Consider the following 57,671-nt stretch of genomic DNA (forward strand, 5'->3'; position numbering starts at 1 on the left):
TGTCGTTAGCACGGACTAGGAGCCCTTCTGGGTCGTGTCGGAGCCGCCGACGGCGGCCCCGACACGACCCAGAAGGGCTCCTAGTCCGTGCCAACGACACGCCTCAGCACCGAACCCACCGCCGTCCTCGTCCTCGAGGACGGACGACGATTCCGGGGACAGGCCTACGGCGCCCGAGGTTGCACCCTGGGCGAGATCGTCTTCGCCACCGGCATGACCGGCTACCAGGAGACGCTGACCGACCCGAGCTACGCCGGCCAGATCGTCGTGCAGACCGCGCCCCACATCGGCAACACCGGGACCAACGACGAGGACATGGAGTCGCGCCGCATCTGGGTCGCCGGCTACGTCGTCCGCGACCCCTCCCGCGTCGTCTCCAACTTCCGCGCGCAGCGCTCCCTCGGCGACGACCTGGAGACCGACGGCATCGTCGGGATCTCCGGCGTCGACACCCGGGCGATCACCCGCCACATCCGCTCGGCCGGCTCGATGCGCGCCGGCGTGTTCTCCGGCGAGGACCTCGCCCTCCCCGAGGAGGAGCAGCTCGCGCTGGTCCTCGGCGGCCGGCAGATGCAGGGGCTCAACCTCTCCTCCTCGGTCTCGACCGACGAGCAGTACACGGTGCCTGCCCGCGGCGAGCGCGTCGGCTCGGTCGCGGTCATCGACCTGGGGGTGAAGACCTCGACGGTCAACTACCTCGCGGAGCGCGGCTTCGACGTCCACGTGCTGCCCGAGTCGGTGACCGCCGAGCAGGTGCTCGCGCTCGACCCGTCCGCGCTCTTCTTCTCCAACGGCCCCGGCGACCCCGAGGCCTCGGACCGCCACGTCGAGCTGCTGCGCACCACCCTGCGCGCCGACCTGCCGTTCTTCGGCATCTGCTTCGGCAACCAGCTGCTGGGGCGCGCTCTCGGCTTCGGCACCTACAAGCTCCCGTTCGGCCACCGCGGGATCAACCAGCCCGTGCTCGACAAGCTCACCGGCCGCGTGGAGATCACCTCGCAGAACCACGGGTTCGCCGTGGACGCGCCGATCGAGGGCGAGCTGGACTCGCCCGAGGGCTTCGGCCGCGTCGAGGTCAGCCACTACTCCCTCAACGACTCGGTCGTGGAGGGCCTGCGCTGCCTCGACATCCCCGCCTTCTCGGTGCAGTACCACCCGGAGGCGGCGGCCGGCCCGCACGACTCCAACCACCTCTTCGACCGCTTCCGCGAGATGGTCGTGCAGCGCACGGCCGGGCGCGGGGCCTCGGAGCCCACCGACATCCCCACGACCAGCAGCATCGGAGAGCAGAAGTAATGCCGCGCAGGGAAGACATCCAGAGCGTCCTGGTCATCGGCTCCGGCCCGATCGTCATCGGACAGGCCGTCGAGTTCGACTACTCCGGCACCCAGGCCTGCCGCGTGCTGCGCGCCGAGGGGGTGCGCGTGATCCTCGTCAACTCCAACCCGGCGACGATCATGACCGATCCCGACTTCGCCGACGCCACCTACGTGGAGCCGATCACGCCCAAGGCGATCGAGGCGATCATCGCCAAGGAGAAGCCGGACGCGATCCTGCCGACCCTCGGCGGGCAGACGGCCCTGAACGCGGCCATCCAGCTGCACGACCTCGGGATCCTCGAGAAGTACGGCGTCGAGCTCATCGGCGCGAGCTTCGAGGCGATCAACCGCGGCGAGGACCGGCAGATCTTCAAGCAGCTGGTGCTGGACGCGGGCGCCGACGTCGCGAAGTCCTACATCGCGCACACCGTCGACGAGGCGATCGAGTACGCCGAGGACCTGGGCTATCCCCTCGTCATCCGCCCGTCGTTCACCATGGGCGGCCTGGGCTCCGGCTTCGCCTACACCCGCGAGGAGCTGGTGCGGATGGTCGGCGACGGCCTGCACCAGAGCCCCACCACCGAGGTGCTCCTGGAGGAGTCGATCCTCGGCTGGAAGGAGTACGAGCTCGAGCTGATGCGTGACACGGCCGACAACACGGTCGTCGTCTGCTCGATCGAGAACGTCGACCCCGTCGGCGTGCACACGGGCGACTCGATCACCGTCGCACCGGCGCTGACCCTCACCGACCGCGAGTACCAGAAGCTGCGCGACATCGGCATCCGGATCATCCGCGACGTGGGCGTGGACACCGGCGGCTGCAACATCCAGTTCGCGATCGACCCGGCGGACGGCCGGATCATCGTGATCGAGATGAACCCGCGCGTCTCCCGCTCCTCCGCCCTCGCCTCCAAGGCGACCGGCTTCCCGATCGCCAAGATCGCCGCGAAGCTCGCCATCGGCTACCGCCTGGACGAGATCCCGAACGACATCACCAAGGTGACGCCGGCGAGCTTCGAGCCGACGCTGGACTACGTGGTCGTGAAGGTCCCGCGGTTCGCGTTCGAGAAGTTCCCGGCCGCCGACAAGACGCTGACCACGACCATGAAGTCGGTGGGCGAGGCGATGGCGATCGGCCGCAACTACGCGCAGGCGCTGCAGAAGGCGCTCCGCTCGCTCGAGAAGCGCGGCTCGTCGTTCCACTGGGGCGCGCAGGAGCGCTCGGTCGAGGAGCTCCTCGAGATCGCGAGGACCCCGACCGACGGCCGCATCGTCACCGTGCAGCAGGCGCTGCGCCTGGGAGCCACGGTCGAGCAGGCGTTCGAGTCCACGAAGATCGACCCCTGGTTCCTCGACCAGATCGTGCTGATCAACGAGATCGCCGACCTGGTGCGCGAGCACGACGGCCTCGACGCCGGACTCCTCCGCCTGGCGAAGGACCACGGCTTCTCGGACGCGCAGATCGCCGAGCTCCGCGGGCTCGACGAGGCGGAGGTCCGCCGCACCCGCTACGCGCTGGACGTGCGCCCGGTCTACAAGACCGTCGACACCTGCGCGGGCGAGTTCCCGGCGCTCACGCCGTACCACTACTCCTCGTACGACGAGGAGACGGAGGTCGTCGCCGCCGACCGCCGCAAGGTAGTCATCCTGGGCTCCGGCCCCAACCGCATCGGCCAGGGGGTCGAGTTCGACTACTCCTGCGTGCACGCCTCGTTCGCGCTCTCGGACGCGGGCTTCGAGACGATCATGATCAACTGCAACCCCGAGACGGTCTCGACCGACTACGACACCTCGGACCGCCTCTACTTCGAGCCGCTGACTCTCGAGGACGTGCTCGAGGTCATCCACGCGGAGTCGCAGTCCGGCGAGCTCGTCGGCGTCGTCGTGCAGCTGGGCGGCCAGACGGCGCTCGGGCTCGCCGCGGGCCTCGAGGCGGCCGGCGTGCCCATCCTCGGCACCACCCCCGCGAACATCGACCTCGCGGAGGAGCGCGGCGCGTTCTCGCGGATCCTCGACGAGGCGGGACTTCTCGCTCCGCGCAACGGCACCGCGACCGACCTCGACGGCGCCCGCGAGGTCGCGGTGGAGATCGGCTACCCGGTCCTCGTCCGTCCGTCGTTCGTCCTCGGCGGGCGCGGCATGGAGATCGTCTACGGCACGCCCCAGCTCGAGGACTACTTCGAGCGGATGGCCGGCGAGGGGATCATCGACGAGGCGCACCCGCTGCTGGTGGACCGCTTCCTCGACGACGCGATCGAGATCGACGTCGACGCGCTCTTCGACGGCGAGCAGCTCTACATCGGAGGAGTGATGGAGCACATCGAGGAGGCCGGCATCCACTCCGGCGACTCGGCGTGCACGCTCCCGCCGGTGACGCTCGGCCGCCGCCAGATCGACCAGGTGCGGGAGGCGACCCTCGCGATCGCGCAGGGCGTCGGCGTCCGAGGACTGCTGAACGTCCAGTTCGCGATCGGCCAGGGCGTGCTCTACGTGCTCGAGGCGAACCCCCGGGCCTCGCGCACCGTGCCGTTCGTGTCGAAGGCGCTGGGCATCCCGCTCGCGAAGGCCGCGTCGCGCCTGATGGTGGGCGAGACCATCGCCGCGCTGAAGGCCGAGGGCCTGCTGCCCGAGCGCGACGGCTCCGACGTCCCGATGGACTCTCCCATCGCGGTGAAGGAGGCGGTCCTGCCGTTCAAGCGCTTCCGCACCAAGGAGGGCCAGATCGTCGACTCGCTGCTCGGGCCCGAGATGCGCTCCACTGGCGAGGTCATGGGGATCGACCGCGACTTCCCGCGCGCCTTCGCGAAGAGCCAGGACGCCGCGTACGGCGGCATGCCGGCGAGCGGGACCGTCTTCATCTCGGTCGCCGACCGCGACAAGCGCTCGATCGTCCTGCCCGCGCTGCGCCTGCGTCAGCTCGGCTTCGACATCCTCGCGACCGAGGGCACGGCCGAGGTGCTGAACCGCAACGGGATCCAGGCCCGCGTGGTCCGCAAGTACAGCGAGACCGCCGAGGGCGACGCGCCCTCCATCGTCGAGCTGATCGCCCGCGACGAGGTCGACGTGGTGATCAACACGCCCAGCGGAGGAGCGACCCGCGCCGACGGCTACGAGATCCGCGCCGCCGCGGTCGCCGCGGACAAGCCGCTGTTCACCACGATCGCCCAGCTCGCGGCGGCGGTCGCCTCGCTCGACGCGGCGAACGAGCCCTTCGAGGTGACGAGCCTGCAGGACTACGCCCTGCGCCGCGCGGAGCGCACCGCGTGAGCGGCGGCGCGGCGGGCACCGCCTCCTTCGGCTCGCGCCTCGAGGCGGCGTTCGCCGCGCACGGCCGGCTCTGCGTCGGGATCGACCCGCACGCGTACCTGCTCGACGCGTGGGGCCTCGCCGACGACGCGGCCGGGCTCGAGAGCTTCGGCCGAACGGTCGTCGAGGCGGCGGCCGGCCGTGCGGGCGTGGTGAAGCCGCAGATCGCGTTCTTCGAGCGGCACGGCTCGGCGGGCTACGCCGCGCTCGAGCGCGTGCTCGCCGACGCCCGCGAGGCCGGACTGCTGGTGATCGCCGACGTCAAGCGCGGCGACATCGGCACGAGCGTCACCGCCTACGCCGAGGCGTGGCTCCGGCCCGGCTCGCCGCTCGAGGCGGACGCCATGACCGCGGCGGCCTACCAGGGGCTCGGCTCCCTCGAGGGGATGCTGACCCTCGCCGAGGAGGCGGGCAAGGGCGTGTTCGTCCTCGCAGCCACCTCCAACCCCGAGGCCCGCCCCGTGCAGCGCGCCCTCGTGCAGGACGGCGGCCGGGCGGGATCCACCGTGGCACGCGCGGTCGTGGCGGACGTGGCATCCTGGAACGACGCTCACGCTCGCGCGTCGATCGGCTCGGTCGGCGTGGTGCTCGGCGCCACTGTCGCCCTGGGCGACTTCGGCATCGGCATCGACGAGCCGCTGCACCCCGCACTTCCGGTGCTCGCGCCCGGCTTCGGCCACCAGGGCGCAGCCGTCGCGGACGCGCAGCGGCTGTTCGGCGCGCTGAGCGCCGCCACCATCGTCAGCGAGTCGCGCAGCGTGCTCGGCGCCGGCCCCTCGGGGATCGCGGCCGAGATCACCCGCCGCGCGACCGACATCCAGGAGACCCTTGTCCGCTGAAACCGTCAGCCCCGATCCCGGCGCCTCCTCGCGCCCGGAGGCCGTGCGCCGTCCCTCGCCGCCCGAGGTCGACCGGCGCGCCGCCTCCGAGGCCGCGATCGCGGCGCGCCGTGCCCGCGCCGCCGTCAAGAAGGCCGTCGCCGCCGGACGCCGCCCCGCGACCGCCGTGCTCGCGGCGGCCCAGGCCGAGCCGCTCGGAGTCGAGGGGCGGATGCGCGTCAGCGAGCTGCTCCGCGCCGTGCCCGCACTCGGCGTGGTGAAGACGCCCCGGGTGATGGACCAGCTGCGGATCGCCGAGTCGAAGCGCCTCGGCGGGCTCGGCCGGCGCCAGGTCGAGGGCCTGGCGTCGTTCCTCGAGGAGCGGGAGTCGCGGCAGCGCCGCCCCGGCCGCAACCGCCTGCTCGTCCTCGCCGGTCCGACCGCGGTCGGCAAGGGCACCGTGTCGACCTACATCCGCGAGAACTACCCGGACGTCCTGCTCTCGGTCTCGGCCACCACCCGGGCCCCGCGTCCGGGCGAGGTGGACGGCGTCAGCTACTACTTCGTCGACGACGCCGAGTTCGACCGGATGGTCGCGGCGGGGGAGTTCCTCGAGTACGCCGTCGTCCACAACGCTCACCGCTACGGCACGCCCCGCGGCCCCATCGACGCCGCGCTGGAGCAGGGCCGGCAGGTGATGCTCGAGATCGACATCCAGGGTGCCCGCCAGGTGCGCGAGCGGATGCCGGACGCGCGGCTGGTCTTCCTCCTGCCGCCGAGCTGGGACGAGCTGGTCCGCCGGCTGGTCGGCCGCGGCACCGAGAGCGCGGAGGAGCAGGAGCGCCGTCTGGCCACCGCGAAGGTGGAGCTGGCCGCGCAGGACGAGTTCGACTTCGCCGTCGTCAACAGCACCGTGCCCGAAGCGGCCCGCGAGGTCGTAGAATTGATGTCGCCTCGTGCCGACGGCGCGCCCGCTGACCCGGGCCGCTGACACCGGGCCACCGACCACCTCCGGGCCGACGCCCCGGGTCCCACCGGGCACACGCCCCTCGGAGCCCGCGCGCCGTGTTGCTCCGGAGCCGCAGATCGGCGCTGATGCGCCTGCAAGGAGACACCCATGGCCAACAACCTCGGCATCATCGACCCGCCCATCGACGAGCTCCTCTCGAAGGTCGACTCCAAGTACGCGCTGGTGATCTTCGCCTCCAAGCGCGCCCGCCAGATCAACGACTACTACGCCGACCTCCACGAGGGCAGCCTGTTCGACAACGTCGGCCCGCTGGTCGACTCCACCATCGACGACAAGCCCCTCTCGGTCGCACTGCACGAGATCAACGAGGACAAGCTCGTCGCCAAGCCCCTCGCCGAGTAGTCCCCTCCGGGTGGGCTCCTCTCTCGAGGCCGGCCGACGGCTCAACGTCGTCGTCGGCATCACCGGCGGCATCGCCGCGTACAAGGCCGTCGGAGTCGTCCGCGCGCTGGTCCTCGCGGGGCACGACGTGCACGTCGTCGCGACCGAGGCCGCGCTGCGCTTCGTCGGGAAGCCCACCCTCGAGGCCATCTCGCGGAACCCGGTGCACACCGAGCTCTACGAGGGCGTCGCCGAGGTCCGGCACGTGGCCATCGGCCAGGCCGCCGACCTCATAGTGATCGCGCCCGCGACGGCGCACACGCTCGCCAAACTCGCTGCCGGCCTCGCCGACGACCTGCTCGGCAACACGGTGCTCGCGAGCACCGCCCCGCTCGTGGTCGCCCCCGCGATGCACACCGAGATGTGGGCGAACGCCGCCACCGTCGCGAACACGGCGGTGCTCCGCTCCCGCGGCGTGCACGTCGTCGGACCCGCGGTCGGCCGCCTCACCGGCGCCGACTCGGGCCCCGGCCGCATGGAGGAGCCCGAGACGATCGTGGCGGAGGCCCTCGCCGTCCACGCCCGCTCAGCCTCCGCCCGCCGCGACCTCGCGGGCGTGCGCGTCCTCGTGACCGCCGGCGGCACCCGCGAGCCCCTCGACCCGGTGCGCTTCGTCGGCAACCGCTCCAGCGGCAGGCAGGGCGTCGCGCTCGCGCTGGCCGCTGCGGCCCGGGGCGCGGAGGTCACCCTCCTCGCCGCGAACCTCGACGTGCCGGCGCCGGAGGGCGTCACGGTCCTCCCGGTGGGCACCGCGCTCGAGCTGCGCGAGGCCGCCCTCGCCGCGGCCCCCGGCGCGGACGTGGTGATCATGGCCGCGGCCGTCGCCGACTACCGGCCCGCCGCGGTCGCCGACGCGAAGATCAAGAAGGAGCAGCAGGGCGACCGTCTCGTCCTCGAGCTCGTCAAGAACCCGGACGTCCTCGCCGAGATCTCCGCCTCCCGGCGGGAGGGGCAGATCGTCGTCGGCTTCGCCGCGGAGACCGAGCCTGACCGGGACGCGATGCTCGCCCTCGGCCGCGCCAAGATCGCCCGGAAGGGCTGCGACCTGCTCGTCCTCAACAGGGTGGGCTGGGCCGAGGGTTTCCAGAGCGACAGCAACGCCGTCGTGGTCCTCGATCGGGCCGGCGATATAGTTGGTGAGGCCTCGGGCAGCAAGGCGGAGGTGGCCGATCGCGTCCTCGACGCGGTCGTGCGCTAGCCCCGCCGGTCCGCCCACCCAGGCGCCGATCGCCTGCCGCCCGGCATCGCGCCCGCCAGGCCACTCCCGGTACGAACGACCCCGGTCCGCACGAGCCGGGACGAGAAGAGAAGCATGACCTCCGGTCCCCTCCGCCTGTTCACCTCCGAGTCCGTCACCGAGGGCCACCCGGACAAGATCTGCGACCAGATCTCGGACCGCATCCTCGACGCCCTGCTCCGCGAGGACCCGCACAGCCGGGTCGCCGTCGAGACGCTGGTCACGACGGGGCTCGTACACGTCGCGGGCGAGGTCTCCACGAGCGGCTACGTCGAGATCCCCAAGATCGTGCGCGACACGATCGTCGAGATCGGCTACGACTCCTCGGAGAAGGGCTTCGACGGCCGCTCCTGCGGCGTCTCGGTCTCGATCGGCCAGCAGTCGCCCGAGATCGCGGCGGGCGTCGACACGGCGCTCGAGGTCCGCTCCTCCGAGGCGGGCGAGGACGCCTTCGACCGCCAGGGCGCGGGCGACCAGGGCCTGATGTTCGGCTTCGCGACCGACGAGACCCCCGAGTACATGCCGCTGCCGAGCTGGCTCTCGCACCGCCTCGCCGAGCGCCTGGCCGCCGTCCGCAAGTCGGGCGAGCTCGACTACCTCCGACCCGACGGCAAGACCCAGGTCACCATCGGCTACGACGGCACGACGCCGTCCACCATCGACACCGTCGTCCTGTCCACCCAGCACGCCGAGCACGTCAGCACCGAGACGATCCACGCGGACATCGCGGCGCACGTCATCCGCCCCGTCCTCGAGACGGTCGACCTCGACTCCTCCGCCGTGCGCCTGCTGATCAACCCGACGGGCCGCTTCGAGATCGGCGGCCCTCAGGGCGACGCCGGGCTCACCGGCCGCAAGATCATCGTCGACACCTACGGCGGAGCGTCCCGCCACGGCGGCGGCGCGTTCTCGGGCAAGGACCCGTCGAAGGTGGACCGCTCGGCCGCCTACGCCATGCGGTGGGTCGCCAAGAACGCGGTCGCCGCGGGGCTCGCCTCGCGGCTGGAGGTGCAGGTCGCCTACGCCATCGGCAAGGCGGCCCCGGTCGGCCTCTACGTCGAGACCTTCGGCACCGGCACCGTCTCCGACGAGACGATCACCGAGGCGATCCGCTCGGTCTTCGACCTGCGCCCGGCCGCGATCATCCACGCACTCGACCTGCTCCGCCCGATCTACGCGCAGACCGCGGCCTACGGCCACTTCGGCCGGGAGCTGCCCGACTTCACCTGGGAGCGCCTCGACCGGGTCGACGACCTGCGCTCCGCCGCGGGCCTCTCGTAGCGGGCGCGGCGGCGATGGCGACGAGCGGAGCCGTCGCACGCGTGCTCCTGGACTCGCCCCTCCCGCAGCTCGACCGGCTCCTGGACTACGCGGTGCCGGAGGCGCTGCGCGGCGAGGTGGTCCCCGGCGTGCGCGTGCGGGTGCCGTTGCGGACCGGAGGCCGGATCGCCGACGCGTTCGTCGTCGAGACGGGGGAGGGGACCGAGCACGCCGGAGCGCTCAGCGGCATCGAAGAGCTGGTCTCGCCGCTCGTCGTGCTGACCCCGGAGGTCTGGGCCCTCGCCCGCCGGGTGGCCGACCGCGCCTCCGGAGGCGCGAGCGACGTGCTGCGCCTGGCCGTGCCGCGCCGCCACGTCCGCGTCGAGAAGGCGCGACTCGCCGCGGGTCCCGCTCCTGCGGCGCCCGCGGTCGAGGCGGGCGGCGTGACGGGCTACCCCGACGCCTCCTTCGCGGGACTCGCCGAGGGGGCCCGGCTGGCGGTCGGCGCCGTGCCGGCTCCCGTGAGGCTCGACTCGGGCGCGTGGGTCGGCGGCTGGGCCGTCACGCTCGCCGAGCTCGCCCGGGACACGCTCGCCGCGGGCCGCGACGCGATCCTGGCCGTCCCCGACTACCGCGACCAGGAGCAGCTGGAGCTCGCTCTCGCCGCCCTCGTCCCCGCGGAGGCGGTGGTGCGCCTCGATGCGCGGCAGAAGGGCGCCGAGCGCTACTCCGCCTTCGTCCGCTGCCTCGATCCCGGGCCGCGGGTCGTCGTCGGCAACCGCTCCGTCCTCTACGCGCCCTCCTCCGCCCTCGGCCTGATCGGGCTCTGGGACGACGGCGATCCACTCTTCGCCGAGTCGCTCGCGCCCTACGCGCACGCGCGCGACGTCGCCCTGGTGCGGCAGGAGCAGAGCGGCGCCGGCCTCGTCCTGCTCGGCAACACGCGCACGGTCGAGGTCGAGCGGCTCGTCGAGATCGGCTTCGCGACCGAGGTGGAGCCGCGGCCGAGCCGCCGCCCGCACGTCGTGCCGACCGCCCAGCAGTGGGCGGCCGACGAGCACGACGCGGCAGCGCGCATCCCCTCCTCCGCCTGGCGGGAGGCGCGGAAGGCCCTCGACTCCGGTCCCGTGCTCGTCCAGGTCGCGCGCCCCGGCTACGCGCCGGTGGTCGCCTGCGCCCGCTGCCGGACCGTCGCACGCTGCAACCGCTGCCAGGGTCCGCTCGGCGTGCACTCCGAGGGCGGGCGGCCGAGCTGCGGCTGGTGCGGCCTGATCGCGGCCGACTGGACCTGCTCCGTCTGCGAGGCGACGGCTCTGCGCCTCGTCTCCCTCGGCGCGGGCCGCACCGCGGAGGAGCTCGGACGCGCCTTCCCGGGTGCCAAGGTGATCGTCGCCGACGGGCAGCGCCCCGTGCTCACCCTCCCCGACGAGCCCGCGCTCGTCGTGGCCACGCGCGGGGCGGAGCCGCGGGCCGACGGCGGCTACCACGCCGTCCTGCTGCTGGACGGCGAGCGGATGCTGGCCCGCGAGAGCCTGCGGGTCGCCGACGACGCGCTCCGCACCTGGTCGAACGCCGCGGCGCTGGCCCGCCCGGGCGCGCCGGTCCTCCTGGTCGGGGTCGGCGGCCGGCTCGCGACCGCCCTGGCGACCTGGCGGCAGGCCGAGTACCTCCGGGCCGAGCTCCAGGAGCGGCGCGCTCTGCGCTTCCCGCCCGCGGTGCGCCTGGCCACGGTGAGCGGCGACGCGCACGCGGTGGAGGAGGCGCTCGAGGCGCTCGACGAGGACGACCGGCACGAGGTCCTCGGTCCTGTCGGGCTCGAGGACGGCTCCGTCCGGGCGATCGTCCGGTTCGACTACGCTCGCGGTGCGGATGTGGCCGCGCGCCTCCGCTCCGCCGTGATCCGCAACGCCACGCGCCGTCGTCGCCCGCCGACCACGCCCGGCCGCTTCCGGCCGGCCCCCCGGCTCCGGGTCCGTCTCGACGACCCCGACATCCTCTGACTCCCCAGGAGACCCCCGTGCGCCTCGTCTTCGCCGGCACGCCCGCCGCCGCCGTTCCGACCCTCCGCGACCTCGCCGCCTCCGCGCACGAGGTCGTGGCCGTGGTCACCCGGGAGGACGCCCCGGTGGGACGCAAGCGCGTGCTCACCCCCTCGCCGGTCGCCGTCGTGGCCGAGGAGCTGGGGATCCCGGTGATCCGGGCGAACCGCCTCGACGAGGACGTGACCGACCGGATCGCGGAGCTCGCCCCCGACCTCGGCGTGATCGTGGCCTACGGCGGCCTCGTCCGGCAGCGCCTGCTGGCGGTGCCGCGCCTGGGCTGGATCAACCTGCACTTCTCCCTGCTGCCGCGCTGGCGCGGGGCGGCTCCCGTCCAGCGGGCGCTGATGGCGGGCGACACGCGGATCGGCGCGAGCGTCTTCCAGCTGGTCGCCGAGCTCGACGCCGGTGACGTGTACGCCGAGCTCGCCGTCGACGCGGGGGAGCGCACCGCGGGCGAGCTGCTGACGGAGCTGGCCGCGAGCGGCGCCGGCCTCACCCTCGGCGTGGTCGACGCGCTGGAGGAGGGCACGGCCGTCGCGACTCCGCAGGCCGGAGAGGCGACCCCCGCTCCCAAGCTCGACGCCGCCGACGGCCGGATCGACTGGAGCCTCCCGACCGCGCGGGTCCTCGCGCTCGTGCGCGGAACGACTCCCGAGCCCGGAGCCTCGACCGCGGTGGGGGACGCGCGCCTCAAGGTGCTCGCGGTCCGCGCGGCCGAGGGGGACCTCGCTCCCGGCGTCGTCCGCCTCGACTCGGGGCGCGCCCTCGTCGGCACCGCGGACGGAGCGGTCGAGCTGGTCACCGTCCAGCCCGCCGGCAGGACCCCGATGGCCGGCGCCGCCTGGGCCCGCGGCCTGCGCGAGAGCACGGTGCTCGCGTGAGCGCCCGTCGCGAGGCCGCTCCCGCCCGGCGGGTCGCCTACGACGTCCTGCTCGCGGTGAGCGGGTCGGACGCCTACGCCAACCTGGTCCTGCCCGCGCGGATCAGCGCCGCCGGCCTCTCGCCCGCCGACGCGGGACTGGCCACCGAGCTCTGCTACGGCACTCTGCGGATGTCCGGCTACTACGACCGCGTGATCGCCCTCGCGGCCGGCCGGTCCGTCGAGAGCATCGATGCGCCGGTGCTCGACGCGCTGCGCCTGGGCGTGCACCAGCTGCTCGCGACCCGCGTGGCCCCGCACGCCGCGGTGAACGAGAGCGTCGCGCTCGTCGCGGCCGGCTCCTCGCGGGGAGCGGTGGCCTTCGCCAACGCCGTGCTGCGCGCGGTCTCGCGCTCGGGCGCCGGCGAGTGGCGCGAGCGGGTATCCGCGGCCGCGGTCTCCGGCGACGACCGGATCGCCGCGCTGAGCTCCCACCCCGTGTGGATCGTGCGCGCCCTGCGACGGGCGCTGGCGGCGGAGGGGGCGGCCGACGAGCTCGACGCGCTGCTCGCCGCCGACAACGCGGCTCCGCGGGTGAACCTGGTGGCTCTGCCGGGCCTGGCGTCTCCCGGCGAGATCGCCGGCGCCGAATCCGACCGCTTCTCGCCGGTCGGCATGACCAGCACCGGCGGCGACCCGGAGGCAGTCCCCGCGGTGCACGAGGGCCGCGTGCGCGTGCAGGACGAGGGCTCCCAGCTCGCCGCTCTGGCGCTCTCCCGGGCACGGCCGGTCCGCCCGGGCGAGCGCTGGCTCGACCTGTGCGCGGGACCCGGCGGCAAGGCGGCGCTGCTCGCGGCGGAGGCGCGCGCAGGCGGGGCGGCGCTGCTCGCCAACGAGGTGGTCCCGGGCCGCGCGGGCCTGGTGCGGCAGGCGCTGGCCGCCGTCGACCCGTCGGTCGAGGTGCGCACCGGCGACGGGCGCGACCTGGGCGACGAGCAGCCGGGCTCGTTCGACCGCATCCTCCTCGACGCGCCGTGCACCGGTCTCGGTGCGCTGCGGCGTCGGCCCGAGGCGCGCTGGCGCAAGTCCGCGGCCGACGTGGAGCCGCTGGCCGCCCTCCAGGGCGAGCTGCTCGACTCCGCGGTCCGGGCTCTCGCTCCCGACGGGCTGCTGGCCTACGTGACCTGCTCGCCGCACCTCGGCGAGACCCGGCGCGTGCTCGCCCTCGCGCAGGAGCGGCACGAGCTCGAGCTCGTCGACACGCCGGCCGTGCTGCGCGCGGTGACGGCGGACCCGCTCCCGCTGCCGGACGGCCCCCTCCACGTGCAGCTCTGGCCGCACCGGCACGGCACCGACGCCATGTTCGTCCAGCTCCTCCGCCGCCGCCGGCCCCTCGAGGCGGCGTCCGGAGACGCCTGACCCCTCCGGAGCGGGAGCGTGCTCAGCCGGGCGGACGCCGAGGACGCTCCGATCTAGGCTGGACGCATGCCCGCACGGATCAACCCCAGCATCCTCTCCGCCGACTTCGTGAACTTCGAGGCCGAGCTGCAGCGCATCGCCGGAGCCGACCTCGTGCACGTCGACGTGATGGACAACCACTTCGTGCCGAACCTCACCTTCGGGCTGACCATGGTCCAGCGCCTCCAGGACGTCTCGCCCCGCCCGCTCGACCTGCACCTGATGATCGACGACCCCGACCGGTGGGCCCCCGACTACGCCGAGACCGGCGCCTTCTCCGTGACCTTCCACGCCGAGGCCGCGCGCGACGCCGTGGCCCTGGCGCGGCGCCTGCGCGGGATCGGCTCGCGGGCGGGGATCGCGCTCAAGCCGGGCACGATGGTGGACGACTACCTCGACCTCCTGCCCGAGTTCGACCAGGTCCTCGTGATGACGGTCGAGCCCGGCTTCGGGGGCCAGTCCTTCATGCAGGAGACGATGCCCAAGCTGCGCACGCTCCGGAACGTGGTGGACCGCACCGGGCTCGACGTCTGGCTCCAGGTCGACGGCGGGATCGCACCCGGCACGATCGAGATCGCAGCGGAGGCGGGAGCCGACACCTTCGTCGCGGGCTCCGCGGTCTTCGGCGCGGACGACCCGGAGGCCGCGATCGCGTCGCTGCGCGAGACGGCGACCGCTCACCTGCACCGGCACTGAGGCGTCCCGCGCCCGGCCGCCGTATAGACTTCCCCGGTGAAAACTTTCGACGACCTCTTCGCTGAGCTGGGCGAGAAGGCCGCCGCCCGTCCCGAGGGTTCGGGCACCGTCCGCGAGCTCGACGCCGGCGTGCACTTCATCGGCAAGAAGATCGTCGAGGAGGCAGCCGAGGTGTGGATGGCCGCCGAGTACGAGGGCGACGAGCGCACCGCCGAGGAGATCTCGCAGCTGCTCTACCACCTGCAGGTGCTCATGCTCGCCAAGGGACTGACGACGGCCGACGTCTACCGGCATCTGTGAGCCCCGCCCCGCTCGCCGGGGTGCGCCTCCGCTCCGCGCCGTCGCGCCCGCACGCTCCCCGAGGAGCCGTGCCGCCCCCTGAACAGCCGTCGAGTCATGAAGGACGTCCCGTGACCACCACCCCCGCCCCGACGCTCCTGCGCGTCGCCGTCCCCAACAAGGGCTCCCTCTCGGAGACCGCCGGTCAGATGCTCGCGGAGGCCGGCTACACCGGCCGCCGCGACCCGAAGGAGCTGCACGTCGTCGACGAGCGCAACGGGGTGGAGTTCTTCTACCTGCGCCCGCGCGACATCGCCACCTACGTCGGCTCCGGCGCTCTCGACGTCGGGGTCACCGGCCGCGACCTCCTGATCGACTCCGGCTCCGAGGCGCGCGAGATCGCGAGCCTCGGCTTCGCCAACTCCACCTTCCGCTTCGCCGGGCCCGCAGGCCGCTACGACGAGCTCGCGCAGATCGACGGCCTCCGCGTGGCGACCAGCTACCCGGGCCTCGTGGGCCGCTTCCTCCGGGAGCACGGCGTCGAGGTGACGCTGATCCGCCTCGACGGCGCGGTCGAGTCCGCGATCCAGCTCGGCGTCGCCGACGTCATCGCCGATGTCGTCGAGACCGGCACCACGCTCCGCAAGGCCGGCCTCGAGATCTTCGGCCCGGTCATCCTGAACTCGACCGCCGTCCTGGTCTCCGCCGCGGGGGAGCCCGAGGGCATCCCGGTGCTGCTGCGCCGCCTGCAGGGCGTGCTGGTCGCCCGCGAGTACGTGCTGCTCGACTACGACTGCCCCGTCGCGCTCCTGGAGAGCGCCACGGCGATCGCCCCGGGCTTCGAGTCGCCGACGGTCTCGCCGCTGCACGACGCCGAGTGGGTGGCCGTCCGCGTGATGGTGCCGCGCTCGGACATGAACCAGGTGATGGACCGCCTGTACGACCTGGGCGCCCGCGCGATCCTGGTCACCTCCATCCACGCCGCGCGCCTGTAGAGGGGGAGCCGATGAGTCTCGCCGTCCGCGTCATCCCCTGCCTCGACGTCGCCGCCGGCCGCGTCGTGAAGGGCGTCAACTTCCAGAACCTGCGCGATGCGGGCGACCCCGTCGAGCTCGCCCGCCTCTACTTCGAGCAGGGCGCCGACGAGCTGACCTTCCTCGACGTCACCGCCACGGTCGACGACCGCTCGACCACCTACGACGTGGTGCGGGCGACCGCCGAGCAGGTCTTCATCCCGCTCACGGTCGGCGGAGGCGTGCGCAGCGCCGAGGACGTCTCGCGACTGCTCGCGCACGGCGCCGACAAGGTGGGCGTCAACTCCGCCGCGATCGCCCGGCCCGAGCTCCTCGGCGAGATCGCCGACGTCTTCGGCGCGCAGGTGCTCGTGCTCTCGCTCGACGTCAAGCGGAGCGACGCCACGGCGTCCGGCTTCGTCGTCACCACTCACGGCGGACGCCGCGAGACCGAGCTCGACGCCCTGGCCTGGGCGGCCGAGGCCGTCGAGCGCGGCGCCGGGGAGCTGCTGGTCAACTCCATCGACGCCGACGGCACCAAGCAGGGCTTCGACCTCGAGCTGATCGCCGCGATGCGCGAGCTGAGCTCCGTGCCGGTCATCGCCTCCGGAGGCGCCGGCGCCGTCGAGCACTTCGCTCCGGCCGTCGACGCGGGAGCCGACGCCGTGCTCGCCGCCTCCGTCTTCCACAACCGCGAGCTGACGATCGGCGACGTCAAGCGCTCGCTCGCCGCCTCCGGGATCGAGATCCGATGACCCCCGCCGAGCTCGACGCCGTCCTGGACCGCGCCGCCTTCGATCCGACCGGGCTCCTGCCCGCGATCATCCAGCAGCACGACACCCGCGAGGTGCTCATGATGGGCTGGATGGACCGCGAGGCTCTCCGGCGGACCCTCACCGAGGGCCGCGTCACCTTCTGGTCGCGCTCGCGTCAGGAGTACTGGCGCAAAGGCGACACGTCCGGGCACGCGCAGTACGTGCGGGGTGCCGCCCTCGACTGCGACGCCGACACCCTGCTGGTCCAGGTCGAGCAGATCGGCGCAGCCTGCCACACGGGCGAGCACGCCTGCTTCGACGTCGACCCCCTCGTGCCGTTCACCGGCCTCGGCCCGGCGGAGTGAGCATGAGCGGACGGCGGCTGAAGTACACGGCGATCCTCGGGGTCGTGCTGCTCGCCGCGCTCGAGCTGACCGCCTCCACCCAGACCTGGTCCACGCTGACCCTGGCCGCGATCGAGGGGGAGGGCCAGCGGATCGACGTGGCCGGGACCGTCGCCGCGCCCGCGCTCTCCGCCCTGGCGCTCGCGGGCCTCGCTCTCGCCGCGGCCCTCGCCATCGCCGGCCCCGTCTTCCGGATCGTGCTCGGTCTGCTGCAGGCCGTCCTCGGCGCCTCGGTGGTGCTCACGGCCGCGACGGCACTGGGCGACCCCGTGCGCGCCGGCGCTTCGCTGGTCACCGAGGCGACCGCCATCGCGGGGGAGCAGTCCGTCGCCGCACTCGTGGCCTCGTCCTCCGCGACGGCCTGGCCCGTCGTCGCCCTGGTCTGCGGCGTGCTCACCGCGCTGCTCGGGATCGGCGTCGTCGCGACCTCGCGCCGCTGGCCGGGAGCGGCGCGGAAGCGCGCGTCCCGCTTCGAGCCCGCCGACGGCTACGGCCACGGCGCGTCGACCGTGCAGACGGACGACGGCGACATCGATCCGGTCATCTCGTGGGACGACCTCTCGCGCGGCGACGACCCCACCTCGGGCCGCTGACACCGGCCGGGGACGTGTCCGGCGGTCCGGCATCCCCGCCTCCTGCAGGGGCTGCGCAGGCGAGTCCGGGCCGGGCGCTCAGGCGCCTCACGCTAGACTGCTCTGGTCCCGATGCACCCCCAGGAGGAGACCCATGAGCACCGAGCACGACGACGACAACCACGGCCACTCGCCCGCAGCGTGGACGGCCGTCGTCATCATGCTGGTCGGATTCACGATCGGCACGATCGCGTTCTGGTTCGACGTGCCCCTGGTGGTCTGGCTCTCGGCCGGCCTGGTCGTGGTGGGTCTGCTCGTGGGCATGGGCATGGCCAAGGCGGGCTACGGCGTCAACGGCGCGAAGGCGAACCCGAAGGCGCGCGCCTAGGTGCTCGCCGACCTCACCGCCGGCGCCCTGGCCGACGCGGCCCGGCGCCGCGAGAGCGCCCCGCTCGAAGCCGTCGAGCGCCGCGCGCTCGCCCAGGCGCCCGCCCTCGACGCCCTGGCCGCTCTGGCCCCCGCCGAGCGCGTCAGGATCATCGCCGAGGTGAAGCGCGCCAGCCCGTCGCGCGGAGCCCTCGCCGACATCCCCGTCCCCGCCGAGCTGGCCGGACAGTACGAGCTCGGGGGAGCGAGCGCGATCAGCGTCCTCACCGAGGAGCGCCGCTTCAAGGGGTCCCTCGCGGACCTCGAGGCGGTCCGCGAGCGCGTGTCGATCCCCGTCCTGCGCAAGGACTTCGTCGCCGAGCCCTACCAGGTCCTCGAGGCCCGCGCGGCCGGAGCCGACCTGGTCCTCCTCATCGTCGCCGCGCTCGAGCAGCCCCTGCTCGCCGAGCTGCACGCCCTCGTCCTCGAGCTGGGGATGACCCCGCTCGTCGAGACGCACTCGGCCGACGAGCTCGAGCGGGCCGCCGACCTCGGCGCGCGGCTCATCGGCGTGAACGCCCGCGACCTCTCCACCTTCCAGCTCGACCGCGACCTCTTCGGCCGCCTCTCCGAGCGCTTCCCCGACGACGCGGTGAAGGTGGCCGAATCGGCCGTCCTCACCGCCGACGACGTCGCGCACTACCGCGGCGCCGGAGCCGACGTCGTCCTCGTGGGCGAGGCTCTCGTCACCGGCGGCGACCCCGTCTCCACCCTCGCCGGCTTCCTGGCGCACTGACCACTCCGATAGGCGGTACCCCCATGGCACTCCGGGATGAACTCGGCCCCTACTTCGGCGAGTTCGGCGGACGCTACGTCCCCGAGTCCCTCGTCGAGGCCCTCGACGAGCTGAGCGCCGAGTACGAGCGCACGAAGGTCGACCCCGCGTTCGCGGCAGAACTGATGGAGCTGCACCGCAGCTACACCGGCCGTCCGTCGATCATCACCGAGGTGCCGCGGTTCGCCGAGCACGCCGGCGGAGCGCGGATCATCCTCAAGCGCGAGGACCTCAACCACACCGGCTCGCACAAGATCAACAACGTGCTGGGCCAGGCGCTGCTCACCAAGCGGATCGGCAAGACCCGCGTCATCGCCGAGACGGGAGCGGGCCAGCACGGCGTCGCGACCGCCACGGCCGCCGCCCTGTTCGGCCTCGACTGCGTGGTCTACATGGGCGAGGTCGACACCGAGCGCCAGGCCCTCAACGTCGCCCGCATGCGCCTGCTCGGCGCCGAGGTGATCCCCGTGACGACCGGCTCGCGCACCCTCAAGGACGCGATCAATGACGCGATGCGCGACTGGGTGACGAACGTGGGCACCACGAACTACATCTTCGGCACCGTCGCGGGCCCGCACCCGTTCCCGGCCCTCGTCCGCGACTTCCAGAAGATCATCGGCGAGGAGGCGCGCGAGCAGGTCCTCGAGCTGACCGGCTCGCTGCCCACCGCGGTCACCGCCTGCGTCGGCGGCGGCTCCAACGCGATGGGGATCTTCCACGCCTTCCTCGACGACCCCGACGTCCGCCTCGTCGGCTTCGAGGCCGGCGGCGACGGGATCGAGACCCCCCGCCACGCGGCGACCATCAGCAAGGGCCGCCCCGGCGTCCTGCACGGCGCCCGCAGCTTCCTCCTCCAGGACGAGGACGGCCAGACCGTCGAGTCGCACTCGATCTCGGCCGGCCTCGACTACCCGGGCATCGGCCCGGAGCACGCGTGGCTCTCGAGCATCGGCCGCGCCGACTACCGCGCGGTCACCGACTCGGCCGCGATGGACGCGCTCATGCTGCTCAGCCGCACCGAGGGGATCATCCCGGCGATCGAGTCCGCGCACGCGCTGGCCGGCACGCTGGAGCTCGGGCGCGAGCTCGGCCCCGAGGCCACCATCCTGGTCAACCTCTCGGGCCGCGGCGACAAGGACATGACGACCGCTGCGCACTACTTCGGCCTCATGGACAAGGGCGCGGTGCAGTCGTGAGCGGCCGCGGACCGAGCGTCGCCGAGACCGTCCGGCGCCGGAACGAGGAGGCGGCGGGCGCCCTGATCGGCTACCTCCCCGTCGGCTTCCCCGACCTGCCGACCAGCATCGACGCCGCCGTGGCCATGGCCGAGAACGGCGTCGACGCGATCGAGCTCGGTCTGCCCTACTCCGATCCGGTGATGGACGGACCCGTCATCCAGGAGGCGACCCAGGCCGCCATCGCGGGCGGCTTCCGCCTCCGCCACGGCTTCGAGGCCGTCCGCGAGATCCGGGCGCGCGTCGACGTGCCGGTCCTGGTGATGACCTACTACAACCCCGTCCTGCAGTACGGGGTCGAGCGCTTCGCCACCGATCTGGCCGAGGCCGGCGGGTCCGGCCTCATCACGCCCGACCTGATCCCGGACGAGGGCGCCGAGTGGCTCGCCGTCTCCGAGCGGCTCGGACTCGACCGCGTGTTCCTCGCGGCACCGTCCTCGACGGACACGCGCCTGCGCCAGGCCGTCGACTCGAGCCGTGGATTCGTCTACGCGGTCTCGACGATGGGCATCACCGGCGCGCGCACCGATGTCGACTCCGCGGCCCGCACCCTGGTCGACCGCCTCCGCGCCGCCGGCTCCGAGAGCGCGTGCGTCGGCCTGGGCATCTCGACCGGCGAGCAGGTCGCCGAGATCCTCGCCTACGCGGACGGCGCCATCGTCGGATCCGCCCTGGTGCGGGCGCTGGCGTCCGGCGGGGTCGACGCGGTCGCCGAGACCTCCCGCGGCCTCGCCGAGGGCACCCGCCTGCGCTCCGCGCGCTGACACCCTCCCGCTACAATCGGGATGCCCACCGGGGCGCGGCCGAGCCGCGCCCGGGGGACCCCCTCCTTCGAAAGGTCGAGTACCGGTGTCCGTACCGCTGAGCATTCCGAGCCCCCCCGACGCGTGGAGTCAGTACGACCTCACGATCGGCACCTTCACGCTCGCGATCCACACCTACGCGCTCTGCATCCTCGCGGGGATCATCGTGGCGACGATCATGACGAACCAGCGCCTCAAGCGCCGCGGCGCGGAGCCGTGGGTCGTGCTCGACATCATCATCTGGGCGGTGCCGCTCGGCATCGTCGGCGCCCGCGCCTACCACGTGCTCACCCACCCCGGCGACTACTTCTACGACGGCGCCGACCCGTGGGAGGTCGTCCGCATCTGGAACGGCGGCAACGCCATCTTCGGCGGGCTCATCGGAGGCGCGGTCGGCGCGTTCATCGGCTGCCGCTGGACAGGAGTGCGCTTCTGGACCTTCGCCGACGCCCTCGCCCCCGGCATGCTCGCCGCTCAGGCGCTCGGGCGCCTGGGCAACTGGTTCAACCACGAGCTCTTCGGCCTGCCCACGACCCTGCCCTGGGGCCTCGAGATCGAGACCACCAACCCGGCCTTCCCCGTCGGCCTCCCGGCGGGCACGCTCTTCCACCCGACCTTCCTCTACGAGATCCTCTGGAACGTCGTCGGCATCGCGGTCATCCTCCTGCTCGAGCGCCGTCTCAAGCTGCAGTGGGGCACCGTCTTCGCCGCCTACCTGATCTGGTACGGGATCGGCCGCGTCTGGTTCGAGTCCATCCGGATCGACCCGAGCGAGTTCTTCTGGGGCATCCGCACCAACGTCTGGGCCGCGCTCATCGCCGTGGTCATCGGCCTGGTCCTCGTGGTGATCCAGAAGCGCGAGCACCCGGGCGCCGAGCCCTCGGCCTACCGGCCGGGTCGCGAGTGGACGCCCGCCCCGGCTGCGGTAGAATTCGAGGACGTCGAGTCGGACTCCGACGACACCACCACCCCTGCTTCCGGCACCGACGCCGAGAAGCCGACGGTCTCCCGCACCTGACGGAGGTCGCGGAGCCTCCGCGACCGCCTCCCGGGTGCCCGACACCTCCACGACCGCCCCATCGCGGCGCAGCCACGAGCGCTGCCGCGGGCGGGTCGTCGTGCAGGCACCGCCGGCGGCGCGCGACGCTCGCGCCACGGCAGAACCCTGCGGCCCTCCCGATCGGGGAGCCGCTCCTCCTCCACCACCGCGGGCCAGCGACGTCCCGATCAGCCATCACCCCCGTGAGGACGGTTCCCATGGCCTCCGCCCAGCCCTCGACCCCGGCCCGCGCCGTGCCCTTCCTGGGCATGCCGCCGGCGCAGGGGATGTACGACCCGGCCGCCGAGAAGGACGCGTGCGGTCTCGCGATGGTCGCCACCATGCGCGGCACCGCCGGCCACGACATCATCGACGCCGCGCTGAACGCGCTGCGCAACCTCGAGCACCGCGGCGCCGTCGGCTCCGACGCGGGAACGGGCGACGGCGCGGGGATCATCACGCAGATCCCGGACGAGTTCCTCCGCGCGGTCGCTCCCTTCGAGCTCCCGCCGCTGGGCCAGTACGCGGTGGGCAACGCCTTCCTCCCGGTGGACGTTTTCGAGCGCGAGCGGGTCAAGTCGACGATCGCCGACATCGCCCGCGAGGAGAACCTCGCCGTGGTCGGCTGGCGCTCCGTGCCCGTGCAGCCCGACGAGATCGGCACGCTCGCCCGGGCCGCCATGCCGGCGATCGAGCAGCTGTTCATCCGGAGCGAGCTGACCGACGAGAGCGGCACGCCCCTCTCCTCCGTGCGCCTCGACCGCCTGACCTTCCGCCTGCGCAAGCGCGTCGAGCGCGAGCTCGAGGTCTACTTCATGTCGCTCTCGAGCCGCACGCTCGTCTACAAGGGGATGGTGACGACGCTCCAGCTGGAGCCGTTCTACCCGGACCTGTCCGACGAGCGCTTCGCGTCGAAGCTCGCGCTGGTGCACTCCCGGTACTCCACCAACACCTTCCCCTCGTGGCCGCTCGCTCAGCCGTTCCGGATGATCGCGCACAACGGCGAGATCAACACGGTGCAGGGCAACCGCAACTGGATGCGCGCGCGCCAGTCGCAGCTGAAGAGCCGCGAGCTGGGCGACCTGGCCCCGCTGTTCCCGATCGTCTCGCCCGGCCGCAGCGACTCCGCCTCGTTCGACGAGACCGTCGAGCTGCTCAATCTGGCCGGCCGGTCGCTCCCGCACGCGGTCATGATGATGGTGCCGGAGGCCTGGGAGAACCAGGACGGCGCGCTCGACCCGAAGCGCCGCGCGTTCTACGAGTACCACTCGATGCTCATGGAGCCGTGGGACGGCCCGGCCGCGATCGTCTTCACCGACGGCGAGCTCGTCGGCGCCACCCTCGACCGCAACGGGCTCCGACCCGGCCGCTTCGTCGTCACCGACGACGGGCTCGTGGTGCTCGCCAGCGAGATCGGCGTGCTCGACATCGACCCCGCGAAGGTGGTCCGCAAGGGACGCCTGCAGCCCGGCCGCATGTTCCTGGTCGACACCGAGCAGGGCCGCATCGTCGAGGACGAGGAGATCAAGGGGCAGCTCGCCGCCTCCGGTCCGTTCGAGGAGTGGCTCGAGAAGGGCCGCATCAACCTCAAGGACCTCCCCGAGCGCGAGCACATCGTGCACACGCCCGCCTCGGTCAACCGCCGCCAGCGCACCTTCGGCTACACCGAGGAGGAGGTCCGCCTCCTCCTGCTGCCGATGGCGCGCGCCGGTGCGGAGCCGCTCGGAGCGATGGGCTCGGACACCCCCGTGGCCGTCCTGTCCAAGCGCCCCCGCCTGCTCTTCGACTACTTCACGCAGGCCTTCGCGCAGGTGACGAACCCGCCGCTGGACTCGATCCGCGAGGAGGTCGTGACCTCGCTCCGTCTGGGCCTCGGCCCCGAGCGCAACCTGCTGACCGCCGGTGCCGAGCACGCGCGCCAGGTCGTCCTCGACTTCCCGGTCATCGACAACGACGAGCTCGCGAAGATCCAGCACATCGCGCCGCGCCCGCTGAGCCACATCACCACGACGATCCGCGGCCTCTACCGCGTCGACGCGGGACCCCGCGCGATGCAGGACCGCATCGACGAGATGTGCGATGAGGCCGACGAGGCCATCGCCGCGGGAGCGCAGTTCCTGGTGCTCTCGGACCGCGACTCCACCAAGGACCTCGCGCCGATCCCCTCGCTGCTGATGCTCGCCGCCGTGCACCACCACCTCATCCGCACCGAGAACCGGATGCGAGTGGGGCTCGTGGTCGAGGCGGGCGACGTCCGCGAGGTGCACCATGTGGCGACGCTCATCGGCTACGGCGCCTCCGCGGTCAACCCGTACCTGGCGATGGAGACCTGCGAGGACCTCGTCCGCAGCGGCATGCTGTCGGACGTCTCGCCGGAGAAGGCCGTGAAGAACGTGATCAAGGCGCTCGGCAAGGGCGTGCTGAAGATCATGTCCAAGATGGGCATCTCCACCGTGTCGAGCTACGCCGGGGCGCAGACCTTCGAGGCCGTCGGCCTCAGCCAGGCGTTCGTCGACCAGTACTTCACCGGCACCGTCTCGAAGCTCGGCGGCATCGGCATCGACGTCGTCGCCGAGGAGAACGCCGCGCGTCACCGCGCCGCGTACCCCGAGGACGGCGCGATCGTCGCGCATGAGCGCCTGGCGGTCGGCGGCGAGTACCAGTGGCGCCGCGACGGCGCCCCGCACCTGTTCAACCCGGACACGGTGTTCCGCCTGCAGCACTCGACGCGCAACCGCCGCTACGACGTCTTCCGCGAGTACACGAAGATGGTCGACGACCAGGCGAGCTCGCTGATGACCCTCCGCGGCATGTTCAAGCTCGACACCGCGGGGCGCACGCCGATCCCGATCGACGAGGTCGAGCCGGTCGAGGCGATCGTCAAGCGCTTCTCGACGGGCGCGATGAGCTACGGCTCCATCTCGCCGGAGGCGCACGAGACGCTCGCCATCGCGATGAACCGCCTCGGCGCCAAGTCGAACACCGGCGAGGGCGGCGAGGACACCGAGCGGCTGCTCGACCCGGAGCGCCGCTCCGCGATCAAGCAGGTCGCCTCGGGCCGCTTCGGCGTCACGAGCATGTACCTCACCCACGCCGACGACATCCAGATCAAGCTCGCCCAGGGTGCCAAGCCCGGCGAGGGCGGTCAGCTCCCGCCCACGAAGGTGTACCCGTGGATCGCGCGCACCCGGCACGCGACCGCCGGCGTCGGCCTGATCTCGCCGCCGCCGCACCACGACATCTACTCGATCGAGGACCTGAAGCAGCTGATCTTCGACCTCAAGCGGGCGAACCCGTCGGCGCGCATCCACGCGAAGCTGGTCAGCCAGTCGGGCATCGGAGCGGTCGCCGCCGGCACCGCGAAGGCCCTCGCCGACGTGATCCTCGTCTCGGGTCACGACGGCGGCACCGGCGCGAGCCCGGTGAACTCGCTCAAGCACGCGGGCACGCCCTGGGAGCTCGGCCTGGCCGAGACCCAGCAGACGCTGATGCTCAACGGCATGCGCGATCGCGTGGTCGTGCAGGTCGACGGCCAGATGAAGACCGGTCGCGACGTCGTCATCGGCGCGCTGCTCGGGGCCGAGGAGTTCGGCTTCGCGACGGCCCCGCTGATCGTCGAGGGCTGCATCATGATGCGCGTCTGCCACCTCGACACCTGCCCGGTGGGCGTCGCGACGCAGAACCCGGAGCTGCGCCAGCGGTTCTCCGGAAAGCCGGAGTTCGTCGTCAACTTCTTCGAGTTCATCGCCCAGGAGGTGCGCGAGTACCTCGCGCAGCTCGGCTTCCGGAGCGTCGACGAGATCGTCGGACACCGCGAGCTGCTCGACGTCGACCAGGCGATCGAGCACTGGAAGGCGAGCGGGCTCGACCTGACGCCGATCCTCGTCGGACCGGTCTTCACGGCGGAGGAGCCGCGCCGCCACGGCCGCGCGCAGGAGCACGAGCTCGAGCACCACTTCGACAACGAGCTGATCCGCCTCGCGGCGAACGTGCTCGACCACCGCGGCACCGTGCGGATCGAGCGCGAGATCAAGAACACCGAGCGCGCCGTCGGCACCATGCTCGGCCACGAGGTCACCGTCCGCTTCGGCGAGAACGGCCTGCCGGCCGACTCCATCGTCGTATCGCTCCGCGGCTCGGCCGGGCAGTCGCTCGGAGCGTTCCTCCCCGCCGGCATCACGCTGCGGCTCGAGGGCGACTCCAACGACTACGTCGGCAAGGGCCTCTCGGGCGGCCAGATCGTGGTGCGGCCGGACCGCCGCAGCACCTTCGACGCCTCGACGAACGTGATCGCGGGCAATGTGATCGGCTACGGGGCGACCCAGGGCACGATGTTCATCCGCGGGATGGTCGGCGAGCGCTTCCTGGTCCGCAACTCCGGCGCCACCGCGGTGGTCGAGGGAGTGGGCGACCACGCGCTCGAGTACATGACCGGCGGCCTGGCGGTGATCCTCGGCGAGACCGGGCGGAACCTCGGCGCCGGCATGTCGGGCGGCACGGCCTACATCCACGGCCTGCGCCGCGAGCTCGTGAACCGCGACGCGATCGCCTCCGGCGAGCTGACCCTCTCCGAGCTCGGCAGCGCCGACGTGGAGATCCTTCGCGACCTGCTCGAGCGGCACGTCGCGGAGACCGAGTCGACCCTGGCCCAGGGGATGCTCGACGATTTCGACGGAACGGTCTCGCGTTTCGTCAAGGTACTGCCCCGCGACTTCGCCGCGGTGCTCGCGACGCGCGCATCCGCTGTGGAGGAGGGGCTCGACCCCGACGGCGACGTCGTCTGGGGACGGATTCTGGAGGTGACCGGTGGCTGATCCCAAGGGGTTCCTGAAGGTGCAGGACCGGGAGCTGCCCAAGCGGCGTCCCGTGTCCGTCCGCCTGATGGACTGGAAAGAGGTCTACGAGCAGGGCGACTCCGCCGTGCTGCGCCGGCAGGCGGGCCGCTGCATGGACTGCGGCATCCCGTTCTGCCACAAGGGCTGCCCGCTGGGGAACCTCATCCCCGAGTGGAACGACCTGATGTGGCGTGGCGAGGGCCGCCAGGCGATCGAGCGCCTGCACGCGACGAACAACTTCCCGGAGTTCACGGGCCGGCTCTGCCCGGCGCCGTGCGAGTCGTCCTGCGTGCTCGGCATCAATCAGCCCGCCGTCACGATCAAGCAGATCGAGGTCTCGATCATCGATCAGGCCTTCGGCAACGACTGGGTGCAGCCGCACCCGCCGGAGCGCCTGACCGGCAAGACCGTCGCGGTCGTCGGCTCCGGCCCGGCGGGGCTCGCCGCCGCTCAGCAGCTCACCCGCGCCGGGCACACCGTCGCGGTCTACGAGCGCGACGACCGCATCGGCGGTCTCCTGCGCTACGGGATCCCGGACTTCAAGATGGAGAAGAAGCACCTCGAGCTCCGCCTGAACCAGATGAAGGCCGAGGGCACCCGGTTCCGCGCGGGCGTCGACATCGGCTCCGACATCACCTGGGACGACCTGCGGGCGCGCTACGACGCGGTCGTGGTCGCCACCGGTGCTCTCGTACCGCGCGACCTGCCGATCCCGGGTCGCGACCTCGACGGCGTGCACTTCGCCATGGAGTACCTCGTGCAGTCGAACCGCGCGATCGCGGGCGACCGCGTCTTCGAGCAGATCTCGGCCGAGGGCAAGCACGTCGTCGTCCTGGGCGGAGGAGACACCGGAGCGGACTGCATCGGCACCGCCCACCGCCAGAAGGCCGCGTCGGTCACGAACCTGGCGATCGGGCAGCAGCCGCCGTCGCAGCGCCCGGACAGCCAGCCCTGGCCGATGGACCCGACCGTGTTCGAGGTCTCGAGCGCCCACGAGGAGGGCGGGGAGCGGATGTTCCTCGCGTCGACCGTGGAGTTCCTCGCGAACGAGGGCGGCGAGGTCCGCGCGGTGCGCGTGGCCGAGACCGAGTACCTCGACGGACGCCGCGTCCCCAAGGCGGGCACCGAGCGCGAGATCCCGGCCGACCTGGTCCTGCTCGCCCTCGGCTTCACCGGCCCGGAGGCGGACCACCTCGGCCGCCAGCTCGACGTCCCCTTCACCGAGCGCGGCAACGTCGCGCGCGGCGACGCCTTCGAGACCACCGTCCCCGGCGTCTTCGTGGCCGGCGACGCCGGGCGCGGCCAGTCCCTGATCGTCTGGGCGATCGCGGAGGGCCGCTCCGTTGCGGCCGAGGTCGACCGCTACCTCGAGGGCACGACCCAGCTGCCGGCGCCGGTCGGCCCCAACGACCGGGGCTTCACGCTCTAGTCCCCGGGACGCGATAGTCTCGGCCCGCCAGCAATCAGCTCACCCTCCCCGCTAACGACGCGCCTCCGGGCGCAGAACAACGGAGCACCCCCTCAATGAGACGAGCGAAAATCGTCGCCACCCTCGGCCCGGCAACGTCGTCGTACGAGACCATTCGTGCGATCATCGACGCCGGCGTGGACGTGGCCCGCATGAACCTCAGTCACGGAAGCTACGACGTCCACGAAGGCATCTACCGCATCGTGCGGAAGGCCGCGGACGACGCCGGGCGCGCGGTCGCGATCCTCGTCGACCTGCAGGGTCCGAAGATCCGCCTCGGCAAGTTCGAGGGCGGCCCGTACGCCCTCGCCGAGGGCGACGTCTTCACCATCACCACCGAGGACGTCCTCGGCACGCGCGAGCTCTCGGGCACCACGTTCAAGGGCCTCCCGGACGACGTGAACCCGGGCGACATGCTCCTCATCGACGACGGCAAGGTCGCTGTCCGCGTCACCGCCGTCGAGGGCCCCCGGGTCGTCACCGAGGTCGTCGTCCCCGGCAACGTCTCGAACAACAAGGGCATCAACCTGCCCGGTGTCGCGGTCAACGTCCCCGCACTCTCCCAGAAGGACGAGGACGACCTCCGCTGGGCGATCCGCCTCGGCGCCGACATCATCGCCCTCTCCTTCGTGCGCAACGCCAGCGACATCGAGCGCGTGCACGAGATCATGGCGGAGGAGGGCCGCAAGGCTCCCGTCATCGCCAAGATCGAGAAGCCGCAGGCGGTCGACAACCTGCAGGAGATCATCGACGTCTTCGACGGCATCATGGTCGCCCGCGGCGACCTCGGCGTCGAGCTGCCCCTCGAGGCGGTGCCGATCGTGCAGAAGCACGCCGTCGAGCTCGCCCGCCGCTGGGCGAAGCCGGTCATCGTCGCGACCCAGATGCTCGAGTCGATGATCGAGAGCCCCCGCCCCACGCGGGCCGAGGCCTCGGACGTCGCGAACGCCATCCTCGACGGCGCGGACGCGGTCATGCTCTCGGGCGAGACCAGCGTCGGAGCCTGGCCCGTCGTCACCGTGCAGACCATGGCCCGCATCGTCGAGTCCACCGAGGAGCACGGCCTGGAGCGCATCCCCCCGCTGGGGAGCAAGCCCCGCACCCAGGGCGGATCCGTCACGCTGGCCGCCGCCGAGGTCGCCGAGTTCGTCGAGGCGAAGTTCCTCTGCGTGTTCACGGAGTCGGGCGACTCGGTCCGCCGCATGACGCGCCTGCGCCACGGCATCCCGATCATCGGCTTCACCCCCGAGCCCGCCGTCCGGCGCCGCATGGCGCTGAACTGGGGCGTCCAGTCCTTCGTCACGCCGCGCGTCAACCACACCGACGCGATGTTCGCGCAGGTGGACGCGGTGCTGCTCCGCGAGGGCCTCGCCCAGGCGGGCGAGACCGTGGTCGTCGTCTCCGGATCGCCCCCCGGGCGCGCCGGCACGACGAACGACATGCGGGTGCACATCGTCGGCTCGTCCAGCTCGGCCGACAGGGCCGAGAACTGGGACCACTGAGTCCAGCACCCCCGGAGGGCCCGGTCGCGCGAGCGGCCGGGCCCTCCGGCGTTCCCCGGCGGTCCGCGTGGCGGGACGCGCCTCCGCGGGCGGATACCGTGGACCCATGCGACTCGGCGTGCTCGACATCGGCTCCAACACGGTCCACCTGCTCCTCGTCGACGCGCACCCCGGCGCCCGCCCGGTGCCCTACCGCTCGCACAAGCGGAGCCTCGCTCTCGTGGCGCACCTCGACGAGGCGGGGGAGATCACCGAGCGTGGCCAGCGCGAGCTGATCGCGTTCGTGACCGAGGCCGCCGAGGTCGCCCGCGAGCACCGCGCGGAGGACCTGCTGGCGTTCGCGACCTCGGCGATCCGCGAGGCCGGCAACGGCGCGGCGGTCCTCGACCGGGTCCGCGCCGAGACGGGCGTGCACCTCCAGGAGCTCGGCGGCGAGGCGGAGGCGTCGGCCACCTTCCTCGCCGTGCGCCGCTGGTTCGGCTGGGGCGCGGGCTCGATCCTGGACCTCGACATCGGCGGTGGCTCGTTCGAGCTCTCGATGGGCGTGGACGAGGTGCCCGAGCTCGCCGTGTCGGTCCCGCTCGGAGCGGGGCGGGTGACGCGGGACCTGCTGGTCGGCGATCCCGCCTCGGCCACGAGCGTGAAGGCCGCCCGGCGTCACGCCCGCGAGGTGCTCGCGGAGCCCGTCCGCGGCTTCCTCGCCCTGGGGCGCCCCGACCTGGTCGCAGGCACGTCGAAGACCTTCCGGTCTCTGGCGCGGATCACCGGCGCCGCTCCGAGCGCCGCCGGTCCGCTGGTGCGCCGGGAGCTGCACCTGGTCGACCTCCGGCTGTGGTCCGCCCGCCTCGCCGCGATCAGCGCGGCCGACCGCTCAGCGCTGCCCGGCGTCTCCGCTCTGCGGGCTCCGCAGCTGCTCGCGGGCGCTCTCATCGCGGAGGCGGCCATGGACGCCCTCGGCATCGAGACGCTGGTGATCTGCCCCTGGGCCACCCGCGAGGGGCTGATCATCCGCCGCTTCGAGCTGCTCGACGCGCAGATCCAGCGTGCGGACGTTCAGCTCAGCGCGATGCTGTAGGACAGCGACCGCCGGCCGCCCGGCACGAGGACGATCTGGCGCGGCTTGTCGACGATGTCGCCGTCCCAGCCCTCGGGGGTCGGGACGCTCCGCCACGGCTCGAGGCAGACGAACGGGGCCCCGACGGGCTTCCACACGCCGACCACGTCGAAGTCCCCGGTGTCGACGACGATCGCGCGGGCGGCGCCGTCGGCCTCGAGCCGGAGGGTCCGCCGGCGCGGCTCGTCGAAGATCATCACGCCCTCCTCGAAGTGCGCGTCGTCCACTGTCAGGACCCCGTCCTCGAGCGGCGCCGGGTGGCGCGCCTCGAGCAGCAGGTTCTCCGGAGCGCGGCGGTACCCCTCCGGCTCGGGCTGCGCGAAGCGGATGCGGTGCTCGCCGCGGCCCTCGGGCAGCGGCAGCGCGAAGGCCGGGTGGTTGCCGAGCGAGAAGCCCAGCGGAGAGGGACCCCTGTTCTCGACGGTCTGGGTGATCCGGAGCGAGGCGCCGGTCACGGCGTAGGCGATGAGGAGCGTCCAGTCGAAGGGGAACACCGCGCGCGTGGCGTCGTCGCTCCGGAGCCGGAACACCGCCTCGTCCGCCGAGACGCCCGCGAGTTCGAAGACCCGGTCCCGCGCGAAGCCGTGCTGCCCCATCCGGTGGTCCGCGCCGTCGTGGTGCAGCGTGTCGCCGGGGAGGCGCCCGATGATCGGGAACAGGACGGGAGCGTGCCGGCGCCACTCCGGGCCGGCCTGCCACAGGTACTCGCGGCCCTCGTCGTCGCGGAGGGACGTCATCTCGGCCCCGGCGGTCGTCAGGGCGAGGCGCAGGCTCTCGCTGCCGAGGGTGAGGACGGTGGGCGCGGGGGAGTCGCTGCTGGTCATCCTCCGATTCTGCCCGTCACGCGGTGCGGGCGGGGGTGTCGGCGGCGCGTGGCAGCATGGGGCGGTGCCTCCCGAGTCGACCCCCTCCTCCTGGCGCGCCCGCGTCGGCGAGCTCAGCGGATCCGCGGAGGCCGAGTCGCCGACCGTCCTCACTCCGATCGGGCTGCAGTTCGAGCTGCGCCGGCTGGTGCGCCGGGCCGACGATCCGTGGCGGGCGCCGGCGAGCGAGCGCGTCACGGCGAAGACCTACGACCCCGACGAGCGCCGCGACCACCGTCTGGCCACCCGCCCCGCCGTCCGTGGGCGCGGGGGCGCCTGGAACCGCACCACCCTCACCTGGAAGTCGCTGAACTTCCAGACCCACCGGCTCTCGCTCGACCCCGCTCACCAGCGCTGGTTCGCCGAGTTCGCGGCTCTGCACCGCGCCACGCGCACCGTCCACCTCGGGCAGGACCCCGACTGGATCCACCTCGACGACTACGAGAGCCCACTGCTCTGGCGGCTGCTCGAGCAGGCGCAGGCCGCCGGGATCCCGCTGCTCGCCCCGGAGAAGGGCGCGGTCCGTCTCGCCGGTCCCGCGCATGTGGCGGTGACGGTCTCGGCGGAGGAGGGAGCGCTCCGGCTGCGGCCCGTCCTGCGGATCGACGGCGCGGAGCACGCGCCCGAGTCGGCGCGTCCGGTCGCCCGGCACGGCGTCTACGCGGTCGAGGGCGGCGATCCGTCCTCGCTCCTGCTCGCGCCCGCGTCCCTGCCCTTCGACGACGAGGAGCTGCGGCTCCTCGACCACCCCGAGGAGACGGAGGTCCCGGCGGAGGACGTGCCCGAGTTCGTCGGCGAGCACCTCCCCGCCCTCCGCGGCCGCGTCGCGGTGCGCGAGGAGGGCGTCGACCTCGTCCTGGACGATCCGGAGCCCCCGCGCCTGGTCTGCACGGTCTCGTTCGAGCCGCGGCGCGCCGTCAGGGTGGGCTGGCACTGGCGCCGCTCGCCCGATCGCGCGGGCGAGCTCGACGGCACGGCCGACGCGGCTCTCGAGCGCGCGGTGCTCCGCCGGGTGCGCTCGGTGCTCGGCGAGGCCGGGTCCGCTCTCGTGCCGGAGCCGGGGACGAGCGCGGTCCTGCGCGGGGCCGAGGCGGCGGTGTTCGTGGTGGAGCAGCTCCCGCAGCTGGAGGGGATCGGCGGGGTCCGGATCGAGCGCGAGGGCGCGGCCCCGGACTACCGCCTGCTGACCGGACCGCTCACGCTCACCATCACCGCGGTCGACACCGAGAGCGCCGACTGGTTCGACCTCGGCGTCGTCGTGACCATCGGCGACGCGACCGTGCCGTTCCTGCCCCTCTTCCGCGCTCTGGCCGCGGGCGGCGACCGCATCCGCCTGGTCGACCACTCCTACCTCTCGCTCGCGCACCCCGGCCTCGACCGGCTCCGGGAGCTGCTGACCCGGGCGGACGAGCTCGAGGAGTGGGAGACGGGACCGCGGCTCGGCCGGCACCAGGCCGGGCTGTGGAACGAGCTGGAGGAGCTCGCCGACGAGAGCGTCCCCTCCGACGCGTGGCGCGCCGTGCTCGACTCCGCGCTGGCCGCCGGGTCGCCGGAGGACGTGGAGCCGCCGGAGGGCCTGACCGCCCGGCTGCGTCCGTACCAGCGGGCGGGCTACGCCTGGCTCGTGCACCGCCTCCGTCACGGGCTCGGCGGGATCCTGGCCGACGACATGGGCCTCGGCAAGACCCTGCAGGCGCTGGCCATGATGCTCGACGCGGTCGAGGAGGCGGGCCGCGCCGGGATCCGCCGCGCGCCGTTCCTCGTGGTCGCCCCCACCTCGGTCGTGCCGGGCTGGCGCTCGGAGGCCGAGCGCTTCGCGCCCGCCCTGCGCGTCCACGTCGTCGCGAGCTCGCGGGAGGGCGCGCTCGACGCGATCCCGGCCGACGCGGACGTGGTCCTCACCAGCTACGCGGTCCTGCGCCTCGGCGGCGAGCGCTGGGCGTCGAGGACGTGGTCGGCGCTGATCCTCGACGAGGCCCAGTTCGTCAAGAACCCCGCCTCGCAGACGCACCGGGCCGCCCGCGGGGTCGGCGCGGCCGTCACGCTCGCGCTCACCGGCACACCGCTGGAGAACTCGCTCGACGAGCTCTGGGCGGTCCTCGCCCTGGTGGCGCCCGGGCTCCTGCCGCCGCTGCGCCGCTTCCGCGAGGAGTACACCCGGCCGATCCTGCACGCGGAGGCGCCCGTCGGCATCGCCTCGCCCGATCTGTCCGAGGGACGGACCGTCAGCCACACCGAGGGCGCGCGCCGCCGCCTCGAGAGACTGCGCCGACGACTGCGTCCGTTCCTGCTCCGCCGCACCAAGGAGGCGGTGGCGCCGGAGCTCCCCGAGAAGCAGGAGCAGACGATCGAGGTCGCGCTGACCCCCGCCCACCGGGTGCTCTACGACGGCTACCTCCAGCGCGAGCGGCGGAAGCTCCTGGGTCTGGTCGACGACCTCGACCGGCAGCGCTTCACGGTGTTCCGATCGCTCACCCTCCTGCGCCTGCTCGCGCTCGACGCGTCCCTGGTCGACCCGGCCTACCGGCACGTCCCGTCCGCGAAGCTCGACGTGCTCGTCGAGCAGCTCGACGACGTGATCGCGGAAGGCCGTCGGGCCCTCGTCTTCAGCACCTTCACCTCGTACCTGGAGCGGGCGGGGGAGCGGCTGCGTCGGCGCGGCATCCCGTTCGTGCAGCTCGACGGCTCCACGCGGGACCGCGCGGGAGTGATCGAGGAGTTCCGCTCGGGAGCCGCGCCCGTCTTCCTGATCAGCCTGAAGGCGGGCGGCACCGGGCTCACCCTCACCGAGGCCGACCACGTCTTCATCCTCGACCCGTGGTGGAACCCGGCGGCCGAGGCGCAGGCCGTCGACCGCGCGCACCGCATCGGCCAGGAGCGGCGGGTGAACGTGTACCGGCTGGTGGCGACGGACACGATCGAGGAGAAGATCGTGCGCCTCCAGGAGCGCAAGGGCCGCCTCAGCACGGCGGTGCTCGACGAGGGCGAGCTCTTCGCCCGGGCGCTGTCGGCCGACGACGTCCGCGAACTGCTGGCCGAGTGACCACGGCCCCACGAAGGGTGACAGAACGGCCAGCCGCGGCCCAGGATCCGAGCGCACACTGAGCGGATGAGACGCCGCCGCCCCCGCCCCCGCGCCGACTGGATCGTCGCCCTCGAGAAGGGCGACGACGCCGGGCTCTTCGGACCGGGCAGCGCGGTCTGGGCGGTCAACGGCGGCCTGCCCACGATGATCGCCGGAGTGCGGGCTCTGCTCATGCAGACCCTCCATGCCGGAGCGATGGCCGGTGTGCACGACCACTCCCGCTACCGCGAGGACCCGATGAGCCGCCTCGACAACACGGTCCGCTGGGTCCTGACCACCAGCTTCGGCGACACCGCCGCGGCGAGCGGAGCGGCGCGCTGGGTGACCGGCGTGCACGAGCGGATCGTCGGCTCCTACGAGGACGCCGGCGGGCGTGAGCGCTCCTACTCGGCGCAGGACCCCCGCCTGCTGCTCTGGGTGCACGACGCCTTCACCGACGCGTTCCTCGGCGCCCACGAGATCTGGGGCGGACGGATCCCCGGCGGCCCCGACGCCTACGTGCGCGAGTGGGCCGCCTCCGGCCGGCTGCTCGGAGTGCAGGATCCGCCCGAGAGCGTCGCGGAGCTCCGCGCGCAGCTCGCCGGATTCGCGGGCGAGCTCAAGCCCGACGCACGCGTGCACGAGGCGGTCGGGTTCCTCCGCGACATCCGGCTGCCGGGCGAGGCGGGCGTGGTCTACCCGCTGCTGTTCGCCGGCGCGGTCGCCTCGCTCAGCCCCGAGGTGCGGAGGCTCCTAGGCCTCCGGCGCCCGTGGTGGCCCGCGATCACGGCGAACCGCCTGCTGTTCGTGTTCCTGGGCCGGTATCTCGGCCGGGTCTCGCCGAGCGAGCAGGCCGCGATCGACCGCATCGCCGGCCTCGACCAGGTTCGCACCGGCGCCTGACGCTCTTCCCGTACACCTGTCCGGGAAGTGGTAGACTGACGTCGATGACTCCCGCCCGCCTCGCCTCCGTGCCCGCGGCGGAGTCCCCCTCGGCGCTCGGCTCCGCCGATCCGCGAGCCCGGCGCACCCGCCGCCGCGTGTTCGACGCGGTCGAGCGGCTCGTCATGCAGAGCGACGGCGAGAGGGCCGAGGGCATCGCGGTGAGCGACATCGTGCGCGAGGCCGGGATCAGCCGCAGCTCGTTCTACGCCCACTTCGACGACGCGGCGGGAGTCGCCTCCGCGCTGCTCCGCCAGGACCTCGTGGTCGCCGACGTCGCCGAGGGCGATCCCGCCGACCGCTCCGGAGCCGACGCCCTGCAGCGCGGCTACTCGCGGCTCGTCGAGCGGCTGGTCGACCGCCACGCCTTCCATGCCCGGCTCCGCGCGCGGGCCTCCGCCCGGGTCGCCTCCGACGACGCCGTGCTCGACACGGCGCTCGCCCTGCACCGCGAGGTGCTCGCCCGGGTCGACGTCCCCGCAGCGGTCGACCCCGAGCTCACCGCGGTCTTCGCGGCCGGCGGCGTCCTCTCCGTGGTCGGCGCCTGGCTCGCCGGCTCCCTCGACGGCACCGACGAGGAGCTGGTCGAGCACCTCGTCGCGCTGCTCCCGGCCTGGCTCGCCGCGGCGCCGCTGCGCCCCCTGGACTCCTCACTCCCACCACGCCCCACGACGAAAGGCACGACATGATGACATTCGAGGTCGGCGAGACCCTGGTCTACCCGCACCACGGAGCGGTGACGATCACCGGGCTCGAGAAGCGCTCGGTCAAGGGCGTCGAGAAGACGTTCATGACGATGAACGTGCACACCAGCGAGCTCACCATCACCCTCCCCGTCGAGAACGCCGAGCTCGTCGGCGTCCGCGAGATCATCGACGACGCCGGAGTCCAGGCGGTCTACGACGTCCTGCGCAGCGACGTCGCGGAGGAGGCCAGCAACTGGTCCCGCCGCTTCAAGGCCAACCAGGAGAAGATGGCCAGCGGCAGCGTGTACCGCGTCAGCGAGGTCGTCCGCGACCTGTGGCGCCGCGAGCAGGCGGGCGGCGTCTCGGCCGGCGAGAAGCGGATGCTCCTCAAGGCGCGTCAGATCCTCGTGTCGGAGCTCTCGCTCGCCCTGAAGGGCACCGACGAGGAGGCCTCGGCCAAGCTCGACGAGGTCCTCGCCTCGGCGATCTGACCCGGCGTCGCGGCGGGTCGGCTCACTCGGGTCGGCACGCCGCGATGATCCTCGCGGCGACCTCGTCCTGCGAGGCGGAGCCGTCGATCCGCACCAGGAGCTCGCGCTCGTCGTAGACCTCCGCCAGAGGAGCCGTCTCGCGCTCGTAGACCTCGATCCGGTTCCGCACCACCTCGGGGTCGTCGTCGGCGCGGTCCTGCTCCTGCGCCCGCACGTGCAGCCGTTCGAGGACCACGTCCGCGTCGGCCGTCAGCAGCACGACGCACGAGAGCGGCGTGCCCCGCTCCTCGAGGAGCTCCGCCAGCGCGTCCACCTGGGCGAGCGTGCGCGGGTAGCCGTCGAGGATGAACCCGTCCCGGGCGTCCTCCTCGGCGATGCGCTCGGCGACCAGGGCGTTTGTCAGCTCGTCCGGCACGTACTCGCCGGCCTCCACGAGCGCCCGCAGACGCCGTCCGAGGTCGGTGCCGTCGGCGACGTGCGCGCGGAACAGATCGCCGGTGGAGATCGCCGGCACCCCCAGCTCGCGCGACAGCACGGCCGCCTGGGTGCCCTTGCCCACGCCGGGCGGGCCCATCATGATGACGCGCATCGCTCGTCCTCCTCGGTGTCGTCAGGCGATGCTAGCGGTGCGGAGCAGGGTGGCCGGTGCACACCGCGCCCGTAGGCTGGCGGGACGAGCCGAGGAGGAGCGATGCCCGCAGCACCCGGGGCCGAGCAGGCCGCTGCCGATCTGGCTGCGCTCCTGCGCGAGGTCTCCGCCGAGCTCGACGCCCGCGGCATCGCCGACCAGGCCGTCGCCGAGCTGCGGACGCCGCGCGCGATCCTCGGCTTCCACCGCAAGCCGGTGATGGCGCCGGTGACCCGCGCGTGGCGCCTCGGCGTGCTCCTCCTCGGACGCGAGGGAGAGCTCCTCGCGACGGGCTCTGTCACGCGTGCCGTCGCTCCGCTGCACGCCAACAACCAGTCCGAGTCGCAGGAGGCGCGCCGCGAGATCCGGCGCGCCGCCTTCGACGGTCCGTTCCAGGAGGGCGAGATCGTCAACTACGGCTGCCGGCGCCTCGCACTGGACGCCGCAGCGCTCGAGTCGGGCCAGGAGCCGCTGGCACTGCACGGCTCCGAGGTGCTCGTGCGCTGGGCGCCCGGTCTGGGAGAGCAGGGACTGATGCCGCTGCGCCGGTACCTGGCCGACCGCCTCGACCTCCTCGAGGCCGACTAGCGCCGGGTCACTCCTCCTCGGCCACCGGATGGAACCACGGCGGGTAGACGGCGACGCGGGGAGAGGCGTCGATGCCCTCGAAGAGAGCCTTGACGCGGTTGCGGGCGGCGACCGACGCCACGCCGACCGTCGCGACGCCCTCGAGCGGGAAGCGCTCGGGCACGAGCGCCTCGGCGCTGCGCAGGGCCGGCTCGTCGACCAGGAGGCGCGCGAAGGTGCGCACGAGCGCGTCGCCCTCGGTGAAGCGCGTGAGGACGTGGGAGGCGTCGCCGTCGCTCAGGACCGGGGCGGAGGCGAGCGAGCCCACCAGGACGACGTACTGCGAAGCGGTGGTCTCGTGGGCGCTCGGCGACCAGTGCGGAGCGACCCGCTCGCCGCGCAGGTCGGCCCAGAGGGCGGCGTCGGGGGAGAGGAAGAAGGGCACGAAGCCGGCGACGCTGACGCCGTCCTTCACCTGCACGGCACGGCGGTGCTCGCGGGTGGTCTCGGCGCTGACGTCGATCGCGGGGCGCTCCTGGAGCTGCTGGTCCGCCAGGATCGCGCCGGCGGCGACGATCGCCTCGAGGTTGTCGAGGTGGGTGACGTGGTAGATCCGCTGCGCGGCGATGTCGACCTTCGGCAGGGGCTTCTCGCGCGCCGTGCCGCGGGCGGCGGCACGGGCGGTGGCCGCACGGGAGGTCCCGGGCACGCGCGCGGGGGCGCGGGTGGCACGGCCGACCTGCTCGGGGAGCTTCTTCGGGGTGCAGACGTCGCAGAGCGCGATGTCGAGGCCGTGGATGCATTCGGTGGGCACTCTGGATTCCTTCTGCGCGCGGGCTCGGGGTTCCGCCGCAGGGACGACGTTACGCGACCGGGGCCCTCGCGCGTCCCGGCGGCGGCGATCCGCGGGGCCGCGGCGTCCGCCCGGGCATCCTCTGGGAGGCGCCGGAGCACCGCTCCCCGCCGCGTAGCGTGAGCGGGATGAAGCGCGTGCCGCCCGCCGAGGGCCAGGAATCCGTCTGGGACTACCCGCGACCCCCGAGGGTCGAGACCACCACCGAGCACGTGGTCGTGCGGCTGGGCGGCGTCGTCGTCGCCGAGACCCGCGACGCTCTCCGCGTCCTCGAGACGAGCCACCCTCCCGTCTACTACCTCCCCGTGTCCTCGTTCGCGCCCGGGGCGCTCGAGCCCGCGCCCGGCCGCAGCATCTGCGAGTTCAAGGGCGCGGCCTCCTACCTCACCGTGCGCGGGGGAGGAGGAGCGGTCGCGGAGGCGGCGGGCTGGACGTACCCCGAGCCGATGGACGGCTTCGAGGCCCTCGTCGACACGGTCGCCCTCTACCCCGCCCGGATGGACTCCTGCACCGTCGACGGCGAGGCGGTCCAGCCGCAGCCGGGCGACTTCTACGGCGGCTGGATCACCTCGCGCGTGGTCGGTCCGTTCAAGGGCTCGCCGGGCACGATGTTCTGGTGAATCAGACGGGGGAGGGCGGACCGAGCGGGTCCTGGACGAGGACCGCTCGTGCGGCGTCGATCCCCGAGGCCTCCAGCGTCCATTCCGGCCGCACCAGGGTCTCCGGTGTGACGCGGAACCGCAGCTCCTCGACCGGCGCACCGTCCGGACCGACGATCCGGTGCGTCCCGTTCGGCCGGTAGCCGAGGGCCTCCGAGACCCGGATCGAGCGGGTGTTCCAGGCGAGAGCGGCGCTCTCGGCGACCTCGGCTCCGAGGTGGTCGAAGGCGAGGAGGAGCACGGCGGCGCGCATCTCCCGCCCGAGGCCGCGGCCCTGCGCCGAGCGGGTGAGCCACGAGCCCGAGGTCAGGGTGCGGGTGGCGGCGAAGGACTCGGCGACCACGTCCTGGCAGCCGACGACCCGGCCGTCCTCGACCACGGCGAACGCGACGCGCCACGACTCCCGCGTCGTCTGCGCGCGCTGCGACCAGTGGAAGCGGGCGAGCTCGCCGGGCAGGCGCTCCGCCGGCGCCTCGGCCCAGGGGGAGGGGAACGGCGAGCGGCCGCTCTCGTGCACGCCCGCGAGGGCTGCCTCGGCGAGAGGGCCGAGGTCGGCGTCGCGGACCGGATGCAGCTCGAGCCGCGGCGTGCGCAGCTCCAGCGAGAACAGGGGCCAGGGGTCGGTGCTCATCCGACGACGCTAGCGAGCGGAGGCGCGCACCGCGCGACCAGGCGGGTACCGGTGGTGGGACTCGAACCCACAAGCCCTCTCGGACAGAGCATTTTGAGTGCCCCGCGTCTGCCATTCCGCCACACCGGCTCATCACCAGCCCGTCGAGAATACCGTAGGCTCATCGGCGTGACTGACCAGGAACCCTCGTCGACCGCACCCCGTCGGGTCGTCGTCGCCGAAGACGAATCCCTCATCCGCCTCGACATCGTGGAGATCCTCCGCGACAACGGCTTCGAGGTCGTCGGCGAGGCCGGCGACGGCGAGACCGCTGTGGCCCTCGCCACCGAGCTGCGCCCCGATCTCGTCATCATGGACGTCAAGATGCCCCAGCTCGACGGCATCTCGGCGGCCGAGCGCCTCTCGAAGGCGCACATCGCGCCCGTCGTCCTGCTCACCGCCTTCAGCCAGAAGGAGCTCGTCGAGCGCGCCAGCGAGGCCGGAGCGCTCGCCTACGTCGTGAAGCCCTTCACGCCCAACGACCTGCTGCCCGCGATCGAGATCGCCCTCTCGCGGTACGCCCAGATCCTCACCCTCGAGGCCGAGGTCGCCGACATGGTCGAGCGCTTCGAGACCCGCAAGCTCGTCGACCGCGCCAAGGGCCTGCTCAACGAGAAGATGGGGCTCACCGAGCCCGAGGCGTTCCGCTGGATCCAGAAGGCCTCCATGGACCGCCGGCTCACCATGCACGACGTCGCGCAGGCGATCATCGAGCAGCTGAGCACGAAGAAGGCCTAGCGCGAGGCCGGGCCCGAGGGCCCACGGCCTCAGGGCCAGAGGCGGGTGCGCTCCCACGGGGAGCCGCCCGCCTCCGTCGTTCCCGGGCGGTACTCGAGACGGGTGTGATCCTGCTCCGGCGCGGTCGAGCCCTGCCAGAACTCGATGCGCTCGGGCACGACGCGGTAGACGGCCCACTCCCGGTCGAGCGCCGCGGGCGAGCAGCCCACGGCGACGCTGGTCTGGAGCGTGACGAGGCCGAAGTCCTGCGCGCTGCGCATCGGCTCGCTCTGGCGTCCGACGAGCAGTGCGGTGCGAGCGGCCTCGGAGCGGCGGCGGAAGTCGTCGGCCGACTCCTGCGCGGAGGCGCGCTCGACCCGGCCCTCGACCCGGACCTGACGGCCCTGGACCGGCCAGAAGAAGGTCAGCGCGGCGTGCGGGTTCTCCTCCACGGCGCGTCCCTTGGGGCTGGTGGCATGGGTGGAGAACGCCCAGCCCGCCTCGTCGATCTCGCGCAGCACGAGCACGCGCGCCGAGACCGTGCCGTCGTCGGAGGCGGTGGAGAGCGTGGCACCGTGGGGGAGGAGCTGGCCAGCGTCCTTCGCCTCCTCGAGCCACTGCGCGAACAGCTCGAGAGGATCGGCCGGAGCCGCCTCCGCATCGAACGAGGGCAGCTCGGAGGGCATGGACGGGAGGCTCTTGAGGAGATGGCGAAGGCTCATCCGCTCAGTGTCGCCCTTCGGGCACCACCGGGGACAGTCGCGCGCCGTCGCTTGACAGTGCCGCTCGCCGCGGTGCCGGGTCCCCGAGCGGCGCGGCCGACCGGTCGATCCCCGGTCGCGCGCAGGCGCGGGCGGTCCCGACGGCGATCGCGGTCCTGGGCGCGGTCCTCGCCCTCCGCTCCCGCGAGGGGGACCCGTCCGCTCCCGTCAGCGGGCGTCGCGGATGATGTTGGTGATCCGCACGGTGGAGAGGCGGCGCCCCTCCTGGTCGCGCACGACGATCTCGTGGGTGGTGAGGGTGGAGCCCAGGTGGATCGCGTCGCAGGTGGCGATCACGAAGCCCGAGTGGACCGACCGGCTGTGGCTCGCGTTCAGCTCGATGCCCATCGCCAGGCGGCCCGCGCCGGCGTGCACGTTCGCCGCGATCGAGCCCATCGACTCGGCGAGCACGACGTGTGCGCCGCCGTGCAGGATGCCGACCGGCTGCCGGTTGCCCTCGACGGGCATCGAGGCCACCGAGTGCTGCGGGGTGAGCTCGTGCCAGAGGATCCCCATCCGCTCGGCGAGCTCGCCCATGCCGCGGCCGATCCCGGCGACCAGGTCGAGCGCGGGCGGGCGGATCCAGGCGGTCGTGGTGGGGGTCGGCTCGGTCACGTCGCTCCTCGCGCTGGAGCCTCGGAGCGGCCCTGACCGGCGGGCGCGAGCGGGCCGATCCGGTGTCGGAGGCGCTGTGTAGTCTGGCCCTGTGTCAGATCCGGAACAGCCTACCCTCCTGCTCGTCGACGGCCATTCCCTGGCGTTCCGGGCGTTCTACGCGCTCCCGGTCGACAGCTTCCAGACCCGCGAGGGCCAGCACACGAACGCCATCCACGGCTTCCTCTCGATGCTGATCCTGCTGCTGAAGAACGAGAAGCCGACCCACCTCGGCGTCGCGTTCGACATCTCCCGCTACTCGTTCCGCACCCGCGAGTACCCGGAGTACAAGGGCACCCGCGGCGAGACGCCGCCCGAGTTCAAGGGCCAGGTCCCCCTCCTCGAGGAGGCGCTGCACGCCATGAACATCCGGACCGTCTCGAAGGAGGACTTCGAGGCCGACGACATCCTCGCGACGCTCGCGCGCCAGGGGGCCGAGGCCGGCTTCCGCGTGCTGGTCGTCTCGGGCGATCGCGACACCATACAGCTGGTGACCCCGGACGTCACCCTGCTCTACCCCTCCACCCAGGGCGTCTCGCAGCTCACCCGCTACGACCGCGACAAGGTCTTCGAGAAGTACGGCGTCGAGCCGCACCAGTACCCCGAGATCGCCGCGCTCGTCGGCGAGACCAGCGACAACCTGCCCGGCGTCGACAAGGTCGGCCCCAAGACGGCCGCGAAGTGGGTCAACCAGTACGGCACGGTCGCCGACATCATCGCCCACGCCGACGAGATCAAGGGCGTGGTCGGCGAGAAGCTACGCGAGCAGAAGGAGAACGCGCTCCGCAACCGCCGCCTCAACCGGCTGGTGACGGACGTCGAGCTCCCCCTCGGGCCACACGATCTGACGCGCCGTCCGATCGATCCCGACGCGGTCCGCGAGATCTTCAGCCGCCTCGAGTTCAAGACCCTGCAGGAGCGGGTCCTCACGATCGCCGCGGAGGAGGGCGTCGACGGCGCTGCCGCGGCCCTGGCGGGCGACGTGGTCACGACCTCCGCACCCGCCGTCCGCACCCTGGTCGACGAGGAGCTCGCGCACTGGCTCGACCGCGTGTCGGCGAAGGGCACCGCGCCGGTCGCCGTGCAGGTCCTGCTCGGAGCCGGCGGGCTCGAGGGTGTGGGCCTCGCGGTCGAGAAGGAGACGGCGTTCGTCCCGTGGGCCGCCGAGCGGCCCGACTACACCGCGCTCGAGCAGTGGCTGGCCGGGCCCGCCCCCAAGTACTTCGCCGACGCGAAGCCCCAGATCAAGGCGCTGCGGAGGGCCGGACTCCCCGTCGCGGGGCTCGCGTTCGACACCCGCGTCGCCTCCTGGCTGGTGCAGCCCACCGGGCATCCGGCCACGCTCGCGGCGCAGGTCGCGCAGCACCTCGACGAGACCATGGCGCAGGGCGACCCGAACCAGCTGGTCCCCACCGTCGAGCCGATGGGGCCCGCCACCGAGGCCTGGTACGCGTACCGGCTCGTCGCTCCGCTGCGCGAGCGGCTGGGCGAGGGGATGCTCTCGGTGCTCGTCGACATCGAGCTGCCGATCGTCCAGGTCCTCGCGACGATGGAGCTCACCGGCGTCGCGATCGACGCCGACGTGCTGGCGCGCCTCCGCGCCGAGCTGACCGTCTCGGCCGCCGACCTCGCGAGCCGCGCGTTCGCCGAGATCGGCCACGAGATGAACCTCGGCTCGCCCAAGCAGCTGCAGCAGGTCCTCTTCGAGGAGCTCGACATGCCGCGCACCCGGGCCACGAAGACGGGCTACACCACCGACGCCTCCGCCCTCGCCGACCTGCAGGAGTCCCACCCGCACCCGTTCCTCGGGCTGCTCCTCGAGCACCGCGACGCGACCAAGCTCAAGCAGATCATCGAGACGCTCGAGAAGTCGGTCACCGCCGACGGCCGGATCCACACCAGCTACGACCAGACCGGCACGGCCACCGGCCGGATCTCCTCCAACGACCCGAACCTGCAGAACATCCCCGTCCGCAGCGAGGTGGGCCGCCGCATCCGCACCGCCTTCGTCCACGGAGCGGACGCGAGCACCCTCCTCACCGCCGACTACTCGCAGATCGAGATGCGGATCATGGCGCACCTCTCCGGCGACGCCGGGCTGATCGAGGCCTTCCACTCCGGCGAGGACCTGCACCGCTTCGTCGGGTCGCGGATCTTCGGCGTCGATCCGGGCGACGTCACCTCGGCCATGCGCAACAAGGTCAAGGCGATGTCGTACGGCCTCGCCTACGGCCTGAGCGCCTTCGGCCTGTCGAAGCAGCTGCGCATCTCGAGCGCCGAGGCCAAGCAGCTGATGACCGACTACTTCGTCCGCTTCGGCGCGGTGCGCGACTACCTCCGCAGCGTCGTCGAGCAGGCCCGCGAGACCGGCTACACCGAGACGATCTTCGGTCGCCGGCGTCCGTTCCCCGACCTGCAGAGCGCGAACCGCGTCCTCCGCGACAACGCCGAGAGGGCGGCACTCAACTCGCCGATCCAGGGCTCGGCCGCCGACATCATGAAGCGCGCGATGATCGGCGTGCAGGCCGACCTCGACGAGCAGGGGCTCGGCTCTCGGATGCTCCTCCAGGTGCACGACGAGCTGATCTTCGACGTCGCCCCCGGCGAGGAGGAGCCGCTCGAGGCGATCGTCCGCGGCCGGATGGCGGGTGCCGCCGACCTGAGCGTCCCGCTCGAGGTGCAGGTGGGCCACGGGTCCGACTGGGACGTCGCCGCGCACTGAGCCGGCCGCAGGGCCTGGCTAGGCTCGGAGGCATGAGCACCGACACCCCCCGCGAGCCCACCGCCGTCGACGCCGTCGCCGAGCGCTGGGTCGACACGCTCGTCGACCTCGACCCCACCCTCGGCACCGCGATCGGACGCAGCGGCGCGAACGGCCGTCTGGGCGACTACTCGCCGGCCGGTCTCGAGCAGGCCCGGGCGGCGACCGCCTCGGCCCTCGCCGAGCTCGAGGCCGCCGACCCCGTGGACGACGTCGACCGCGTCACGGTCGCCGACCTCGGCGCCGAGCTCCGGCTCTCCCTGGAGGGGCACGACGCCGGTCTGCCGCTGCGGGACCTCAACGTGATCGCGTCCCCGGCGCAGGAGCTGCGCGACGTCTTCGACCTGATGCCGACGGACGAGGTCGCCGACTGGGAGGCGGTCGCCGAGCGGCTGCTGGCCGTGCCGGCCGCCCTCGAGGGCTACGCGGAGACCCTGCGCGAGGGGATCCGCACCGGCGTGGTCCCCGCCCGCCGCCAGGTCGAGCTCGTCGCCGAGCAGGCGCGGAAGATCGCCGCTCCCCGCGGGTTCTTCGCCGAGCTGGCCGCGGAGGCCGCTCCCGCCGCCGGATCCCTGCCCGCGTCGCTCGCTCAGCGGCTGGAGGACGGCGCCCGCCGTGCCTCGGCCGCCTACGGGTCGCTCGCGCAGTTCCTCCGGGGCGAGCTCGCCCCCGCCGCGACCGAGCAGGACGCCGTCGGCCGGGAGCTGTACGCGCTGCACTCCCGCCGCTTCCTCGGCGCTGTCGTCGACCTCGACGAGACCTACGAGTGGGGGATCGAGGAGCTGGCCCGCATGACGTCCGAGCAGGAGGCGATCGCGCGCGAGATCCTGCCCGGCGCCTCCGTCGCCGAGGCGATCGCCCACCTCGAGGCGGACCCGGCCCGCACTCTGCACGGCGTCGACGCTCTGCAGGCGTGGATGCAGGAGACCAGCGACCGCTCCGTCCGCGAGCTCGCCGGCACCGCCTTCGACATCCCGGAGGAGGTGCGCCGCCTCGAGTGCAGGATCGCGCCGACCCAGGAGGGCGGCATCTACTACACCGGTCCGAGCGACGACTTCTCGCGCCCGGGGCGGATGTGGTGGTCGGTCCCGGCCGGAGTCACCGAGTTCGCCACCTGGCGGGAGCTGACCACGGTCTACCACGAGGGCGTCCCGGGCCATCACCTGCAGATCGGCCAGGCCGTCCACAACCGCGCCCGCCTCAACACCTGGCGCCGTCAGCTCGCCGGGACCTCCGGCCACGCCGAGGGCTGGGCGCTCTACGCGGAGCGGCTGATGGAGCGCTTCGGCTACCTCGACGACCCGGCCGACCGCCTGGGCATGCTCGACGGCCAGCGGATGCGCGCGGCGCGCGTCGTGCTGGACATCGGCGTGCACCTCCAGAAGCCGATGCCGGGCTCCGGCACCGTCTGGACCGCCGAGTCGGCCCTCGACTTCACGCGGGCCAACGTGAACATGGACGACGCGTTCGTGCGCTTCGAGGTGAACCGGTACCTCGGCTGGCCGGGGCAGGCTCCGTCCTACAAGATCGGGCAGCGGATCTGGGAGCAGCTGCGCGACGAGGCGGAGGCGCGCGAGGGCGCCGCGTTCTCGCTCGCGGCCTTCCACCGGAGGGCGCTCGACCTCGGCGGCGTCGGTCTCGACACCCTCCGCTCCTCCCTCGCCGGCTGACTCCGGAACCCGCGCCTGGACGGGCGCGGCGAGATTGCCGTGCGCCTCCCGGGGCGTCTAAGCTGGGGTGTCACATCTGTGGCGCCGCCGTGCCCGCGGCGCGCGAGGAAGGCCGGTCCTCCGGCCGGCCGAGCGCGGCTCCCGGGCCGGAGGCACATCCCTCACCACCGCAGTGGTCACCACTCCGCCGAGCCGCGAGGCCCGCAGGCGGCCGCCGCCCGAGACCCATCCATCCTGGAGCATCCCTTAATGACAACCGCAACGACCGACAAGGCAACCAAGCAGGTCGCGATCAACGACATCGGGTCTGCTGAAGACTTTCTTGCCGCGGTCGAAAAGACTCTGAAGTTCTTCAACGACGGAGACCTCATCGAAGGCACCGTCGTGAAGATCGACCGCGACGAGGTCCTCCTCGACGTCGGCTACAAGACCGAGGGCGTCATCCCCTCGCGCGAGCTCTCCATCAAGCACGACGTCGACCCCTCCGAGGTCGTCAACGTGGGCGACAGCGTCGAGGCCCTCGTCCTCCAGAAGGAGGACAAGGAGGGTCGCCTGATCCTGTCCAAGAAGCGTGCGCAGTACGAGCGCGCGTGGGGCGACGTCGAGAAGATCAAGGAGTCGGACGGCGTCGTCACCGGCTCGGTCATCGAGGTCGTCAAGGGCGGTCTCATCGTCGACATCGGCCTCCGCGGCTTCCTCCCGGCCTCGCTCATCGAGCTGCGCCGTGTCCGCGACCTCACGCCGTACCTCGGCCAGGAGATCGAGGCGAAGATCCTCGAGCTCGACAAGAACCGCAACAACGTGGTCCTGTCGCGTCGCGCGCTCCTCGAGCAGACCCAGTCCGAGAGCCGCACCACGTTCCTGAACAACCTGCACAAGGGTCAGGTCCGCAAGGGCGTCGTGTCGTCGATCGTCAACTTCGGCGCGTTCGTCGACCTCGGCGGCGTCGACGGTCTCGTCCACGTCTCCGAGCTCTCCTGGAAGCACATCGAGCACGCCTCCGAGGTCGTCGAGGTGGGCCAGGAGGTCACCGTCGAGATCCTCGAGGTCGACCTCGACCGCGAGCGCGTGTCGCTCTCGCTCAAGGCGACCCAGGAGGACCCGTGGCAGGTCTTCGCCCGCACCCACGCGATCGGACAGGTCGCGCCGGGCAAGGTCACGAAGCTGGTCCCGTTCGGTGCCTTCGTCCGCGTCGCGGACGGCATCGAGGGCCTCGTCCACATCTCCGAGCTGTCGGGCAAGCACGTCGAGCTCGCCGAGCAGGTCGTGTCGGTCGGCGAAGAGGTGTTCGTCAAGGTCATCGACATCGACCTCGACCGTCGCCGCATCTCCCTCTCGCTCAAGCAGGCGAACGAGAACGTCGACCCCGAGGGCACCGAGTTCGACCCGGCGCTCTACGGCATGGCCACGGAGTACGACGACCAGGGGAACTACAAGTACCCCGAGGGCTTCGACCCCGAGACCAACGAGTGGCGCGAGGGCTTCGAGTCGCAGCGCGAGGCCTGGGAGCTGGAGTACGCCGCTGCTCAGGCGCGTTGGGAGGCCCACAAGGCCCAGGTGGCCAAGTCGCAGGAGGAGGCAGCCACCGTCTCCGAGGGCGTCTCGGTCGGCGCCGGCTTCACCAGCGAGTCGACCACCGGCGGCACCCTCGCCGACGACGAGTCGCTCGCCGCGCTCCGCGAGAAGCTGTCCTCGAACAACTGATCGCGAGCACATCGCATCGAACGGCCGGTCCCCTCGGGGGCCGGCCGTTCGGCGTTCCGGGCGACGGCGCTGGGTAGGGTGGCCGGGTGCATCTCGTCGCCCTCACCGGAGGCATCGCCTCGGGCAAGTCCACCGTCGCCCGCCGTCTCGCCGAGCACGGAGCGGTGGTGGTCGACGCCGACGTCCTCGCGCGCGAGGTCGTCGAGCCGGGGGAGCCGGCGCTGGCGGCGATCGCCGAGCGCTTCGGCCCGTCCGTGATCCGCGCGGACGGCGCGCTCGACCGCCCGGCGCTCGGCGCGATCGTCTTCTCGGACGCGGCGGCCCGCGCCGACCTCAATGCGATCACCCATCCGGCGGTGACCCTCCGTTCGCAGCGGCTGTTCGCGGAGGCCGCCGAGGCGGACCCGGCCGCGGTGGTCGTCTACGACGTCCCCCTCCTCGCCGAGGGCCGTGGAGCGGGGGAGTTCGACGAGGTGGTCGTCGTGCACGCGCCGCAGCACCTCCGCATCGAGCGTCTCGTCGCCCTCCGGGGACTGACCGAGGAGGAGGCTCGTGCGCGGGTCTCGTCGCAGGCGAGCGACGAGGAGCGCCTCGCCCTCGCCGACGTCGTGATCGACTCCTCCGGCACGCTGGAGGAGACGCTCGCTCGGACCGACGCGCTGTGGGAGCGTCTCGCCCGCTGACGGTCCGTCCCGGACACCCGCCCTCGTGGCCGAGCGGCCCGGCCGGAGAGCGCACCCCCGTTCGCCGCCAGCGCACGCGCCGTCCGGTGTCGGTGGTCGCGGCTACGCTTCGAACCATGGAGCCAACCCGTGCCGTGCACCCGTTCGAGGTCATCAGCGAGTACAAGCCGAGCGGTGACCAGCCCGGCGCGATCGCCGATCTGAGCGCCCGCATCAACGCCGGCGAGACCGATGTCGTCCTGCTGGGCGCCACCGGGACCGGCAAGTCCGCGACCACGGCCTGGCTCGTCGAGGCCGTGCAGCGTCCCACGCTCGTGCTCGCGCACAACAAGACCCTCGCCGCGCAGCTCGCCAACGAGTTCCGCGAGCTGTTCCCCAATAACGCCGTCGAGTACTTCGTCTCGTACTACGACTACTACCAGCCCGAGGCCTACGTCCCGCAGACCGACACCTTCATCGAGAAGGACAGCTCGGTCAACGCCGAGGTCGAGCGGCTGCGCCACTCCACCACGAACTCGCTCCTGAGCCGCCGCGACGTGATCGTGGTGTCGACCGTCTCCTGCATCTACGGCCTCGGCCAGCCCGAGCAGTACCTCGAGGCGATGGTGGCGCTCCAGGTCGGCCAGCGGGTCGACCGGGACCGCCTCATCCGCAAGTTCGTGTCGATGCAGTACGCGCGCAACGACGTCGACTTCGCCCGCGGCACCTTCCGGGTGCGGGGCGACACGATCGAGATCATCCCGATGTACGAGGAGCTCGCGATCCGGATCGAGATGTTCGGCGACGAGATCGAGGCGCTCTACACGCTCCACCCGCTCACCGGCGACATCGTCCGGAAGCTCGACTCCGTGTCGGTCTTCCCCGGCTCGCACTACGTCGCCAGCCAGGACGTCATGCACCGTGCGATCGACACCATCCAGCAGGAGCTTGAGGTGCGCCTGGCCGACCTCGAGAAGCAGAACAAGCTCCTCGAGGCGCAGCGCCTGCGGATGCGCACGACCTTCGATCTCGAGATGATGCAGCAGATCGGATTCTGCTCCGGCATCGAGAACTACTCCCGCCACATCGACGGCCGCGAGTCGGGCGAGGCCCCGCACTGCCTGCTCGACTACTTCCCGGACGACTTCCTCGTCGTGATCGACGAGTCGCACGTGACGGTGCCGCAGATCGGTGCGATGTACGAGGGCGACGCGTCCCGCAAGCGCACGCTGGTCGAGCACGGCTTCCGCCTGCCCTCGGCGATGGACAACCGGCCCCTGAAGTGGGAGGAGTTCAAGTCGCGCGTCGGTCAGACCGTCTACCTCTCGGCGACCCCGGGCCGCTACGAGATGGGCATCGCCGACGGCATAGTCGAGCAGATCATCCGCCCGACCGGCCTGATCGATCCCGAGATCGTCGTCAAGCCGACGAAGGGCCAGATCGACGACCTGCTCGAGGAGATCAAGCGCCGCACCGAGCGCGACGAGCGCGTGCTCGTCACGACGCTGACGAAGCGCATGGCCGAGGAGCTCACCGACTTCCTCACGGAGGCCGGCGTCCGGGTCCGCTACCTGCACTCCGACGTCGACACCCTGCGGCGCGTCGAGCTCCTCTCGGAGCTGCGGGCGGGCGTCTACGACGTCCTGGTCGGCATCAACCTGCTGCGCGAGGGGCTCGATCTGCCCGAGGTCTCGCTCGTGGCGATCCTCGACGCCGACAAGGAGGGCTTCCTCCGCTCGTCCACGTCGCTCATCCAGACGATCGGCCGTGCGGCGCGCAACGTCTCGGGCGAGGTCCACATGTACGCCGACAAGGTGACGGACTCGATGCGGCTCGCGATCGACGAGACCGACCGCCGACGCGAGAAGCAGGTCGCCTACAACCTCGACCACGGCATCGACCCGACGCCGCTGCGGAAGAAGATCGCCGACATCACCGACGCCCTCGCCCGCGAGGGGGCCGACACCGCCAAGCTGCTCGCCGGGCGCGACGCCAAGAAGAAGAGCCCGACGCCGAACCTGCGCCGTCAGGGTCTCGCCGCGAACGGCGGCAACGACCTCGAGGCGATCATCTCCGACCTCAACGGGCAGATGCTCCAGGCGGCGGGCGAGCTCAAGTTCGAGCTCGCGGCCCGGCTGCGGGACGAGGTCCAGGAGCTCAAGCGCGAGCTCCGCCAGATGGAGAAGGCCGGGCACCTGTCCTGATCGGGGGCGCTGATCCGCAAGGGGAGGGGCCCGCGGATCAGCGCCCAGCGAACGCCACGGGCGATGTCGGTGGCTCCGCATACACTTTCGGAGTGTCGATCCTGAACGCCGTTACGGACCCCTCCTCCACCCCCTCTCCCTCCTTCCACCGCTTCGTCTCCTCGCTCGACGAGTCGTCCTCGAAGCTGGTGGTGAGCGGCGCGCGGGTGCACAACCTGCAGAACGTCGACCTCGAGATCCCGCGCGACTCGATGGTGGTGTTCACCGGTCTCTCGGGCTCGGGCAAGTCCTCCCTGGCCTTCGACACGATCTTCGCGGAGGGCCAGCGGCGCTACGTCGAGTCCCTCTCCGCGTACGCCCGCCAGTTCCTCGGGCAGGTGGACCGGCCGGACGTCGACTTCATCGAGGGCCTCAGCCCCGCGGTCTCGATCGACCAGAAGTCGACGAACCGCAACCCGCGCTCCACCGTCGGCACGATCACCGAGATCTTCGACTACATGCGTCTGCTGTGGGCGCGCATCGGCGTCCCGCACTGCCCCATCTGCAGCGAGCGGATCTCCGCGCAGACCGTGCAGCAGATCGCCGACCAGCTGATGGAGCTCGAGACCGGTACCCGCTACCAGATCCTCAGCCCCGTCGTCTCGCAGAAGAAGGGCGAGTTCGTCGACCTCTTCAAGGAGCTGACCGCGGGCGGCTACTCCCGCGCCATGGTGGACGGGAAGCTCGTCCAGCTGAGCGAGCCGCCGGTGCTCAAGAAGCAGTACAAGCACGACATCTCCGTCGTGGTCGACCGGCTCGTGGCCGGCCCCGACATCCTCGGGCGCCTCACCGACTCGCTCGAGACGGCCCTGCGGCTCACCGACGGCATCGTGCAGATCAACTACGTCGACGGCGAGGGCGACGGCGCCTGGACCACCTACTCCGAAAAGCTGTCCTGCCCCAACAACCACCCGATCTCGCTGACCGAGATCGAGCCGCGGACCTTCTCCTTCAACGCGCCCTTCGGCGCCTGCCCGGAGTGCTCGGGCCTCGGCACGCGCATGTCGGTCGACGACGAGCTGCTGCTCGGCGACCCCGACCTGAGCATCGCCGAGGGCGTCATCATCCCCTGGACCACCCAGGGCAAGGGCCTGTTCCAGTACTACGAGAAGCTGCTCGACGGCCTCTCCCGCGACCTCGGCTTCACGCTCACCACCCCGTGGAAGCGCCTCAGCACCGAGGTGCAGCAGGCCGTCCTCCACGGCGACAACTTCGAGGTCAAGGTCAAGTGGAAGAACCGCTACGGCCGCGAGATGAGCTACACCTCGGGCTTCGAGGGCGTCGTGCCCTACATCGAGCGCCAGTTCGTCCAGGCCGAGACCGACGTCCAGCGCACCCGCTGGTCCGAGTTCCTCCGCGAGGTGCCCTGTCCCGTGTGCAAGGGCTCCCGCCTGAAGCCGGAGGTGCTCGCCGTGCTCGTGCACGGGGCGAGCATCGCGGACGTGGCCGACCTCAGCCTCGGCGACGCCCAGGACTTCATGAGCCGGCTCGAGCTGACCGACCGCGAGGCGCACATCGCCGCGCAGGTGCTGCGCGAGATCCGCGCGCGCATCGACTTCCTCATCGAAGTCGGGCTCAACTACCTCAACCTCTCGCGCGCCGCCGCCTCCCTGTCGGGCGGCGAGGCGCAGCGCATCCGCCTGGCGACCCAGATCGGCTCCGGGCTGACCGGCGTGCTCTACGTGCTCGACGAGCCGAGCATCGGCCTGCACCAGCGCGACAACCGCCGCCTGATCGACACCCTCATCAAGCTGCGCGACCTGGGCAACACGCTGATCGTGGTCGAGCACGACGAGGACACCATCCGCACCGCCGACTGGATCGTCGACATCGGCCCGGGCGCCGGGGTCAACGGCGGCAGGGTCGTGCACTCCGGCTCCTACGAGTCGCTGCTCGAGAACACCCACTCGCTGACCGGCGACTACGTCTCGGGCCGCAAGGCGATCGAGGTCCCGAAGAAGCGGCGGAAGATCGACCGCAAGCGGATGATCAAGGTCGTCGGGGCGAACGCCAACAACCTCCGCAAGGTCGACGCGGAGTTCCCGCTCGGCACGTTCGTCGCGGTCACCGGGGTCTCCGGCTCCGGCAAGAGCACCCTCGTGAACGACATCCTCTACCGCGTGCTCGCCAACCAGCTCAACGGCGCCCGCAAGGTGCCGGGCAAGCACACGCGCGTCACCGGCCTCGAGAACCTCGACAAGGTCGTGCACGTCGACCAGAACCCGATCGGCCGCACGCCGCGCTCGAACCCCGCCACCTACACGGGCGTGTTCGACCGCATCCGCAACCTCTTCGCCGAGACCACCGAGGCGAAGGCGCGGGGGTACCTGCCCGGACGCTTCAGCTTCAACGTCAAGGGCGGCCGCTGCGAGGCCTGCTCGGGCGACGGCACCATCAAGATCGAGATGAACTTCCTGCCCGACGTCTACGTGGCGTGCGAGGTCTGCGGGGGAGCGCGCTACAACCGCGACACCCTGACCGTGCACTACAAGGGCAAGAACATCGCCGAGGTGCTCGACATGCCGATCGCCGAGGCGGCCGACTTCTTCGAGCCCATCACGGCGATCCACCGCTTCCTCCGCACGCTGGTGGAGGTGGGCCTCGGCTACGTCCGCCTCGGCCAGAGCGCGACCACGCTCTCCGGCGGCGAGGCGCAGCGCGTCAAGCTGGCCACCGAGCTCCAGCGCCGCTCCAACGGCCGCAGCGTCTACGTGCTCGACGAGCCGACGACGGGCCTGCACTTCGAGGACGTCCGCAAGCTCCTCCTCGTCCTCAACGGCCTGGTCGACAAGGGCAACACGGTGATCACCATCGAGCACAACCTCGACGTCATCAAGTCCGCCGACTGGCTGATCGACATGGGTCCCGAGGGCGGCGCCGGCGGCGGACAGGTGGTCGCGGTGGGCACCCCCGAGCACGTGGCGAAGGTCGAGGGCAGCCACACCGGCATGTTCCTCGCCGAGATCCTCGGCTGACGCGAGCGAGAGGCATGGCGCAGACAGTCGACTTCCGGCCGAAGCCGGGTGAGATCCCGACCCTCCCGGGCGTGTACCGCTTCACGGACGCCCGGGGGCGGGTGCTCTACGTGGGCAAGGCCAAGAACCTCCGCGCGCGGCTGAGCAACTACTTCGCCCCGCTGCCGAGCCTGCACGAGCGCACCCGGCGGATGGTCACCTCGGCCTCCGGCGTCGAGTGGACCGTTGTCGGCACCGACGTCGAGGCCCTGCAGCTCGAGTTCACCTGGATCAACGAGTTCGATCCCCCCTTCAACGTCAAGTTCCGCGACGACAAGTCCTACCCCTACATGGCGGTGACGCTCGGCGACGAGGCCCCGCGGGTGATGGTCACGCGGAACGCCAAGATCAGGAAGGCCCGCTACTTCGGGCCCTACCCCAAGATCTGGGCGATCCACGAGACGATCGACCTGATGATCAAGGCGTTCCCGATCAGGACCTGCAACGACTCCAACTACAAGCGCGCCATGCAGAGCGGCAAGCCCTGCTTCGCGTCGCAGATCGGCCGCTGCGGCGGGCCCTGCTCCCACCGCGTCACCTTCGCCGAGCACCGCGAGATGGTCGACCGCTTCGTCGCCTTCATGGGCAGCCACGACCGCCGGATGATCGGCGAGCTCGAGAAGGAGATGCGCGAGGCCGCCGCCGCGATGGAGTACGAGCGCGCCGGGAAGCTGCGCGATCAGGCCGCCGCCCTCGACGCGGTCCTCGCCAAGAGCGCGGTCGTGCTCAAGGACAACGTGGACGTCGACCTCTACGCGATCGTCCACGACGAGCTCGCCGCCTCCGTGCAGCAGTTCCGGGTCCGCGGCGGGCGCATCCGCGGCGAGCGGGGCTGGGTCGTCGACAAGGAGCTCGACATGAGCACGGCGGAGCTCGTCGACACGGCCCTCCAGGCCGCCTACGAGACCGGCGACGTCCCGCCCCGGGAGGTCGTCGTGCCGGAGCTGCCCGAGGACACCGAGGCGCTCGAGGAGTGGCTGAGCGGACTGCGCGGCACGAACGTGCGCCTCCGAGCGGCCCAGCGCGGAGACAAGGCCGCTCTCCTCGAGACGGCGACGCAGAACGCGAAGCACTCGCTGATGCTCTACAAGACCCGCCGCTCCGCCGACTTCACCGCTCGGACGCAGGCCCTGGAGGACATCCGCGACGCCCTCGGCATGAGCGAGGCGCCGCTCCGGATGGAGTGCTACGACGTCTCCCACCTCAGCGGCACCAACATCGTCGCCTCGATGGTGGTCTTCGAGGACGGGCTCGCGCGGAAGGACCAGTACCGGCGGTTCTCCATCGCGGAGTCGACGGACGACACCGAGTCGCTGCACCAGGTGCTCACCCGCCGCCTCGCGTACCTCCGCGAGCCGGTCGAGCCCGCGGCGGTCGACCCCGAGACCGGCGAGGCCAAGCGGCGCAAGTTCTCGTACCCCCCGCAGCTGCTGATCGTCGACGGCGGCCAGCCGCAGGTCGCAGCCGCGCAGCGCGCGCTCGACGAGTCCGGGGTGACCGGCATCACCCTCTGCGGGATCGCCAAGCGCCTCGAGGAGATCTGGCTGCCGGACTCCGACTTCCCCGTCATCCTGCCGCGCAACAGCGATGCGCTCTTCCTCTTCCAGCGCATCCGCGACGAGGCGCACCGCTTCGCGATCACCCACCAGAGGACGCGTCGCAAGCGCGACATCTCGTCGCAGCTGGCCGAGGTGCCCGGGCTCGGAGGCACGCGAGTCCGCGACCTGCTGAAGCACTTCGGATCCGTCGCCCGGCTCCGCGAGGCGGGCGAGGCCGAGATCGCCGAGGTCAAGGGCATCGGCCCGACGCTGGCGGGCGCGATCCACGCGCACCTGCATCCGGACGGGTCCGCCGTCGGGGGCACGCCTTAGGCTGGAGGCCCGCGCTCCGGGGGAGAGCGGCCGGTGCCCGGCACCGAGGACACGAGCAGACACGAGCACGGAGAGCGCATGAGCACGGAGAGCGAGCAGCAGGACGTGCTGATCGTCACGGGGATGTCCGGAGCGGGCCGGTCCACGGCCGCGAACGCGCTGGAGGACCTCGGCTGGTACGTCGTCGACAACCTGCCGCCGCAGATGCTGCGCCCGCTGGTCGACCTGGCGCAGCGTGCAGGGGACACGCTGCCGAAGATCGCGGCGGTCGTCGACGTCCGCGGACGCGACTTCTTCGAGGACCTCGGCGACATCGTCCGCGAGCTGCGCGCCGGGGTCGACCTCCGAGTGGTGTTCCTCGAGGCCACCGACGCCGCGCTCGTCCGCCGCTTCGAGCAGGTGCGCCGTCCGCACCCGCTGCAGGGCCGGGGGACCCTCCTCGACGGCATCTCCGCCGAGCGGACGCGCCTCGCTCAGCTGCGGGAGTCGGCCGACATCGTCATCGATACCTCGGACCTCAACATCCACCAGCTGGCCACCAGCATCACCGAGCGCTTCGCCGAGGCCGGCCGCGCGGGCCTCCAGGTCACGGTGATGAGCTTCGGCTTCAAGTACGGGCTGCCGACGGACGCCGACATGGTGGCCGACGCGCGGTTCCTGCCGAACCCGTACTGGATCCCGGAGCTGCGTCCGCACACGGGTCTCGACGAAGAGGTGAGAGACTACGTGCTGGCCCAGCAGGGCGCCGAGGAGTTCATCGACTCCTACTCCCGGGCCCTGCGCCCCGTGCTCGACGGCTACCAGCGCGAGAACAAGCGCCACGCGACCATCGCGATCGGCTGCACGGGAGGCAAGCACCGCTCCGTCGCGGTCGCGGGCCGTGTCGCGGCCCGTCTGGCCGAGCTGCCGGGCGTCGCCGTCAACGTGGCGCACCGCGACCTCGGCCGAGAATGATCCCCGCGCGCTCAGCCGCGCACCCGACGTAAGGAAGACTCCGTGGCCCTCACCGCAGACGTCAAGGGCGAACTGGTCGCGATCGTCTCGCGCAAGAACACCGTCCGTGCCGCCGAACTGGCGACCATCCTCCGCTTCTCCGGAGGACTGCACATCATCTCCAACCGCCTCGCGGTCGAGGTCGAGCTCGATTCCGCCCCGCTCGCGACCCGCGTGCGCCGCGACCTCGCCGAGCTGTACGGCGTCCGCAGCGAGGGCAGCATCGTCTCGGCCGGCGGATCCCGGAGGACCACGAGCTGGCTGGTGCGCGTCGTCGAGGGCGGGGACACCCTCGCCCGGCAGACCGGCCTCCTCGACCAGCGGGGCCGGCCCGTCCGCGGCCTGCCCAACCGCCTGACGACCGGCTCCCGCGAGGAGCTCGCCGCCCTGTGGCGCGGCGCCTTCCTCGCCCAGGGCTCGCTGACCGACCCGGGCCGCTCCGCGGCGCTCGAGATCATCTGCCCCGGCAACGAGGCGGCCATGGCGATCGTCGGAGCCGCCGGACGCCTGGGAGTCCAGGCCAAGTCCCGCGAGGTGCGCGGCGTCCACCGGGTCGTCATCCGCGACGGCGA

General features: G+C 72.4%; 47 protein-coding genes and 1 tRNA gene (1 of these 48 running past the window's edge). 41 read left to right on the forward strand and 7 right to left on the reverse strand.

What is annotated here, in order from left to right; translation table 11 throughout:
- The first annotated feature begins 87 nt into the window (after positions 1-87).
- From carA to C5C37_RS03280, 25 genes are all read left to right on the forward strand, one after another.
- A complete protein-coding gene (gene carA, locus C5C37_RS03160) occupies positions 88-1,296 on the forward strand; it encodes a glutamine-hydrolyzing carbamoyl-phosphate synthase small subunit (protein WP_104338467.1) in 1,209 nt (402 codons plus the stop codon).
- On the forward strand, positions 1,296-4,586 hold the full coding sequence (gene carB, locus C5C37_RS03165; protein WP_104221829.1) for a carbamoyl-phosphate synthase large subunit: 3,291 nt from the start codon (positions 1,296-1,298) through the stop codon (positions 4,584-4,586). The genes carA and carB overlap by 1 nt, the downstream gene beginning before the upstream one ends.
- The gene (pyrF, locus tag C5C37_RS03170; RefSeq protein WP_104246781.1) at positions 4,583-5,464 is read left to right on the forward strand and encodes an orotidine-5'-phosphate decarboxylase; all 882 of its coding nucleotides are present in this window, start codon (positions 4,583-4,585) and stop codon (positions 5,462-5,464) included. Before carB ends, pyrF begins: the two co-directional genes overlap by 4 nt.
- Before the next feature lie 43 nt (positions 5,465-5,507).
- A complete protein-coding gene (gene gmk / locus C5C37_RS03175) occupies positions 5,508-6,434 on the forward strand; it encodes a guanylate kinase (protein ID WP_104354723.1) in 927 nt (308 codons plus the stop codon).
- A 126-nt stretch (positions 6,435-6,560) separates the two neighbouring features.
- Positions 6,561-6,815 (forward strand): DNA-directed RNA polymerase subunit omega, encoded by a 255-nt coding sequence (gene rpoZ / locus C5C37_RS03180; RefSeq protein ID WP_104221835.1) that lies wholly within the window; start codon positions 6,561-6,563, stop codon positions 6,813-6,815.
- 10 nt (positions 6,816-6,825) lie between these two features.
- On the forward strand, positions 6,826-8,052 hold the full coding sequence (coaBC, locus tag C5C37_RS03185; RefSeq protein ID WP_104268621.1) for a bifunctional phosphopantothenoylcysteine decarboxylase/phosphopantothenate--cysteine ligase CoaBC: 1,227 nt from the start codon (positions 6,826-6,828) through the stop codon (positions 8,050-8,052).
- Between the two features lie 114 nt (positions 8,053-8,166).
- The gene (gene metK / locus C5C37_RS03190; RefSeq protein ID WP_104221839.1) at positions 8,167-9,372 is read left to right on the forward strand and encodes a methionine adenosyltransferase; all 1,206 of its coding nucleotides are present in this window, start codon (positions 8,167-8,169) and stop codon (positions 9,370-9,372) included.
- A gap of 14 nt (positions 9,373-9,386) precedes the next feature.
- Entirely contained in the window at positions 9,387-11,351 is a 1,965-nt protein-coding gene (locus tag C5C37_RS03195) for a hypothetical protein (RefSeq protein WP_104338468.1), read from the forward strand.
- Positions 11,352-11,368: 17 nt separating this feature from the next.
- Positions 11,369-12,274, forward strand: coding sequence for a methionyl-tRNA formyltransferase (locus C5C37_RS17390; RefSeq protein WP_181027104.1), 906 nt, complete (start codon positions 11,369-11,371; stop codon positions 12,272-12,274).
- Positions 12,271-13,671, forward strand: coding sequence for an RsmB/NOP family class I SAM-dependent RNA methyltransferase (locus C5C37_RS03205; RefSeq protein ID WP_258065838.1), 1,401 nt, complete (start codon positions 12,271-12,273; stop codon positions 13,669-13,671). Before C5C37_RS17390 ends, C5C37_RS03205 begins: the two co-directional genes overlap by 4 nt.
- Before the next feature lie 66 nt (positions 13,672-13,737).
- Positions 13,738-14,406 carry a ribulose-phosphate 3-epimerase gene (gene rpe / locus C5C37_RS03210; RefSeq protein ID WP_104287920.1) on the forward strand — a complete coding sequence of 223 codons (669 nt, stop codon included), beginning with the start codon at positions 13,738-13,740 and terminating at the stop codon, positions 14,404-14,406.
- Positions 14,407-14,442: 36 nt separating this feature from the next.
- Positions 14,443-14,706, forward strand: coding sequence for a phosphoribosyl-ATP diphosphatase (locus C5C37_RS03215; protein WP_055791842.1), 264 nt, complete (start codon positions 14,443-14,445; stop codon positions 14,704-14,706).
- A gap of 110 nt (positions 14,707-14,816) precedes the next feature.
- Complete coding sequence (gene hisG, locus C5C37_RS03220) at positions 14,817-15,680, forward strand: ATP phosphoribosyltransferase (RefSeq protein WP_104338469.1); 864 nt, start codon at positions 14,817-14,819, stop codon at positions 15,678-15,680.
- An 11-nt stretch (positions 15,681-15,691) separates the two neighbouring features.
- Positions 15,692-16,453 (forward strand): imidazole glycerol phosphate synthase subunit HisF, encoded by a 762-nt coding sequence (hisF, locus tag C5C37_RS03225; protein ID WP_104246786.1) that lies wholly within the window; start codon positions 15,692-15,694, stop codon positions 16,451-16,453.
- Positions 16,450-16,818 (forward strand): phosphoribosyl-AMP cyclohydrolase, encoded by a 369-nt coding sequence (gene hisI / locus C5C37_RS03230; RefSeq protein ID WP_104221855.1) that lies wholly within the window; start codon positions 16,450-16,452, stop codon positions 16,816-16,818. The genes hisF and hisI overlap by 4 nt, the downstream gene beginning before the upstream one ends.
- Before the next feature lie 2 nt (positions 16,819-16,820).
- Complete coding sequence (locus C5C37_RS03235; RefSeq protein ID WP_104338470.1) at positions 16,821-17,450, forward strand: Trp biosynthesis-associated membrane protein; 630 nt, start codon at positions 16,821-16,823, stop codon at positions 17,448-17,450.
- 133 nt (positions 17,451-17,583) lie between these two features.
- The gene (locus tag C5C37_RS03240; RefSeq protein ID WP_104221860.1) at positions 17,584-17,817 is read left to right on the forward strand and encodes a DUF6704 family protein; all 234 of its coding nucleotides are present in this window, start codon (positions 17,584-17,586) and stop codon (positions 17,815-17,817) included.
- Positions 17,818-18,591 (forward strand): indole-3-glycerol phosphate synthase TrpC, encoded by a 774-nt coding sequence (trpC, locus tag C5C37_RS03245; protein ID WP_104309120.1) that lies wholly within the window; start codon positions 17,818-17,820, stop codon positions 18,589-18,591.
- Between the two features lie 23 nt (positions 18,592-18,614).
- Positions 18,615-19,826 (forward strand): tryptophan synthase subunit beta, encoded by a 1,212-nt coding sequence (gene trpB / locus C5C37_RS03250; protein WP_104338471.1) that lies wholly within the window; start codon positions 18,615-18,617, stop codon positions 19,824-19,826.
- A complete protein-coding gene (trpA, locus tag C5C37_RS03255; RefSeq protein WP_104232657.1) occupies positions 19,823-20,629 on the forward strand; it encodes a tryptophan synthase subunit alpha in 807 nt (268 codons plus the stop codon). Before trpB ends, trpA begins: the two co-directional genes overlap by 4 nt.
- 85 nt (positions 20,630-20,714) lie before the next feature.
- Positions 20,715-21,686, forward strand: a complete 972-nt coding sequence (gene lgt, locus C5C37_RS03260) for a prolipoprotein diacylglyceryl transferase (RefSeq protein ID WP_258059820.1) — start codon at positions 20,715-20,717, stop codon at positions 21,684-21,686.
- Between the two features lie 239 nt (positions 21,687-21,925).
- On the forward strand, positions 21,926-26,521 hold the full coding sequence (gene gltB, locus C5C37_RS03265; RefSeq protein WP_104338472.1) for a glutamate synthase large subunit: 4,596 nt from the start codon (positions 21,926-21,928) through the stop codon (positions 26,519-26,521).
- Positions 26,514-27,971 carry a glutamate synthase subunit beta gene (locus C5C37_RS03270; protein ID WP_104246790.1) on the forward strand — a complete coding sequence of 486 codons (1,458 nt, stop codon included), beginning with the start codon at positions 26,514-26,516 and terminating at the stop codon, positions 27,969-27,971. Before gltB ends, C5C37_RS03270 begins: the two co-directional genes overlap by 8 nt.
- A gap of 95 nt (positions 27,972-28,066) precedes the next feature.
- A complete protein-coding gene (pyk, locus tag C5C37_RS03275) occupies positions 28,067-29,512 on the forward strand; it encodes a pyruvate kinase (protein ID WP_104221869.1) in 1,446 nt (481 codons plus the stop codon).
- 106 nt (positions 29,513-29,618) lie between these two features.
- Positions 29,619-30,587 carry an exopolyphosphatase gene (locus C5C37_RS03280; RefSeq protein WP_104292123.1) on the forward strand — a complete coding sequence of 323 codons (969 nt, stop codon included), beginning with the start codon at positions 29,619-29,621 and terminating at the stop codon, positions 30,585-30,587.
- Here C5C37_RS03280 and C5C37_RS03285 read toward each other — a convergent pair.
- Positions 30,566-31,450, reverse strand: coding sequence for an aldose 1-epimerase family protein (locus C5C37_RS03285; protein WP_104338473.1), 885 nt, complete (start codon positions 31,448-31,450; stop codon positions 30,566-30,568). The two genes, C5C37_RS03280 and C5C37_RS03285, sit on opposite strands and share 22 nt — an antisense overlap.
- Positions 31,451-31,514: 64 nt before the next feature.
- Here C5C37_RS03285 and C5C37_RS03290 point away from each other — a divergent pair, with 64 nt between their 5' ends.
- The 4 genes from C5C37_RS03290 to C5C37_RS03305 all read left to right on the forward strand — a co-directional run bounded on the left by C5C37_RS03290 (position 31,515) and on the right by C5C37_RS03305 (position 36,672).
- The gene (locus C5C37_RS03290) at positions 31,515-34,532 is read left to right on the forward strand and encodes a DEAD/DEAH box helicase (protein WP_104338502.1); all 3,018 of its coding nucleotides are present in this window, start codon (positions 31,515-31,517) and stop codon (positions 34,530-34,532) included.
- Between the two features lie 66 nt (positions 34,533-34,598).
- Positions 34,599-35,456, forward strand: coding sequence for an oxygenase MpaB family protein (locus C5C37_RS03295; protein ID WP_104338474.1), 858 nt, complete (start codon positions 34,599-34,601; stop codon positions 35,454-35,456).
- A 44-nt stretch (positions 35,457-35,500) separates the two neighbouring features.
- The gene (locus C5C37_RS03300) at positions 35,501-36,184 is read left to right on the forward strand and encodes a TetR/AcrR family transcriptional regulator (protein ID WP_104221877.1); all 684 of its coding nucleotides are present in this window, start codon (positions 35,501-35,503) and stop codon (positions 36,182-36,184) included.
- Entirely contained in the window at positions 36,184-36,672 is a 489-nt protein-coding gene (locus C5C37_RS03305) for a CarD family transcriptional regulator (protein ID WP_068257183.1), read from the forward strand. The genes C5C37_RS03300 and C5C37_RS03305 overlap by 1 nt, the downstream gene beginning before the upstream one ends.
- A gap of 22 nt (positions 36,673-36,694) precedes the next feature.
- Here C5C37_RS03305 and C5C37_RS03310 read toward each other — a convergent pair whose 3' ends face one another.
- A complete protein-coding gene (locus C5C37_RS03310) occupies positions 36,695-37,261 on the reverse strand; it encodes an adenylate kinase (RefSeq protein ID WP_104221879.1) in 567 nt (188 codons plus the stop codon).
- Positions 37,262-37,363: 102 nt separating this feature from the next.
- Between C5C37_RS03310 and C5C37_RS03315 the strand changes: the two genes are divergently transcribed.
- Positions 37,364-37,888 (forward strand): hypothetical protein, encoded by a 525-nt coding sequence (locus C5C37_RS03315; RefSeq protein WP_104221881.1) that lies wholly within the window; start codon positions 37,364-37,366, stop codon positions 37,886-37,888.
- A gap of 7 nt (positions 37,889-37,895) precedes the next feature.
- On the opposite strand, the gene C5C37_RS03320 is transcribed toward C5C37_RS03315, so the two are convergent.
- A complete protein-coding gene (locus tag C5C37_RS03320; RefSeq protein ID WP_104221883.1) occupies positions 37,896-38,681 on the reverse strand; it encodes a DarT ssDNA thymidine ADP-ribosyltransferase family protein in 786 nt (261 codons plus the stop codon).
- A gap of 167 nt (positions 38,682-38,848) precedes the next feature.
- Between C5C37_RS03320 and C5C37_RS03325 the strand changes: the two genes are divergently transcribed.
- Entirely contained in the window at positions 38,849-39,340 is a 492-nt protein-coding gene (locus tag C5C37_RS03325) for a DUF427 domain-containing protein (RefSeq protein ID WP_104309123.1), read from the forward strand.
- A 1-nt stretch (position 39,341) separates the two neighbouring features.
- Here the strand turns inward: C5C37_RS03325 and C5C37_RS03330 are convergent, their stop codons facing one another.
- A complete protein-coding gene (locus C5C37_RS03330) occupies positions 39,342-40,010 on the reverse strand; it encodes a GNAT family N-acetyltransferase (protein ID WP_104246795.1) in 669 nt (222 codons plus the stop codon).
- A gap of 46 nt (positions 40,011-40,056) precedes the next feature.
- Positions 40,057-40,139: transfer RNA gene (locus C5C37_RS03335), tRNA-Leu, on the reverse strand.
- A 39-nt stretch (positions 40,140-40,178) separates the two neighbouring features.
- Between C5C37_RS03335 and C5C37_RS03340 the strand changes: the two genes are divergently transcribed.
- Entirely contained in the window at positions 40,179-40,787 is a 609-nt protein-coding gene (locus C5C37_RS03340) for an ANTAR domain-containing response regulator (protein ID WP_104221889.1), read from the forward strand.
- A gap of 29 nt (positions 40,788-40,816) precedes the next feature.
- Here C5C37_RS03340 and C5C37_RS03345 read toward each other — a convergent pair whose 3' ends face one another.
- The gene (locus tag C5C37_RS03345) at positions 40,817-41,488 is read right to left on the reverse strand and encodes a pyridoxal 5'-phosphate synthase (RefSeq protein ID WP_104338475.1); all 672 of its coding nucleotides are present in this window, start codon (positions 41,486-41,488) and stop codon (positions 40,817-40,819) included.
- 207 nt (positions 41,489-41,695) lie between these two features.
- Complete coding sequence (locus tag C5C37_RS03350; protein WP_374953047.1) at positions 41,696-42,142, reverse strand: PaaI family thioesterase; 447 nt, start codon at positions 42,140-42,142, stop codon at positions 41,696-41,698.
- Between the two features lie 91 nt (positions 42,143-42,233).
- Between C5C37_RS03350 and polA the strand changes: the two genes are divergently transcribed.
- The 9 genes from polA to whiA form a co-directional block, all read left to right on the forward strand.
- A complete protein-coding gene (polA, locus tag C5C37_RS03355) occupies positions 42,234-44,903 on the forward strand; it encodes a DNA polymerase I (RefSeq protein WP_104273125.1) in 2,670 nt (889 codons plus the stop codon).
- A gap of 32 nt (positions 44,904-44,935) precedes the next feature.
- The gene (locus tag C5C37_RS03360) at positions 44,936-46,612 is read left to right on the forward strand and encodes a DUF885 domain-containing protein (protein ID WP_104338476.1); all 1,677 of its coding nucleotides are present in this window, start codon (positions 44,936-44,938) and stop codon (positions 46,610-46,612) included.
- Between the two features lie 249 nt (positions 46,613-46,861).
- The gene (gene rpsA / locus C5C37_RS03365) at positions 46,862-48,316 is read left to right on the forward strand and encodes a 30S ribosomal protein S1 (protein ID WP_104225298.1); all 1,455 of its coding nucleotides are present in this window, start codon (positions 46,862-46,864) and stop codon (positions 48,314-48,316) included.
- Between the two features lie 86 nt (positions 48,317-48,402).
- Positions 48,403-48,999 (forward strand): dephospho-CoA kinase, encoded by a 597-nt coding sequence (coaE, locus tag C5C37_RS03370; protein ID WP_104221899.1) that lies wholly within the window; start codon positions 48,403-48,405, stop codon positions 48,997-48,999.
- Between the two features lie 116 nt (positions 49,000-49,115).
- Positions 49,116-51,182 carry an excinuclease ABC subunit UvrB gene (uvrB, locus tag C5C37_RS03375; protein WP_104221901.1) on the forward strand — a complete coding sequence of 689 codons (2,067 nt, stop codon included), beginning with the start codon at positions 49,116-49,118 and terminating at the stop codon, positions 51,180-51,182.
- Positions 51,183-51,370: 188 nt separating this feature from the next.
- Positions 51,371-54,196 (forward strand): excinuclease ABC subunit UvrA, encoded by a 2,826-nt coding sequence (gene uvrA / locus C5C37_RS03380; RefSeq protein ID WP_258072358.1) that lies wholly within the window; start codon positions 51,371-51,373, stop codon positions 54,194-54,196.
- A gap of 14 nt (positions 54,197-54,210) precedes the next feature.
- A complete protein-coding gene (uvrC, locus tag C5C37_RS03385; RefSeq protein ID WP_104268633.1) occupies positions 54,211-56,106 on the forward strand; it encodes an excinuclease ABC subunit UvrC in 1,896 nt (631 codons plus the stop codon).
- Between the two features lie 78 nt (positions 56,107-56,184).
- Positions 56,185-57,060: an RNase adapter RapZ gene (rapZ, locus tag C5C37_RS03390; RefSeq protein WP_097166020.1), complete on the forward strand. Its 876-nt coding sequence runs from the start codon at positions 56,185-56,187 to the stop codon at positions 57,058-57,060.
- 42 nt (positions 57,061-57,102) lie between these two features.
- Positions 57,103-57,671, forward strand: the 5' portion of a protein-coding gene (whiA, locus tag C5C37_RS03395; protein WP_104221905.1) for a DNA-binding protein WhiA. It continues 412 nt past the right edge of the window; 569 of the gene's 981 nt are visible here — the first part of the coding sequence; it begins with the start codon at positions 57,103-57,105; its stop codon lies off the right edge, out of view.

The sequence above is a fragment of the Rathayibacter sp. AY1F9 genome (assembly GCF_002932155.1).
Lineage (GTDB): Bacteria > Actinomycetota > Actinomycetes > Actinomycetales > Microbacteriaceae > Rathayibacter.

Coding starts and splice junctions, on each gene's coding strand:
- carB (WP_104221829.1), top strand. CDS start 1,296: ATGCCGCGCAGGGAAGACATCCAGAGCGTCCTGGTCATCGGCTCCGGC.
- rpoZ (WP_104221835.1), top strand. CDS start 6,561: ATGGCCAACAACCTCGGCATCATCGACCCGCCCATCGACGAGCTCCTC.
- metK (WP_104221839.1), top strand. CDS start 8,167: ATGACCTCCGGTCCCCTCCGCCTGTTCACCTCCGAGTCCGTCACCGAG.
- C5C37_RS03195 (WP_104338468.1), top strand. CDS start 9,387: ATGGCGACGAGCGGAGCCGTCGCACGCGTGCTCCTGGACTCGCCCCTC.
- rpe (WP_104287920.1), top strand. CDS start 13,738: ATGCCCGCACGGATCAACCCCAGCATCCTCTCCGCCGACTTCGTGAAC.
- hisF (WP_104246786.1), top strand. CDS start 15,692: ATGAGTCTCGCCGTCCGCGTCATCCCCTGCCTCGACGTCGCCGCCGGC.
- hisI (WP_104221855.1), top strand. CDS start 16,450: ATGACCCCCGCCGAGCTCGACGCCGTCCTGGACCGCGCCGCCTTCGAT.
- C5C37_RS03235 (WP_104338470.1), top strand. CDS start 16,821: ATGAGCGGACGGCGGCTGAAGTACACGGCGATCCTCGGGGTCGTGCTG.
- C5C37_RS03240 (WP_104221860.1), top strand. CDS start 17,584: ATGAGCACCGAGCACGACGACGACAACCACGGCCACTCGCCCGCAGCG.
- trpB (WP_104338471.1), top strand. CDS start 18,615: ATGGCACTCCGGGATGAACTCGGCCCCTACTTCGGCGAGTTCGGCGGA.
- gltB (WP_104338472.1), top strand. CDS start 21,926: ATGGCCTCCGCCCAGCCCTCGACCCCGGCCCGCGCCGTGCCCTTCCTG.
- pyk (WP_104221869.1), top strand. CDS start 28,067: ATGAGACGAGCGAAAATCGTCGCCACCCTCGGCCCGGCAACGTCGTCG.
- C5C37_RS03280 (WP_104292123.1), top strand. CDS start 29,619: ATGCGACTCGGCGTGCTCGACATCGGCTCCAACACGGTCCACCTGCTC.
- C5C37_RS03285 (WP_104338473.1), bottom strand. CDS start 31,450: ATGACCAGCAGCGACTCCCCCGCGCCCACCGTCCTCACCCTCGGCAGC.
- C5C37_RS03295 (WP_104338474.1), top strand. CDS start 34,599: ATGAGACGCCGCCGCCCCCGCCCCCGCGCCGACTGGATCGTCGCCCTC.
- C5C37_RS03300 (WP_104221877.1), top strand. CDS start 35,501: ATGACTCCCGCCCGCCTCGCCTCCGTGCCCGCGGCGGAGTCCCCCTCG.
- C5C37_RS03305 (WP_068257183.1), top strand. CDS start 36,184: ATGACATTCGAGGTCGGCGAGACCCTGGTCTACCCGCACCACGGAGCG.
- C5C37_RS03310 (WP_104221879.1), bottom strand. CDS start 37,261: ATGCGCGTCATCATGATGGGCCCGCCCGGCGTGGGCAAGGGCACCCAG.
- C5C37_RS03315 (WP_104221881.1), top strand. CDS start 37,364: ATGCCCGCAGCACCCGGGGCCGAGCAGGCCGCTGCCGATCTGGCTGCG.
- C5C37_RS03325 (WP_104309123.1), top strand. CDS start 38,849: ATGAAGCGCGTGCCGCCCGCCGAGGGCCAGGAATCCGTCTGGGACTAC.
- C5C37_RS03330 (WP_104246795.1), bottom strand. CDS start 40,010: ATGAGCACCGACCCCTGGCCCCTGTTCTCGCTGGAGCTGCGCACGCCG.
- C5C37_RS03345 (WP_104338475.1), bottom strand. CDS start 41,488: ATGAGCCTTCGCCATCTCCTCAAGAGCCTCCCGTCCATGCCCTCCGAG.
- C5C37_RS03360 (WP_104338476.1), top strand. CDS start 44,936: ATGAGCACCGACACCCCCCGCGAGCCCACCGCCGTCGACGCCGTCGCC.
- rpsA (WP_104225298.1), top strand. CDS start 46,862: ATGACAACCGCAACGACCGACAAGGCAACCAAGCAGGTCGCGATCAAC.
- uvrB (WP_104221901.1), top strand. CDS start 49,116: ATGGAGCCAACCCGTGCCGTGCACCCGTTCGAGGTCATCAGCGAGTAC.
- uvrC (WP_104268633.1), top strand. CDS start 54,211: ATGGCGCAGACAGTCGACTTCCGGCCGAAGCCGGGTGAGATCCCGACC.
- rapZ (WP_097166020.1), top strand. CDS start 56,185: ATGAGCACGGAGAGCGAGCAGCAGGACGTGCTGATCGTCACGGGGATG.